The 56,034-nt window shown below is 61.7% G+C and carries 52 protein-coding genes and 1 tRNA gene (1 of these 53 running past the window's edge); 27 read left to right on the top strand and 26 right to left on the bottom strand.

Annotated elements, in window-relative coordinates; all coding sequences use genetic code 11:
• A protein-coding gene (locus tag P7228_RS04300; RefSeq protein ID WP_278016983.1) for a DUF2924 domain-containing protein crosses the window boundary here: on the bottom strand, positions 1-192 show its 5' portion. Its footprint begins 261 nt before the window's first position; 192 of the gene's 453 nt are visible here — the first part of the coding sequence; the start codon lies at positions 190-192; its stop codon lies off the left edge, out of view.
• 697 nt (positions 193-889) lie between these two features.
• Here P7228_RS04300 and P7228_RS04295 point away from each other — a divergent pair.
• From P7228_RS04295 to P7228_RS04270, 6 genes are all read left to right on the top strand, one after another.
• Positions 890-1,306 (top strand): hypothetical protein, encoded by a 417-nt coding sequence (locus P7228_RS04295; RefSeq protein WP_278016982.1) that lies wholly within the window; start codon positions 890-892, stop codon positions 1,304-1,306.
• Positions 1,307-1,542: 236 nt separating this feature from the next.
• Entirely contained in the window at positions 1,543-1,791 is a 249-nt protein-coding gene (locus tag P7228_RS04290; RefSeq protein WP_278016981.1) for a cold-shock protein, read from the top strand.
• Between the two features lie 66 nt (positions 1,792-1,857).
• Positions 1,858-2,055 (top strand): hypothetical protein, encoded by a 198-nt coding sequence (locus P7228_RS04285; protein ID WP_278016980.1) that lies wholly within the window; start codon positions 1,858-1,860, stop codon positions 2,053-2,055.
• 1 nt (position 2,056) lies between these two features.
• Positions 2,057-2,263 (top strand): hypothetical protein, encoded by a 207-nt coding sequence (locus tag P7228_RS04280; RefSeq protein ID WP_278016979.1) that lies wholly within the window; start codon positions 2,057-2,059, stop codon positions 2,261-2,263.
• Positions 2,260-2,871: a DUF2061 domain-containing protein gene (locus tag P7228_RS04275; protein WP_278016978.1), complete on the top strand. Its 612-nt coding sequence runs from the start codon at positions 2,260-2,262 to the stop codon at positions 2,869-2,871. Before P7228_RS04280 ends, P7228_RS04275 begins: the two co-directional genes overlap by 4 nt.
• Before the next feature lie 200 nt (positions 2,872-3,071).
• Positions 3,072-4,145 (top strand): sensor histidine kinase, encoded by a 1,074-nt coding sequence (locus P7228_RS04270; protein WP_278016977.1) that lies wholly within the window; start codon positions 3,072-3,074, stop codon positions 4,143-4,145.
• Between the two features lie 186 nt (positions 4,146-4,331).
• On the opposite strand, the gene P7228_RS04265 is transcribed toward P7228_RS04270, so the two are convergent.
• The 5 genes from P7228_RS04265 to P7228_RS04245 all read right to left on the bottom strand — a co-directional run bounded on the left by P7228_RS04265 (position 4,332) and on the right by P7228_RS04245 (position 10,722).
• Positions 4,332-5,717 carry a class II fumarate hydratase gene (locus P7228_RS04265; protein ID WP_278016976.1) on the bottom strand — a complete coding sequence of 462 codons (1,386 nt, stop codon included), beginning with the start codon at positions 5,715-5,717 and terminating at the stop codon, positions 4,332-4,334.
• Positions 5,718-5,940: 223 nt separating this feature from the next.
• Entirely contained in the window at positions 5,941-6,732 is a 792-nt protein-coding gene (locus P7228_RS04260; RefSeq protein ID WP_278016975.1) for an alpha/beta fold hydrolase, read from the bottom strand.
• A 416-nt stretch (positions 6,733-7,148) separates the two neighbouring features.
• Entirely contained in the window at positions 7,149-9,197 is a 2,049-nt protein-coding gene (locus P7228_RS04255; RefSeq protein WP_278016974.1) for a YadA-like family protein, read from the bottom strand.
• Between the two features lie 261 nt (positions 9,198-9,458).
• Positions 9,459-10,220 (bottom strand): anti-sigma factor, encoded by a 762-nt coding sequence (locus P7228_RS04250; protein ID WP_278016973.1) that lies wholly within the window; start codon positions 10,218-10,220, stop codon positions 9,459-9,461.
• The gene (locus P7228_RS04245) at positions 10,213-10,722 is read right to left on the bottom strand and encodes a sigma-70 family RNA polymerase sigma factor (protein ID WP_278016972.1); all 510 of its coding nucleotides are present in this window, start codon (positions 10,720-10,722) and stop codon (positions 10,213-10,215) included. The genes P7228_RS04250 and P7228_RS04245 overlap by 8 nt, the downstream gene beginning before the upstream one ends.
• A gap of 95 nt (positions 10,723-10,817) precedes the next feature.
• Here P7228_RS04245 and P7228_RS04240 point away from each other — a divergent pair, with 95 nt between their 5' ends.
• On the top strand, positions 10,818-12,842 hold the full coding sequence (locus P7228_RS04240; RefSeq protein WP_278016971.1) for a copper amine oxidase: 2,025 nt from the start codon (positions 10,818-10,820) through the stop codon (positions 12,840-12,842).
• Between the two features lie 102 nt (positions 12,843-12,944).
• Here the strand turns inward: P7228_RS04240 and P7228_RS04235 are convergent, their stop codons facing one another.
• The 3 genes from P7228_RS04235 to P7228_RS04225 all read right to left on the bottom strand — a co-directional run bounded on the left by P7228_RS04235 (position 12,945) and on the right by P7228_RS04225 (position 16,467).
• Positions 12,945-13,190, bottom strand: coding sequence for a hypothetical protein (locus tag P7228_RS04235; RefSeq protein WP_278016970.1), 246 nt, complete (start codon positions 13,188-13,190; stop codon positions 12,945-12,947).
• Between the two features lie 89 nt (positions 13,191-13,279).
• Positions 13,280-14,200 (bottom strand): DUF4198 domain-containing protein, encoded by a 921-nt coding sequence (locus P7228_RS04230; protein ID WP_278016969.1) that lies wholly within the window; start codon positions 14,198-14,200, stop codon positions 13,280-13,282.
• A 2-nt stretch (positions 14,201-14,202) separates the two neighbouring features.
• On the bottom strand, positions 14,203-16,467 hold the full coding sequence (locus tag P7228_RS04225; protein ID WP_278016968.1) for a TonB-dependent receptor plug domain-containing protein: 2,265 nt from the start codon (positions 16,465-16,467) through the stop codon (positions 14,203-14,205).
• 294 nt (positions 16,468-16,761) lie between these two features.
• Between P7228_RS04225 and msrB the strand changes: the two genes are divergently transcribed.
• The 4 genes from msrB to P7228_RS04205 are packed head-to-tail and all read left to right on the top strand — an operon-like array spanning position 16,762 to position 19,481.
• A complete protein-coding gene (gene msrB / locus P7228_RS04220; RefSeq protein ID WP_278016967.1) occupies positions 16,762-17,208 on the top strand; it encodes a peptide-methionine (R)-S-oxide reductase MsrB in 447 nt (148 codons plus the stop codon).
• A 27-nt stretch (positions 17,209-17,235) separates the two neighbouring features.
• Positions 17,236-17,760 carry a peptide-methionine (S)-S-oxide reductase MsrA gene (msrA, locus tag P7228_RS04215; protein WP_278016966.1) on the top strand — a complete coding sequence of 175 codons (525 nt, stop codon included), beginning with the start codon at positions 17,236-17,238 and terminating at the stop codon, positions 17,758-17,760.
• On the top strand, positions 17,753-18,223 hold the full coding sequence (locus P7228_RS04210) for a carboxymuconolactone decarboxylase family protein (RefSeq protein WP_278016965.1): 471 nt from the start codon (positions 17,753-17,755) through the stop codon (positions 18,221-18,223). Before msrA ends, P7228_RS04210 begins: the two co-directional genes overlap by 8 nt.
• Positions 18,224-18,227: 4 nt before the next feature.
• Positions 18,228-19,481 carry a cation:proton antiporter gene (locus tag P7228_RS04205; RefSeq protein ID WP_278016964.1) on the top strand — a complete coding sequence of 418 codons (1,254 nt, stop codon included), beginning with the start codon at positions 18,228-18,230 and terminating at the stop codon, positions 19,479-19,481.
• A gap of 192 nt (positions 19,482-19,673) precedes the next feature.
• Here P7228_RS04205 and P7228_RS04200 read toward each other — a convergent pair whose 3' ends face one another.
• The 3 genes from P7228_RS04200 to P7228_RS04190 are packed head-to-tail and all read right to left on the bottom strand — an operon-like array spanning position 19,674 to position 22,758.
• Positions 19,674-20,609 (bottom strand): hypothetical protein, encoded by a 936-nt coding sequence (locus P7228_RS04200; RefSeq protein ID WP_278016963.1) that lies wholly within the window; start codon positions 20,607-20,609, stop codon positions 19,674-19,676.
• Entirely contained in the window at positions 20,606-21,436 is an 831-nt protein-coding gene (locus tag P7228_RS04195; protein WP_278016962.1) for a DUF5681 domain-containing protein, read from the bottom strand. The genes P7228_RS04200 and P7228_RS04195 overlap by 4 nt, the downstream gene beginning before the upstream one ends.
• Entirely contained in the window at positions 21,433-22,758 is a 1,326-nt protein-coding gene (locus tag P7228_RS04190) for a site-specific DNA-methyltransferase (RefSeq protein ID WP_278016961.1), read from the bottom strand. Before P7228_RS04190 ends, P7228_RS04195 begins: the two co-directional genes overlap by 4 nt.
• A 104-nt stretch (positions 22,759-22,862) precedes the next feature.
• Here P7228_RS04190 and P7228_RS04185 point away from each other — a divergent pair, with 104 nt between their 5' ends.
• Positions 22,863-23,195, top strand: coding sequence for a helix-turn-helix transcriptional regulator (locus P7228_RS04185; RefSeq protein ID WP_278016960.1), 333 nt, complete (start codon positions 22,863-22,865; stop codon positions 23,193-23,195).
• Positions 23,196-23,368: 173 nt separating this feature from the next.
• Positions 23,369-24,022 (top strand): ImmA/IrrE family metallo-endopeptidase, encoded by a 654-nt coding sequence (locus P7228_RS04180; RefSeq protein WP_278016959.1) that lies wholly within the window; start codon positions 23,369-23,371, stop codon positions 24,020-24,022.
• 308 nt (positions 24,023-24,330) lie between these two features.
• Here P7228_RS04180 and P7228_RS04175 read toward each other — a convergent pair whose 3' ends face one another.
• Genes P7228_RS04175 through P7228_RS04165 form a run of 3 tightly spaced genes read right to left on the bottom strand, consistent with a single transcriptional unit; the run spans position 24,331 to position 27,678 of the window.
• Positions 24,331-24,855, bottom strand: a complete 525-nt coding sequence (locus P7228_RS04175) for a flavin reductase family protein (protein WP_278016958.1) — start codon at positions 24,853-24,855, stop codon at positions 24,331-24,333.
• A 58-nt stretch (positions 24,856-24,913) separates the two neighbouring features.
• Complete coding sequence (locus P7228_RS04170) at positions 24,914-26,515, bottom strand: phytoene desaturase family protein (protein WP_278016957.1); 1,602 nt, start codon at positions 26,513-26,515, stop codon at positions 24,914-24,916.
• Positions 26,512-27,678, bottom strand: a complete 1,167-nt coding sequence (locus tag P7228_RS04165; RefSeq protein WP_278016956.1) for an aromatic ring-hydroxylating oxygenase subunit alpha — start codon at positions 27,676-27,678, stop codon at positions 26,512-26,514. Before P7228_RS04165 ends, P7228_RS04170 begins: the two co-directional genes overlap by 4 nt.
• Positions 27,679-27,711: 33 nt before the next feature.
• Between P7228_RS04165 and P7228_RS04160 the strand changes: the two genes are divergently transcribed.
• A complete protein-coding gene (locus tag P7228_RS04160; RefSeq protein WP_278016955.1) occupies positions 27,712-28,311 on the top strand; it encodes a TetR/AcrR family transcriptional regulator in 600 nt (199 codons plus the stop codon).
• On the opposite strand, the gene P7228_RS04155 is transcribed toward P7228_RS04160, so the two are convergent.
• Together P7228_RS04155 and P7228_RS04150 are read right to left on the bottom strand one after the other, a co-directional pair.
• Positions 28,308-29,618 (bottom strand): amino acid permease, encoded by a 1,311-nt coding sequence (locus tag P7228_RS04155; protein WP_278016954.1) that lies wholly within the window; start codon positions 29,616-29,618, stop codon positions 28,308-28,310. The two genes, P7228_RS04160 and P7228_RS04155, sit on opposite strands and share 4 nt — an antisense overlap.
• A 3-nt stretch (positions 29,619-29,621) precedes the next feature.
• Positions 29,622-30,314, bottom strand: coding sequence for a queuosine precursor transporter (locus P7228_RS04150; RefSeq protein WP_278016953.1), 693 nt, complete (start codon positions 30,312-30,314; stop codon positions 29,622-29,624).
• Between the two features lie 149 nt (positions 30,315-30,463).
• Here P7228_RS04150 and P7228_RS04145 point away from each other — a divergent pair, with 149 nt between their 5' ends.
• The 3 genes from P7228_RS04145 (at position 30,464) to P7228_RS04135 (ending at position 36,404) form a co-directional block, all read left to right on the top strand.
• Positions 30,464-31,771 carry a NupC/NupG family nucleoside CNT transporter gene (locus P7228_RS04145; protein WP_278016952.1) on the top strand — a complete coding sequence of 436 codons (1,308 nt, stop codon included), beginning with the start codon at positions 30,464-30,466 and terminating at the stop codon, positions 31,769-31,771.
• 9 nt (positions 31,772-31,780) lie between these two features.
• A complete protein-coding gene (locus tag P7228_RS04140; protein ID WP_278016951.1) occupies positions 31,781-32,710 on the top strand; it encodes an isopenicillin N synthase family dioxygenase in 930 nt (309 codons plus the stop codon).
• Between the two features lie 265 nt (positions 32,711-32,975).
• The gene (locus P7228_RS04135) at positions 32,976-36,404 is read left to right on the top strand and encodes an outer membrane beta-barrel protein (protein ID WP_278016950.1); all 3,429 of its coding nucleotides are present in this window, start codon (positions 32,976-32,978) and stop codon (positions 36,402-36,404) included.
• Positions 36,405-36,485: 81 nt separating this feature from the next.
• Here the strand turns inward: P7228_RS04135 and P7228_RS04130 are convergent, their stop codons facing one another.
• The gene (locus tag P7228_RS04130; protein WP_278016949.1) at positions 36,486-39,287 is read right to left on the bottom strand and encodes an ATP-binding protein; all 2,802 of its coding nucleotides are present in this window, start codon (positions 39,285-39,287) and stop codon (positions 36,486-36,488) included.
• Between the two features lie 86 nt (positions 39,288-39,373).
• On the opposite strand from P7228_RS04130, the gene P7228_RS04125 reads away from it, so the two are divergent.
• Both P7228_RS04125 and P7228_RS04120 read left to right on the top strand, forming a co-directional pair.
• Positions 39,374-40,087, top strand: coding sequence for a TonB family protein (locus P7228_RS04125; protein WP_278016948.1), 714 nt, complete (start codon positions 39,374-39,376; stop codon positions 40,085-40,087).
• A gap of 49 nt (positions 40,088-40,136) precedes the next feature.
• Positions 40,137-41,171, top strand: coding sequence for a mannose-1-phosphate guanylyltransferase (locus P7228_RS04120; protein ID WP_278016947.1), 1,035 nt, complete (start codon positions 40,137-40,139; stop codon positions 41,169-41,171).
• Positions 41,172-41,204: 33 nt separating this feature from the next.
• Here P7228_RS04120 and P7228_RS04115 read toward each other — a convergent pair whose 3' ends face one another.
• The 5 genes from P7228_RS04115 to P7228_RS04095 form a co-directional block, all read right to left on the bottom strand.
• Complete coding sequence (locus tag P7228_RS04115; RefSeq protein ID WP_278016946.1) at positions 41,205-43,763, bottom strand: HWE histidine kinase domain-containing protein; 2,559 nt, start codon at positions 43,761-43,763, stop codon at positions 41,205-41,207.
• On the bottom strand, positions 43,760-44,290 hold the full coding sequence (locus tag P7228_RS04110; protein WP_278016945.1) for a biliverdin-producing heme oxygenase: 531 nt from the start codon (positions 44,288-44,290) through the stop codon (positions 43,760-43,762). Before P7228_RS04110 ends, P7228_RS04115 begins: the two co-directional genes overlap by 4 nt.
• 238 nt (positions 44,291-44,528) lie before the next feature.
• Positions 44,529-44,831, bottom strand: a complete 303-nt coding sequence (locus P7228_RS04105; protein WP_278016944.1) for a polyhydroxyalkanoic acid system family protein — start codon at positions 44,829-44,831, stop codon at positions 44,529-44,531.
• On the bottom strand, positions 44,828-45,574 hold the full coding sequence (locus P7228_RS04100) for a hypothetical protein (RefSeq protein ID WP_278016943.1): 747 nt from the start codon (positions 45,572-45,574) through the stop codon (positions 44,828-44,830). Before P7228_RS04100 ends, P7228_RS04105 begins: the two co-directional genes overlap by 4 nt.
• Positions 45,575-45,587: 13 nt before the next feature.
• The gene (locus P7228_RS04095; protein ID WP_278016942.1) at positions 45,588-46,805 is read right to left on the bottom strand and encodes a toxic anion resistance protein; all 1,218 of its coding nucleotides are present in this window, start codon (positions 46,803-46,805) and stop codon (positions 45,588-45,590) included.
• A 177-nt stretch (positions 46,806-46,982) separates the two neighbouring features.
• Between P7228_RS04095 and P7228_RS04090 the strand changes: the two genes are divergently transcribed.
• Both P7228_RS04090 and P7228_RS04085 read left to right on the top strand, forming a co-directional pair.
• Positions 46,983-48,533: a TIGR00341 family protein gene (locus P7228_RS04090; RefSeq protein ID WP_278016941.1), complete on the top strand. Its 1,551-nt coding sequence runs from the start codon at positions 46,983-46,985 to the stop codon at positions 48,531-48,533.
• A 79-nt stretch (positions 48,534-48,612) separates the two neighbouring features.
• Positions 48,613-49,218, top strand: a complete 606-nt coding sequence (locus tag P7228_RS04085) for a hypothetical protein (RefSeq protein ID WP_278016940.1) — start codon at positions 48,613-48,615, stop codon at positions 49,216-49,218.
• Between the two features lie 7 nt (positions 49,219-49,225).
• Here P7228_RS04085 and P7228_RS04080 read toward each other — a convergent pair whose 3' ends face one another.
• Positions 49,226-50,965 carry a fatty acyl-AMP ligase gene (locus tag P7228_RS04080; protein ID WP_278016939.1) on the bottom strand — a complete coding sequence of 580 codons (1,740 nt, stop codon included), beginning with the start codon at positions 50,963-50,965 and terminating at the stop codon, positions 49,226-49,228.
• A gap of 171 nt (positions 50,966-51,136) precedes the next feature.
• Between P7228_RS04080 and P7228_RS04075 the strand changes: the two genes are divergently transcribed.
• The 4 genes from P7228_RS04075 to P7228_RS04060 are packed head-to-tail and all read left to right on the top strand — an operon-like array spanning position 51,137 to position 53,147.
• Positions 51,137-51,661, top strand: coding sequence for a regulatory protein RecX (locus P7228_RS04075; protein WP_278016938.1), 525 nt, complete (start codon positions 51,137-51,139; stop codon positions 51,659-51,661).
• Position 51,662: 1 nt separating this feature from the next.
• The gene (locus P7228_RS04070) at positions 51,663-52,178 is read left to right on the top strand and encodes a DUF192 domain-containing protein (protein WP_278016937.1); all 516 of its coding nucleotides are present in this window, start codon (positions 51,663-51,665) and stop codon (positions 52,176-52,178) included.
• Positions 52,179-52,227: 49 nt separating this feature from the next.
• Positions 52,228-52,626: an NADH:ubiquinone oxidoreductase subunit NDUFA12 gene (locus P7228_RS04065; protein ID WP_278016936.1), complete on the top strand. Its 399-nt coding sequence runs from the start codon at positions 52,228-52,230 to the stop codon at positions 52,624-52,626.
• 2 nt (positions 52,627-52,628) lie between these two features.
• A complete protein-coding gene (locus P7228_RS04060) occupies positions 52,629-53,147 on the top strand; it encodes a DUF2155 domain-containing protein (RefSeq protein WP_278016935.1) in 519 nt (172 codons plus the stop codon).
• Here the strand turns inward: P7228_RS04060 and aat are convergent.
• A complete protein-coding gene (gene aat / locus P7228_RS04055) occupies positions 53,069-53,725 on the bottom strand; it encodes a leucyl/phenylalanyl-tRNA--protein transferase (RefSeq protein WP_278016934.1) in 657 nt (218 codons plus the stop codon). The two genes, P7228_RS04060 and aat, sit on opposite strands and share 79 nt — an antisense overlap.
• A 147-nt stretch (positions 53,726-53,872) precedes the next feature.
• Between aat and P7228_RS04050 the strand changes: the two genes are divergently transcribed.
• Both P7228_RS04050 and P7228_RS04045 read left to right on the top strand, forming a co-directional pair.
• Positions 53,873-53,948, top strand: a tRNA-Trp gene (locus tag P7228_RS04050).
• Between the two features lie 170 nt (positions 53,949-54,118).
• Positions 54,119-54,268 (top strand): hypothetical protein, encoded by a 150-nt coding sequence (locus tag P7228_RS04045; protein ID WP_278016933.1) that lies wholly within the window; start codon positions 54,119-54,121, stop codon positions 54,266-54,268.
• Between the two features lie 89 nt (positions 54,269-54,357).
• Here P7228_RS04045 and P7228_RS04040 read toward each other — a convergent pair whose 3' ends face one another.
• A complete protein-coding gene (locus P7228_RS04040; protein WP_278016932.1) occupies positions 54,358-55,875 on the bottom strand; it encodes an alanine/glycine:cation symporter family protein in 1,518 nt (505 codons plus the stop codon).
• Positions 55,876-56,034: the final 159 nt, after the last annotated feature.

Genomic DNA, 56,034 nt, shown 5'->3' with positions numbered 1-56,034 from the left:
GGACATTTGTCTCAATTCAGCTTTGGTGAGCTTGCCTTGCTCTTTTTCTTGGTACTTTGCAGCAAGTGCTCGGGTCATGAGGGCCAACCCAAAGGCGGGCGGTGCAGCAGATCCAAAAGTCCTGCGCCACTCTTGATGGAGCTCGGCAGGCGTCATTCTCTCGAGCGTTTCGATCTTTGCATCCACCGTCATCACATTCTCCTGACAGCCATGGATGCTCGAATGTCCGCACTAGTCGAGTTCTTTCTACCAGCATTCGACCATTCTCATTTTGTTGGATGCTGAATGGCGGAAATGCGCCCTAATTTTGGACATTCGAGACCGGCGCCCAAGAGCCTGAGAGCCGAAGGGCCGCTTGCAAGCCGCGATTACGTCTGATCCAGTGCCTATGATTGAGTAGGAAGCGGTCTTTGACACTGTACCGCACCATTTTGTGATTTTGGTCGCTTGGTCAACTTGACCTTGCAGTCCGCTCATCCGGAAAGCGGCCATCGAGATTCGATCTCAGAGCCTCGCGTTTAAGTCGCGCAAGCCGTCACCCAGGTTGCAACCATCCCCGCCACACACCATCTTGGATACAGCTACCAGTCGCAATCGACGGTTCAAGGCGTTCACTCGTAGAACGCCAACTCCCTTCAGTTTCGCCTTTTAGTTGCTCTGCGGCCAATTCTGGCGCGCGGAGTCATGTGAAGGAATGACCATGCAGCATCTCGGCAAGACATTATGCCAGCAGGCCACCAAGTGAACGCCCGGCACTCAGACGGCCCCAGCTACTTTGCCGGCCTGTTTCCAGTGCTGTTCCTCTGAGCAATATTCTGGTGGTTCGCCTTCTGAGCACCGCGGTCTGCGTCAACTCCGGCACCCGGCAACAAACGCAAAGGAAATCCCAATGAGAAATCTGCCTCTCGCGGCAATCGCCGCATCGTCAATCCTCGCACTCGCCGCCTGCGCCGGGACTGGAAACGCGCCGATGAATACCGGCGAGCGAATCTCGCAACAAGGAAATCAGATCAATCAATATGGCGATGCATGGTCATCCGGCCGGGCGGATGTCGCCGAGGGTGAGCGGACCATCTCGAAGAGCGACCGCAGCATCGAACGGGCGCAATCGCAGATGGCCGATGCTCGCGAAGCACTGGCCAGCGCCGAAGACCGGCTGCGCGCTGCGCAGCAGGACAAGGACGCGGCCGAACGGCTTGTTGCCAACGGAAGCGAAGAAATGCGCCAGGCCGAGGAAGATTATGCAGCAGTCAGGGCAGGACCCTCCGCCGACCCCGCAAACCTCCGCGACACCCCGGACAACTAGGCAACCCCGTTGGGCTGGGCTTCTCAAGATGCCTGTTTTTCGGTCGGTCGCATAAGGCGCTCACAAGGGCCCGCCGGGCTTGTAAAGCGCAGTCCAGTCTCCATATTAAAGTACAGCTACCAGTCGCAATCGACGGTCACTGCTTCCACCTTCGGAAGCCCTTTCCTTCAGTTTCGCCTCTTAGTCGCAGCTGGGTCTATTCTGGCGCGCTGCACACTCGTTCGAAGGAATGACAGATGACAAATTATGGCAAGATCAAGAACTATGACAGCAGCTCGGGCACCGGCTCGATCACCCCTGAAGCAGGTGGTGACGCGCTGCGGTTCAAGAAGGCGGACCTGCAGCAGGAAGCTGCGATGCCGAAGGTCGATCAGCGTTTCAGCTACGAAACCAGCCAGGCCGATGGCGGCAAGGAATGTGCCGTGAACCTGCAGCATCAGCAGGGTGACGGCCAGGAGGAACAGGCCAGCAAGCAGCAGGGCTGACACCGACACACGGAGGCCGGGAGCATTGCGCTCCCGGCTCTTGTACCCAGGACATTTCCGATGCCGATGAACAAATTTCTCTTCGATCACCAGTTGGCGGCAATGAAGGTCGACGGCTCTGGCACTGCCGAGGAACGCAGCGCCAAGGCCGAGCTGGTCGGCAGCCGTGCGAGGCGGATGGCCGATTGGCGCAAGGCGAATGGCCTGCCCAACGCTGGCTGGCCGCGGGACGAACGGCCCGAAGTAGCCGAGAAGGACATTTGAGATGAGCGACCAGTCAACCACAGCCGTTCCCAACCAGGTTGGAACCAACGCGTGGGAAAGCGAAGGCGGTGCCCTCAAGCCGAAACCTGCGACCGATCTGCCGGAAGGGATCATCGCGGTTACGTCAAACGAGTACCGGGTCGGGCAGTATCGTTACACCAACCTGGACGACGCAATGGCAGAGCAGCGCCGCCAAGCGGCAAAATGAGCGAACCGGGCGCAGGGCATCCGGTCACACGCGGTTCGCAGCGGCAATCCATGCGAGAACGTCCGGAGAAGCCCTTCTTTGGCCCGGAAACACCCCGGCTCGATCCGCCGGAACGGCCTGCCATCAAGCCCTGGCGCTCTGTCGCCAAGGCTGTTTCATGGCGCGTGGTTGGCACCATCGACACACTGCTTCTCTCATTCCTCCTGATAACCTATCTCGGACCGATCTTTGGAGCGCCTGTCGCCACTGGCGATGCCCTGGAGACGGCGGGATACATCGCGATCACCGAGGTGGTGACGAAGTTCATCCTCTATTTCCTGCACGAGCGGGCCTGGTCGCTCACCGGCTGGGGTATCGTTTTTCGCAAGGACCGACATCGCGAGACGATGAGACGGACGAGCATCAAGACCGGGCTGTGGCGTTTTATCGCGTCGCTAGACACCTTCGCCCTCGCTTGGTTCTTCACCGGGAGCGTAGCAACAGCTGCTTCGATTGGCGGCTTGGAGATCTTCACCAAGCTGGTGCTGTATTTCTTTCACGAGCGGATCTGGGCCCGCCTACCGTTCGGGCTTGCCGAGCAGGACCCGCAAGCGAAGGCAACGGGCTGACCTCGCCGGATGCCACTGCCAACCGGGCGGCCAAATGGTAACTGCCAAGATATAGTGGGGCGCATTGCACCGCGCCGTGTTACAAGCGGTTTGCCGATCGCTGGCGACCGTTAGTCGACGGCGACAGCTCGGCCTAGCCGAACGAGCCGGAATTACCCGCGAACTGCGCTGTGCCGGTCTACTAACGAAAGGGGGCTCCAATGGCCCCGCCACCCACACCCGCTGCCGACCCCGTGACCAGTCTTGCTGAGGCTATGGTCGTCAACTCCGATACCCCGCTGATCATGCTGGATGAGAACCTCACGGTCATCGCCGCCAGCCTGTCGTTCTGCCGTGCATTCGGCATGGACTGCGCATTGCTGCCGGGCAGGTCCATTCTTACCATGGGCGAAGGCGAATGGGATATTGCCCGCTTGCGTTCGCTGTTGCGTGCGACGAGTTCGGGCGGAGCCGATATCGACAATTATGAAATGATGCTGCCTGCGGCAAAGGGCCGTTTGGATCGGTTTCTCAAGCTTTCGGCGCACAGGCTCGAATATCAGGGTGCGCAAGACATCCGCCTGCTCCTGACGGTTGTCGATATGACCGAGGCGGAGCTGTCGCGGAGGGAGATGGAGAGCCTGGTCGCCAACAACGTGATGCTGATGCAGGAACTCCAGCACCGGGTGGCCAATAGCCTCCAGATCATCGCTTCGGTGCTGATGCAATCAGCCCGCCGGGTGAGCAATGACGAGACGCGGAACCACCTGCAGATGGCGCAGAACCGCGTCCTCTCGATCGCCACGATCCAGAAGCAGCTTTCGCGGTCTGGATCGGACGACGTCAAACTGCTGCCTTATCTGGAGCAGCTTTGCGAGAGCATCGGGATTTCGATGATCGCGGACCCCGAAATCCTGACAATCGACGTTGATGTCGTGGATGAGAGCGTGAGTTCGGCCGATTCAGTGAGTCTGGGTTTGATCGTCACCGAACTGGTTATCAACGCGCTCAAGCACGCCTATCCTATCGATCATGGCGGGACGATAAGCGTTCGCTACGTGACAACAGGTCGCGGGTGGACGCTGGAAGTCGAAGACAATGGCATCGGGATGCCCGTGGGAGACAAGCCTCAGGCCGTCGCCGGCCTTGGGACCAGCATCGTCGAAGCGCTTGCACGGCAGCTACAGGCCAAGGTTTCTATATCAGGCGCCGAACCGGGCACGCGCATATCCATCCGGCACGAGGATGCGGAAAGAACGAACGCCGTGCCGATGCCGAAGGTATCAGCACTTTAGCCAAGAGATGGCAGATATCGGGCCGTGGGAGAATCCCCTCAATTGAGATAAATGAAGGCGAAAAGCCAAGAGTCGAAGAATGATCGGCCAATTCAAGCATTCTGGCCATCATCGTAACGGCAGCCTTCCGCGTTCCGATCGTCGAATGAAGCAAGCCGGTGATCGACCGAAAGGCCATTCACGATCTTAGACCATTTTGCTCGGCTGGACGAGGCGCTCAAAGGTTTCATCATCGACGAGGCCGAGTTCCAATCCAGCTTCTTTGAGCGTCTGGCCATTTTCCAACGCGTGTTTGGCGATTTTAGCGGCGGCATCGTACCCAATTTCGGGAACCAGCGCGGTGACCAGCATCAGAGAGCGTTCGACCAGTTCGGCAATCCGCTCCTCGTTCGGCTCGATCCCTTCGATGCAGCGGTGCGCGAAGCTGTCCATTCCCACGGCGAGCAATTCTATTGATCGCAGAACGTTGGATCCGATCAGTGGCATGTAGGTGTTCAATTCGAACTGGCCCTGCATTCCGCCTACCGTGACAGCCTGGTGATTACCTATCACTTGGGCGGCAACCATCGTCAGCATCTCGATCTGCGTTGGATTGACCTTGCCGGGCATGATCGAACTTCCGGGTTCGTTCGCCGGTAGCGATAATTCACCCAGGCCGGAGCGCGGACCCGAGGAGAGCAGGCGGATGTCGTTGGCAATCTTGTTCAGCGCAACGGCGAGCGTATTGAGCGCGCCCGAAAATGAAACGAGGCCGTCCTTTGCTGCGAGTTGCTCAAAGGAGTTCTCGGCCGGCCGGAATTGCTCACCGGTAATGTCACAAATTTCCGCTACGATGTCGCTGCGCCAGCCTTCAGGCGCGTTTAGCCCGGTTCCAACCGCTGTCCCGCCGATTGCGAGAACGCCGAGGTCGCGATCGAGAGAAGTCTGGATACGCTCACGGCAACTGGCAATCTGCGCGGCATAGCCAGAAAATTCCTGACCCAGTGTTAACGGTGTTGCATCCTGCGTATGCGTGCGTCCGATTTTGACTATATCAGCGAACGCCCGAGCCTTGGCGTCGAGCGCAGAATGCAGCGTGTTGATGGCAGGTATCAGTTGTTCGCGCGAGGTCTGGGTCGCCGCTATGTGTAAAGCAGTGGGAAAGCTATCGTTAGAACTTTGCGACTTGTTGACGTGATCGTTCGGGTGGACTGGTTGCTTACCCCCGCGTGTCCCAGCAAGACTCTCATTGGCGATCCCGGCGATTACCTCGTTGACATTCATGTTGGTCTGCGTGCCGCTGCCAGTCTGGAAGATGGTGAGCGGGAACTGGTCGTCAAAATCGGCAGCCCTCACAGCCTTCGCCGCTGTCTCGATCGCCTCCGCCAACACCGGATCGAGTCCATGTTTGCGGTTCACCCGTGCTGCGGCCTGCTTGACCGCTACTTGCGCATGCACGATCTGGATCGGCATGCGCTGGTGTGCCGGGAAGGGGAAGTTCAGCAGGCTGCGCTGCGTCTGCGCGCCCCAGTAGGCGGTCGCAGGAACATCAATCGGTCCAATGCTGTCGATTTCAGTGCGTGTTTCGCTCATGGAACTGCCCAGTACACCTTCGGTGACCGATAACCTAAATGCTCATCAAGGAGTTTTAAACAAACCCGCCACTTTTGCTAGCTCGAGCAGCAGTTTGATGGCAGTTTATCTACGCTGATAAACTAGAAGCGGAACTTCGCCAATCGGCACAACGAAGAACCTTACAATGTGACTACGCTCCCTTTGCATAAGCCGTCGATTTGCTAACCGGCCAGTTGCAGTATTATTTCGATTCCGAAATGCTCGTTGCATCCAGGATCACGCGAACGGTCTCCTCTGGCTGATCCCACATCGGGAAGTGTCCGCTACGCTCGAACCAGTGCATCGTCGCATCAGGGAAGGCTTTGATCGCGCGATCCGCCTGCTGCGGTAGACACAGCCGATCCTTACGTCCCCAGCCGATGACAACGGGCGCAGCCGTGTTCGCAGGGCCCTCCTGCATTGCGCCGTTGGCGAGATCCTTAACAAGCGAATTGACGGTGTGCGTATTAGCCAATGATTTCAGTTCACGCGCAACGAATGCCGGGTCGAGCGCCCACGGCCTTGCAGAGAGCTGGGCCATGAGTACGGTCCGTCCTGCGACATTTCCGGTGATAGCAGGAAGCACCGGCCGCAGCGCGCGAACCAGAGCAATTGATGGCGTTATGGTGGCTTTGAAGAAGGTGCGCTCCCACCCCTGCCAGAAGCCGCCCGGATCCAGTGCGACAACCGCGCCCGCTTGGCCGCGCCGCGCCATCTCGAGCACTAGGCGAGCACCCAGCGAGCTGCCAACCATATCAATGCCTGTGAAATTCTCCGCGCCGAGCCATTCGTCCAGACTGCGCGCGAGCCCTTCGAACGTGCCGCTGTCGGCCTCTTCGCGTGTCTTCCCATGGCCGGGCAGGTCTACGGCAATTACCTCCCTGACTTGAGAAAGCGCAGCCGAGATAATGTCCCACGAGTCGCAGGTCGCCCCTAGTCCATGGACGAGGAGGAGGGGTTTTCCGCGCCCAGTGCGCGTGTAGTGCATGGTCATGTAGTGGTAACGTCTCGCACCGACTTATGGCCCCGTGAATGTCTATATTGCCGAAGGCGAGGCCAAGAGCGGACGGTCCGCTTCCGGCCCTGATCGGTCATTCAGAGTTTGCTTGCGGAAACGCCCGAATCTGGGCCGGAAGCGGATAGTCCGTTTTATTGTCTCATGAGCGAAAGCGGCCGTTTGAGTGCCTCAGCCTAAGGAAACCTTGCCCACTCGGTCTCGATGGGGCCGCCCAATCGGGTGACATTTGCTTTAGACCGGAAGGCGAGAGCGTGCCTTCAATCGACAAGTCATGCAGAGGAGTCCTGAGCTCTCGGTTCAAGGGAAGTTACCAAGAAAAAGGGGCCGGAACCTGTCTGGTCCCGACCCCATTCCATCCTGGTCCACAGGATGACGTCACGGCAGGTAGTTACTTACCATGACGCTTGGAATCCGGCGCGTGCCCCCACTTCGCCGGAATCAAAGCCAACACCGACACCGCCTGTAAACACGGTGCTTTCGCTGATCCGGTAGGCAATCGAGGCCGAACCGGCAACGCGGTCGTTGTAATAGCCGAATCCGCCCGCGAGGCCGAATGTCTTGCCCGGCATCACGATCGGCGATTCCATCGCCAGTGCGAGAGCGGCACCCTCGTTGGCACGGCGCGCTTCGAGGCTATTTTCGTTTGCCAGATCGAACAGCAAGGTCTGGCGATCCTGCAACTGACTAATCGCCATCGAATTGTTAGCGATGAGCATGCTGTTCGTCTGCACATCGGTAAAGCTGGCGAGATTGCTTATGCCCCCCGAACTGCTGACCCCCAGCGTGCCGTTCGAATCGGTCGTGACGAATGCCAGCGGTCCAACCTGCGAACCAGTGCTGGTATCGAGCGAAGCAACCACGACCTGACCGTCATTGGTGGCAGTGGCACCATTGCCGATCGCGACGGAGTTGGCGCCCGATGCAACGGCCTGATTGCCCATCGCAATCGAACCGTCGCCGCTTGCGGTGGCTGCTTCACCAACCGCGACCGAGCGAACACCCGAGGCTGTCGCCAGGTGACCCAGAGCAGTGGCTCTTTCGGCCGTGGCATTCGTACGCCAACCGAATGCGGTGGCACCCGGACCGACCGCGGAAGATTGACCACCGACCACTGTAGTCGAAGGCCCGCTAGCAATGGTCTGGAAGCCTGCTGCTCCGTCGCGATTGCCGCCGATAGCGATAGAGTCGCCACCCTCGGCAAGCGCGGTGTTTCCGATGGCAATCGCGTTGCTCCCGGAAGCGACCGCATCCTCTGCGCCGGCGAAGCTCTGGTCACCTGAAGCGGTCGTCTGGTGGCCGACGGCGGTGCCCATTGCTCCCGACGCTACGGCCTGCCAGCCGAGCGCAGTCGCTCCCGGTGTGGTCGCGAGGCTCTCGCCACCAATGGCAGTCGTCGAGTTGCCCATTGCGAGGGCGCTATCGCCCACCGCGAGCGCGTCGATGCCATTGGCTATCGACTCGTTACCGATTGCCGTGGCGAAATCGGTTTGCGCATCGGCATTCTCACCGACCGCAACCGATCGTACGCCCTGGGCGGTGGCTAGATGGCCGATAGCCGTCGCTCGCTCCGCCAAGGCGTTGGACCGCCACCCGAAGGCGGTTGCACCCGGCCCGGTGGCAACACTTTCCCCACCGACCGCGGTCGTCGAGTTGCCCATTGCGACTGAAGTATCGCCAACCGCGAGCGCATCAATGCCGTTGGCAATCGATTCATTCCCGATGGCGGTCGCAAAGTCGGTCTGCGCATCGGCATTCTCGCCGATTGCAGTCGAGCGAATGCCTTGTGCTGTTGCGAGGTGTCCGATTGCAGTAGCTCGCTCTGCCGTTGCGGCTGCTCGCCAGCCGAATGTCGTCGCACCCGGCCCGATCGCCTGTGCCTGTCCGCCGACCACAGTGGTCGAAGGTCCACTGGCGATTGTTGCTGTGCCGCCCGCACCATCGCGATTGCCACCAATGGCGATCGAGTCGCCGCCGGTTGCCTGCGCTGTGTTGCCGATGGCGATCGAGTTACTTCCAGACGCCACCGAGTCTTCGCCACCGGCGAAGCTCTGGTCGCCCGATGCAGTTGACTGGTGGCCGACTGCGGTGCCCATGGCACCAGTGGCCTGTGCCTGCCAGCCGATCGCCGTTGCCCCCGGGGTGGTCGCATCACTTTCACCACCGATAGCCACCGTCGAGGGCGCACTGGCGGTTGCGGGATCGGTCCCGGCGTCGTCACCGCCGATAGCTACCGCATCGGTTCCCGTTGCAGAGGCACCATTGCCGACCGCTGTTGCGCCGTCGGCTCCACCGGTATCGGAATCGGTGCCGCATTCGGTCGATTCGACACCGGTGCCGTCATTGCATTCGGGGGTCGCGTCGGCTTGCGCCTGACTCGAAATGGCAAGCATCGCCGAGCCAGCCAGCAGCGCGGCCACGGTACGTTTTTCCTGATATGTCATTGCAGTTTCCCTTCCTATTGGACCAGAAAGCCGCCTGACGCGGGTCGTCTCCTCCACCGGATGCCGAGTAATCAGCGGCAGTCTTCTCGCTGCCTGTTATCGTCGCCACGCGATGACCTACGTGTGTCGGCCTGCCATTCGATGTGAATGACGCGCGCAGCTACACCGCAGCTATCCAATCGGATGCAGTGGACTGAAAATATTCTCGGAATCGACACAACTTACAGTGTCGGGCCCTGAATGAGGGGAAGAATGCCTCGTTCAGACCTCGTCGAGCGCGCCAGCCAGCAGGATCGGAGGGGTGGGTGCCTCGTGCCGCGTTCCGACGTCTTCCTCGAAAGTTACCGCCAGCGTCGCTCCTCGAGCAAGCAGCCCGGATTCCTCATCCGAGAGGTCGCGGCGGAAATCGCCTTCCTCCGGAATGTAGCCGAGCGATACGGGCGCGCCGCCCTCCGGAATAACCCAGAGCTCGGGGGCCTGCCCTTCTTCCGCTGTAAGTCCGGTGATATTGAGCGCCAGTCGGCGGTTTTCCGTATCGATCACGCTCGCCAGCCTGCGACCACTTTCCTCGTCCTGCAATTGGGCGACGAGCTGGCGCGAAGGAGCGGGCGCGACGACGGGCGGCGCTTCGACGCCCGGCCCCGACGGCGCGGTGGTCCACATGAATATACCGAAGGCGGCCATTGCGGCACCGGCAAGTGCAGTTGCGATGCTCCATCCAGCCGGCCGCGCCATAGGCTGTTCGATCGGCATGACACCAGAACCTTCGCGCTCGCCTGCTTCCGCGGCATCAAGCCTTGCAACTATTCCGCGCCAAACATCGGCGGACGCTTGGAACTCACCGGCCGCTTCTGCCATCGCGCCGAGTTTCCATTCCCACCATTCGACTGCGCTTGCGAAATCGGGCCTCGAAAGTTGCGCGCGACGCGCCTCGTTCAATTCCCCGCCTTCGAGCGTGCCGAGTACATATTCGCCCGCGAGCAGGAACGGATCGTCGAGTTCGGGTTCGGTCGGGTCAGCCATCGAGACAGCCCCTCAGTCCGGCGAGCCCGCGCCTTATCCAGCTCTTCATCGTGCCAAGCGGGACCTTGACTTTCTCGGCGAGCTCGGAATGCGAGTAGCCGTCGAAAAAGGCCAGCACGATCGAGCGCCTGTGGTCCTGCTGCAATCCCTCGAGGCATCGCCGAAGCGCTTCGCTGTCTTCGAGGTTGCACAGCCACTCATCTGCAGGAACGACGTCTTCATCGACGACCTCAGGAAGTTCGTCCCCTGCGATCTCCCGGTTGCGGTTCGAGTGCCTGAGTTCGTTGAGTGCAGCGTTTCGCGCGATCGTGCAGAGCCAAGTTATCGGGCTTCCCTTGGCCGCATCGAAACGTCCGGCACGGCGCCATGCCTTCACATAGACATCCTGGAGCAGGTCTTCGGTTCGCTCGCGGCTTCGCACGATCCGAACGATCGTGCCGAAGAGCTTGGCAGAGGTCATTTCATAGACCGTCGCCAGCGCGTTGCGATCGCCGCTGGCCATCGCTTGCATCGCCCTATCAAGCCTTTCCCGGCGCAGTTCCATAATGTGCCCCCTGAGCATCGGCGATCTTACGCGCAACTCATTGGGTTACAAGGGTGGATAACGTGGAGGGGAGTTGCGGAGCAAGCCAAGTCCCAATAATACAACTCAGATCTTGGCTGCTTGCAAATTGTTTCCCCCCTTTGTCCCGAATGAGACCCGCCACCATGTTGCGTTTTTGCAAATTCCTGATCGTGATTGCACTTCTACCCCTGATGGCTGCTGCTCCGGCTCAGGCGCACGGGGCCGATCAGAAGCATCCACTCGACGGGCTGGACTCGGACGAAATTTCACTCGCGGTCGAGTTGTTGCGCGCTCGAGGTCACGCAACAGACCGGACGCTGTTTCACTATGTCGGCCTGGTCGATCCACCCAAGAGTAGGGTGTTGGCAGCACTGTCCCATGTTCCAACGCAGAGGCAAGCAGTCGCAATTGTCAGGAAAGACGCAAAGACGTTCGAAGCAATGATCGACCTGACAGGTCGAAAGGTGGATTCCTGGGGCGAAATCGATGGAGTTCAGCCCAATATTTTGAATACCGAATGGGCGTTGGCCAATCGCCTTGTTCGCGGCGATCAGCGATGGCGCTCAGCAATGGAACGCCGCGGCATCCGCGATTTCGATCAGGTCTATTGCGCGACGCTGACGGTCGGGAATTTCGACAACGCCGAAACGCGTCGGTTGGTGCGCATGCCCTGTTACGACATTTCGGCAGGCGGACCCAATATTTATGCGCGGCCCATAGAGGGAGTCGAAGCAACCGTCGACCTTGACCGGGAGGCCGTTGCAAGCGTCTATGAGGGTCCGATAATAGCAGGTTCCAAGAGCGATTTGGGTTTGGGGCGTTCAGTCGCAGACGCCGGTAGCCTTGTAACGCGCGACCAAGTCGAAGTCCTGCCCGAAATGAATGCATCCATGGTCGAATGGGGAAACTGGTCGTTCCATCTGCGAAACGATTTCCGTTTCGGACCAATCCTCTCGCTGATCCAGTTCGGTCACAAGGGTGAGAGGCGTAGCGTCCTCTATCAAGCCAGCCTCTCGGAACTCGTAGTTCCCTACATGTCGGAAGATCGATCCTGGTTCTACCGGACCTACATGGATGTCGGCGAGTACGGATTTGGTGCTGCATCGCGACTGATCCCGGGGCAGGACTGTCCCAATGGCGCCAGGATGATCTCGAGCACCTTTGCGAATGACGCGGGCCAGCCCTACTCGATTGCGAACAACGCCTGTCTCTTTGTTCGATCGTCTGAACAACCTTTGTGGCGTCACAGCGAGATCTATAACTCCTCGCGCTCGATAGAACCGGGGCGGGAGCTGGTGTTGCGAACCATCCCGACGGTCGGGAACTATGATTACATTATCGACTGGGTCTTCGCTGCGACCGGCGAGATACGTATCGAAGTGGGTGCCACCGGAATTCTCGCCGTTCGCGGAATTGATCGGTCTGCGCATTTCTCGGACGACGCGGCCCGTATCGCGCCCGATCTGGAAGCCGTCAATCACGACCATTTTTTCTCGTTCCGGCTCGACTTCGATATCGAAAGCAAAAATAACCGGGTCCAGATCGATCGAATAGTGCCTGCCGAGGACAGCGACCTTTCTCCCCGCAGGATATGGAAAACTGACTCCACGCCGGTGACTGTCGAAGGTGCGTTGCTTGCCGGACCCGATGTGCTCGGTTGGCGAGTCACGAACAATGGTGTGCTCAATTCGCTGGGTCAGCATCCAGGGTACCAGGTGCTCAAAGGTCCGTCCGCGACTTCGATTTATTCGGACGGAGACTGGTCGCTCGCCCGTTCGCGATTTTCAACCGCCCCCATCTGGATCACCCGGTTCAATCCCGGCGAGCAATTCGCTGCAGGACGCTTCCCCAACCAGAGCACGCCCGATCGCGGCCTGCCCGAATATCTGAATGGCGAAAGCGTCTCCGACGCGGACGTCGTCCTTTGGCCTACACTCGGAATGCGGCACGTGCCGAGACCCGAAGAATGGCCTATCATGCCGACGATGACGCGAAGTATCGTGATAAGGCCCTTCGGCTTTCAATCGAGCAATCCTGCACTCTCTTCGGTCGAATAGTCCTGGAGATGGACTCAAGCCAATGAAAAGCCCGCAACCAATAGCTGCGGGCTCTTCTTCTGACCATGAATTGGCCAGCTTACTTCGTTGCGAAAAAAGTCGTTACGAAGATTCTGGATCAGAGGCCGGACGGGTCCGGTTCTTGGCGTCGTCGGAAGTCTGATTTCCGTCCACGCCCTTTTCTCCGTCGGTCAGACCGCGGGCATCGGCGTTCTTCGCACCGGATGCCCCAGCATTATCTTGACCAAACTCGGCGGAGTCAGCCGGTTGGGCATGACCCTTTGCAAATGCGGGAGACGCCGCGAATGCGAGCGCTCCCGCGGTGGCTATCAGAATAGTCTTCTTCATATCGAAGTCCTCTCTACTACGTTTGCCATTGTTCTAATCAGCCTGAGCGACCTGCAATGGCACATGCAGCTCAGGTAAACTACGGAGATTCAATGCGTTTGTTCCGAAGAACTCTCCTCGCTTGGCGTTTTCGCCAGGTCGGAACCCATGCTGTTGCGCTTGGAGAGTACGAGGCTGCTGAATATGGTTTCGTAGTCTCCGCGCTCGTCGTTCTTGATCGGCCATGACCAGATCGTGCTGATCATCCAGTTACCTTCATGCGGAAGTTCGAGGTGCGCTATTCCATGAGAGTCTGTCTTTGACGCCGCAGTTGGCCAGTCATTCGAAGCCAGATCGTTGAGAATGACACGCGCTCCGTCGAGAGGGCGTCCATTGAAAAGCAATTGGACTGGAAGGAGACGCTCGCAACCGCCAGCCATCGGAATACATTGCGGGACGATTTCGAGATTCAATCCGAGCGGCGTAGTCGCGATGTCGCTTTCGCCTGCGCTATCACCGGCCAAGATCAATTTTGCTGTACGATGGTAGATTTCACGCCCGACCTCGTCGAGCAGCCCGCGCGTTTCCCTGTCTTCGATCGAAGCGGCCAGCCCTTGTTGTCTCAGGTATTCATTGAAGGCTTTGGGCGACATCTCATTGGTGAAGGCAAATGTCGTCAGGGCCATGACATGAGTGCCCGACTCATTGAGCGCGAGATCGAAACCCTTGTCGGCTTCGATCTCGTGTGTCTTGGAAGCTCCGGAAGAAGGGCTGGGAGCGACAACAACGGCCCTGCGAACCCAGATCGGAAGTGGAGTCAGATCGACCGTCCTCCGTTCGCTACCATGACCGATCTGCAGCGTAACCTCGACCGCGTCATCGCTCTTGGGCTCGGCATTTGAAAGCTCGAGCCATCCATCATGGGCAGAGGACGAAGTCGCGCCAAGAAGCCCGGTCGCCAGTAAGATGCCTAGTATCGATTGTGTGAAACGCATTGAAGGTTTTCCCAAATGATGGAGTTGCGCGGTCATGATCAGAATGTGCCGCTCACGGAAAATCGGAAAATGAGGCCCTTGTTTCGCTCTCGCCGCTCGATGAAATCAATTTCCCTGCCACGACGCGCCACGAAGCGGGTCCGGTCGACCTGCTGAAAGTCTCCCAGCGACTGTTCGACCGTTGCCTTGATCCCAATTCCGGCAAACACGTCCTTGTGCTCGACGAACACTGAACCCACGGCCCCCTGTCGAAACACGGAGAACTCGTCGAAACGGAAATCGGCGGCTCGTCGGACATATTCGAGATTGCCGCCCCAGACCCAATTGCTGCCGGAAACGTCGTGGCGGAAGCCGATGTCGACCAGATGACGCAAATTGTTGGAGATCCGCCGTTCCCGGCCTGTCACCGGATCTTCAAGCTCGCTTTCCTGTAGTTGAATTCTCGCGTCTAGCCGCATTCCCCTGGTCAGGATTCCGGAAAGATCCAGGGTGCTGTCCCATTCGACCCCGTATAGCCATGCCGACTCGATATTGCCGATGGCATCCCCAAGGTCACCGACTGGAATCCGGTCAACCAAATCACTGATATCCCGCGCGAAGATCCGCACGGTCGAGCGGGTAATTCCTGAAAACTGCTTGGTCGCGCCGATCTCGAAATCCCAGCTCTGCGGGGGACGAAGGTCTGGATTGGCGAGGTTCTGCTGGTCATCCGTAAGGTTCACCGAGGCGAGGAAATCGATGAACTCGATCTGCCCGATGCGTCGTTCCACTTCGGCGAAGACCTTAAGGTCCTCGCTTGCCTGCCAGTTGACGGTGACGACTCCCTTGGGACGGAAAAATCGCCTGTTGCTGAGTGTGTTGCCGGTCTGCTCGATCCACGATACCTCGCCGCCCGCTGTGGCCTGCAGAGCGACGTCGCGTGCAACCTGCCCGGAATAGGACAGCGTGGCTTCAACACGCTCTTCCTCGATCGTTCCGTCGCTTCCGCTCAACGGTATTTCCGTCCGGTCTCCATCCGGGCCAACGAATTCGAGCAACGTGTCGTTGCGAAACCGGTTGAACCCGTATTCGCCCGCGATGAGCCAGTTGCCCGACTTTCCGCCAAAGCGCTGCTCGGCTCGAAAAGTTGTCTGCCGCTCCTGGCGGTCTTCGGTGAAAACAGTCGCGCTGGCTGATTGGGTCGCGGCAATCTCGGTCGTCACGCTCGTGGTGACCGGCAAGCTTTCTTCGCGGCGCACGCCAATCAGTTTCAAAGTGCCGCCAATGAATGGGAACTGGTAGTCCGCGGACACCTCCCAGGACCGCTCGCGCTGCCGCTGGGCAAGCGTCCTGGTCTGCTCCATCGGGTCGCCAGTCAGGCGAAACGAAACTTCCTCGAAGTCGAAATAGGATCGTGCCGCTGCGAAACTCACGTTTCCTTCGTGAGAATTGGACCCTTCGTAGCGAAGATTGCCGCTGATGCGGGGGCGATCCAGATCGAGCTCGAACACTTCATCACGACGATCGACCAGCGAACCATCGGCCAGAAAAACCAGTTCCGGTCCGGCTGCCCCGTCGCGCAGCGAAGTGTTCTCGAAACCGAAGGTATATTCGAATGGCCCGCTACTGCCGCTTAGCGAGACTGAACCGTCGAGCAATACGGGGTCGGTTCGCCGGATTCGGAAAACGGGATTCCATGAGAATTGCCCCGATAGGTCATTTGTGCCCGTTACGATATTCACGGCATCGCCAGCGACGCCGACGATATTGAAATCTGCAGCGTCGCCGATTTCGATGCGGATCACATCTTCGAACGGGATGCGCCTGAGCGTCGCCACCACATCGTCGAGTTTGCCCGTAACGCGGCGACCATTGATCAGAACATTCGTTTCATTGGTACCGATCCCTCGCCGGGTCTCGACTTCTCGGATGTTGAAACCAGGTATCAGTTCGACCGCGTCTAGGGCGGTTTGCGGTGAATATTGATCGAATGCGTCTGCGGAGATGATCTCGGGCGAGGATGCAACGTCGGATAAAGCCGGATCAGGGATTTGAGCCAAGGGTTGTGCGCGGGCGTCGGTGCTCGGCACAATGCCGAGTATTACTAGGGCCAAGGCTGCAAGGCTCGGGGGGCCACGACCCGGATAGCGGACAGAGCAAATGGTCCGCATCGAGGTGGACTTTCGGGGCCTGTCCGTAGTTTTTCTTGCGTGCATGCAGGAGTAGCAACACCGGAAACGACACATTGGATGCACTTGACGCCAATTTTCTTTAGGACCGATCGATCTAAGGGCGAGATCTGAGCCCTCCCGAAGTGCGATCACTGAACGGTTTCATTGCGCCGCTCAGGCCTTGGGTCGGCAGGAGGCTGCCACCTGCCAGAACTTGTTATGGCATGGGAAAATTCACCGTCCGACACTCGATCCGGCAGATCGGAAAGCTGTGCCGTCTGACACCGATGCTCGCTACGTCACCGTCGTCCCGGCCTCGATCATCGAGAAGAATATCGATCCTGAAGAAACAATTCGCCGGTCTGGACCGTATTAACAATGCACACTCCCAGATTCACGCATGAAGGTTTGGGGCAACCAATCGGATCAAGAGAAGTGCCCATATCCATGACCTACAAGAAGAACGACGCTGCCATCGCGCAGCTCACGCCAGAGCAGTTTCGCGTTACTCAGGAAAACGGCACCGAGCGCCCTGGTTCCAGCGAATACCTCGATAACAAGGAGCCAGGCATCTATGTCGATATCGTAAGCGGCGAACCGCTTTTCGCGTCTTCCGACAAATACGAGTCCGGATGTGGATGGCCCAGCTTCACCAAACCTATCGACAAGGGCAATCTGAACGAGCTGCGCGACAAGAGCCACGGCATGGTCCGCACCGAGGTCCGTTCCGCTCATGGAGACAGCCATCTCGGCCACGTCTTTCCCGATGGGCCGCAGGATCGCGGCGGCCTGCGCTATTGTATCAACTCCGCAGCTTTGCGCTTTGTCCCGCGTGATCAGATGGAGGGTGAAGGATACGGCGATTATCTCGACCAGGTCGAGGACATCGGTTGAAACAGGCACAAACCAGGTAGAAAGATCATGACTGACGAGAAAGCGCGAGCGATCCTCGCTGGAGGCTGTTTCTGGGGAATGCAGGATCTCATCCGAAAGCGTGATGGGGTCACCGCGACTCGCGTCGGCTACACAGGCGGGGACAACGACAATCCCACCTGTCGCAACCATCCCGGACATGCCGAGGCAATCGAAATCGAATACGACCCGGACGTGGTGAGCTATCGCGACCTGCTCGAATTGTTCTTCCAGATCCACGACCCGACGACGAAGAACCGCCAGGGCGGCGATGTCGGTACATCTTACCGCTCGGAGATATTCTATCTTGACGACGAACAGCGCCGCATGGCGCTCGACACTATCGAGGACGTCAACGTTTCCGGCCTTTGGCCCGGACCGGTGGTGACGAGAGTTTCCCCGGCCCAAGATTTCTGGGAGGCGGAACCCGAGCACCAGGACTATCTCGAACGCTATCCGAACGGATACAGCTGTCACTTCCCCCGTGCGGATTGGAAACTGCCCCGAAGAGAAGGAGCGACCAGCGATGCCTGACGCCGAACCGAAATTCGAGGACCGCCGTTTCGATCCGGACCTCACCCCGTTCCATGATCTCGCCAAACAATTGGCCGGGGCGTTCGGCTACACCGCCGACCTCGATCTCGACGGAAAACTCGCCCAGCTACTGCGCCTGCGCGTAGCTCAGTTGAATACATGTTCTTATTGCCTGATACTGCATTCGAAGGCGGCGCGTGACCAGGATATCGAGACCGCGAAGATCGACAATCTCGCTAGTTGGTGGGAGAGCGATCTCTACTCGCCTCCGGAACGGGCGGCGCTTGCCTATTGCGATGCACTAACCGCTGGTAAGGGGCGCGATTTCCAACCGGTGCACGACGAGGTCGCGGAACATTTCTCTCAAAAGGAGATCGCGGAAATGGCCGCCATCGTCATCAACATGAACCTCTGGACGCGGCTGAAGCTGGCGCAGGGAGCCACTCCCGTCTTCGAACGATAGGCGAATGAACTATTTCGTCCTGGCTGGGCTGCTCCTCGTCGTACTCGTCTTTGCTGCGTTATCGAAGCGGGCCGAGATGTCGGTTGTAACGATGCCGATCATATTCACTGGCCTCGGTTGGCTGACCTATTTGCTCGGCGCCGAGCTGATCGGCAGAGGAGATGGGCGCGGAGTCCTGCACCTGTTCGCAGAGGTGACACTAATCCTAGTGCTGTTCGCCGACGCCACGCGGGTCAGGATCGGGGAGTTGCTCGGCAATGCGGGCATTCCGGCGCGGATGCTGCTCATCGGGATGCCACTGACTATTGCGCTAGGAACACTATTGGCGATGTGGGTCTCGCCCGATCAACCATGGGCGCTCGGCCTGCTGGTCGCGGCGATCCTGACGCCGACCGATGCGGCGCTCGGCCAGGCCGTGGTATCCGACAAGGCCATCCCGCAGCGTCTGCGGCAGGGTGTGCTGGTCGAAAGCGGTCTCAATGACGGCCTCGCCCTGCCGGTGGTGATCATCGCCGCGCTGGCTGCGGTCGGTCAGGCTGGTGGTATGGATGGCGAAAGCGCTTCCAGTCTCGTCGGTTTCGGGCTCAAGCAGGTCGTCCTGGGTCCGATCGCCGGGATCGTCGTTGGATGGAGCGCTGCCTGGCTCCTGGACCTTGCCGTGCGCCGCGGCTTCGCTACCGAAGCCTATCAAGGCATATACTTCCTCGCCGCAGCCTTCCTGTGCTTTGTCGGAGCCGAGGCGATCGGCGGTAACGGGCTCATCGCGGCCTTTGTGGGAGGGCTGGTTTTCGGCAACCGGCTGTCGTGTTCGAGCCATTTCGTTTCCGAATTCATGGAGACGGAAGGCCAGCTGTTCACGATGGCAACCTTCTTCGTGTTCGGCGCCGTGCTGGCACCGTTTGGGTGGGAGCATGCGGGCTGGCGCACGCTGGTTCTGGCGATCGGTTTCCTCACTTTCGTTCGGGTCGTTCCGATCGTGCTCTCGCTGTCGGGGACCGGGTTGCGCCTGCTTGAGAAGTTCTTCCTGGGATGGTTCGGTCCGCGTGGTCTCGCGTCAATCTTGTTCGCTCTCCTGGTGCTCGAAAGCTACGCCATTCCTGGCGCTGACGAACTGCTGGCCTGCGTCACCCTGACCGTCCTGCTGAGTATCCTCCTTCACGGCACGAGCGCCCACCCCGTGGCAGCACGTTTCGCCGAGGCCTGCGAGACGAGTGCCAGCGCTACCGCGATGGGCGACGAAGCGGCGGAGCGGGCGTGACGAGCGCGACTTTGAAAGCGGCCCAGGCGCAGGTGCTTCCCCTTTCAGCGCATCGTCAATGGAAGGCTGCTTGAAGCACAGCCATGAGCAATCAGACCCGCAATTTTTGGCCGCCGGCAACTAGAACATCAATGTCAGCTTTCAGGCATTCTCATTCGCTTCTGAAATGACCGACTTGAGGGCGCAAAGCAGTCATAACGTGCGAATGAGCTTGCGAAGCACAGATTGCCACCCGGACTTGTGCGGAATACGGTGAACGAACGGATCGCGCCGTTTAATGAGCTCGGTCCTGCTAAGCTGGCTCAACTTCTCCCAGTCTGTCTCAAAGACATAGATCGCATTCCCGTATTCGAGGGATTCGAGCACCGCGGCCCGCTCGCCGAACTTCGCGCCGAAATAGCGCGCGAATTTCCCCGTCCCAACAATGAAGCCGTCGTGGCCAAGTCGATCAAGGGTCTTGACCCGCTCTTTTGCAACCTCGAGCCGTGCTTCGCCTGCACCGCTGTGTGATGCAAGATGTGCCAGGACGCGATCCGCCGACCCGGTTGGCAAGAGCTCCCAATCGACGTGCTGGATGTTTGCGAATTCCTCGTCGCTCATGTCGGCGTCGAACAGCTGGGCATCACCGACTGCTTCCCGCAGCAGTTTCACATTCTGTACAAGATGCCAGGCGAAGTTTGGATCCACGCGATCAAGCGGCTGGTCCACCCGAAAACGGACAAACGCACCGTCATTGAGAGGTTCAAGAACCGTTGCCGTGATCGTCAGTAATCGTGCAGGATGATGGTCGCGCGGGTAGGCCTTGGTCGTCCAGTTGACCGAGTGGTAGCTGCCGCTGTTCCAGCTGGGTACGTATGCGGAGATTTCGCGATCTTCCATCGGCAGATCCTTGCGTACCTGGTCCCAGCCATCGAGATTGCGAAGCGCCTGGATCCCGCAGCTAGGCGGCGGCGGGGCAGGCGGGCCTGCGAGGATCCCGCCATCATCAAAGAGCAGTCCAAGATGACTGTAGCGGTCGATATCCTTGCGCATGAGAGTCTGGACCGTCGCGACGACGATCCTGTCACCCTTGATCTGGTCCAATTGGCGCTGGAGGGCCTTGCTGATCTTGACCTTGCGACCGCTCATTTGCTTTGCTCCGCTTCATCGCTGTTGGTTGCGTTTGAGACTCCGGGATAGAACCTGTCCTGGAGCCGCTTGCGATATCGATCGGGCAAAGGTTCGTTTATCCGGTCATACATTTCGGTGTATCGTTCCCAGAACCCCGCGGTTGATCGCATGTGGCCAATCGGCGGTTCTTTCATTGCCGCGCATTCGCGGTAGGCAGAGGCATGCATTGACACATCCGCCTGCAGCTCGTCGCGGAACTCGAGCATGCGATCCCAGCGCTTCTTTTCCTCGGGCGTCATCGGTCCTTCGTAGCGGACCTCCGCCTTGCGAATGTCGACGATTACGTCATCCGGATGCGGAATAGGTTCAGGGACCTCCAACCCGTGCTTGCGGGCATGGGCGATTGCCTGCTCCCAGTTCCATTTATACTCGCAGGCGGTGTCGAAATAGCTTGAACGGATCTGGCGGTCTTCTTCCTCGATCCCGCGCACCAACTCGGTCATGGTTGCCTGGGCCAGGCGGTTACCCTTCATCGCTGAGACCCCCATCGAGCGGAACACCGCTTTGATCACTGGTAGATCGACGAATTTCTCGCCTTCGCGGATGGTGACGGTGCGGTAGGCTTCCTCGAGCAGCATCTGGTTGGCGGGCTGGGTCCCGAAGTCCATACCTTGGCCCCTGGGAGGCTTGTTTTTCGCGCCTTTCGGCCGACCGTTGGGATTGCCGGACTGACCTTTCTGGAACCGGTGTTCGGAAGGCGGCCTGCCGTAGCCGACCTCGTAGCGGTCGGAACGGTTGCCATATTCGCCGGGTTCGGTGTCGGGCTGGCGGGCTGGCTTGTTCATTCTGCGACCTCCAGGGCGAGGTCGCAGCGCTCGTCGGTGACATCCTCAAAGCTGGCGCCGGTTTCAGCGAGGACAGCCTGCTTGCCGGTATAAGTCTGCCAGCGGCGAATGATGGTGTCGCAGTAGAGCGGATCATACTCGATGAGCCGTGCGGCGCGGCCTGTCTTCTCAGCGGCAATCAGCGTCGAGCCCGAGCCTCCAAACCCGTCTAACACAATCTCGCCGCGGCGCGAGCAGTCGCGGATCGCATCTGCCACCAGGGCGACAGGTTTGACCGTTGGATGCATGGCCAATTCATCAGAGCGGTCAGCGCCCATTGAGCTGATCCCTGCATAGTCCCACACATTGGTGCGATACCGGCCAGTCTCGCCCAAGCCGAAGCTGTTGGTGTGCCGGGCCGTGCCCTGCTTGAAGACGAAGATCAGCTCATGCTTCGAACGGTAAAAGGCGCCCATGCCGCCATTGGTCTTGTTCCAAACAACCAGGTTCTTGAGCTCTGTGAAGGCTGTTTCACCAGCTTCAAGCAGTTCACCCATGTGGCGCCAGTCCATGCAGACAAAGGCAATTGCCCCGTCGCGCATGACCCGCGCCAAATTGCCAAGCGTTTCGGTAAGGAATCGCGTGAACTGGCTGCGGTTCATTTCGCCCGATGCGAAGGCGAACTCGCGGTGCTTGACCGAGCCGAGGCCACAGACATTGCCGTCGATCGCGACATTGTAGGGGGGATCAGTAAAGACAAGGTCGGCCGTCTGCCCGTCCATCAGCCGGTCCATGGCCTCGGCATTTCGCGTATCGCCGCAGAGCAGGCGATGGCGACCAAGGAGCCACAGGTCACCCAATGCACAAACTGCCAATCCGGTGGTCTCGGGGACGACATCTTCCGGAGCATCGGTTCCGTCTGGCTTGGCCTCGCTGGCGCTATCAAGAGCGAAGTCGATCTCGGCGAGGCTGAAGCCGGTGACCTCAAGATCAAAGTCGAGGTCGATCAGGCCCTGGAGCTCGATCGCAAGAATCTCGCTGTCCCATCCAGCATTGAGCGCGAGTTTGTTGTCCGCAAGCACATAGGCCCGCCGCTCGGCTTCACTGAGATGAGATAGGGCAAGGGTGGGCACCGAAGTCCAGCCCAGGACCTTCGCCGCCTCGACCCGACCATGGCCTGCGATGATTTGGCCATTGTCGGATACGAGCACCGGGTTGGTAAACCCGAAGCGCTCGATCGACGAGGCGATCTGCTTGATCTGCTTCCTGGAATGCGTGCGCGCATTGCGCGAGTAGGGTTTGAGCGACGCAATGTCGCGCTCGACCAGCGATGTGTTTCCCATGTGCGACCCCGAATCATTGTGAACGAGATCGGCATTATAGACTAAACGCTTGCAAAAGTCAATCAGGTGGCATAATATCGGTATTTCAGATTAAACGAGTTCTTATGAGCTTTGCCAGCAAACTCCACGATCTTCGCATCGCCCATCGCCGCTCGCTCCAGGATGTCGCCGACGCGGTTGGCGTCACCAAGGCGCACGTCTTCAACCTCGAAAAGGGCAAGACTGCGAACCCTTCCATGGAGATCGTCGTCAACCTCGCCGAATACTTTCGGGTGCGGGTGTCCGATCTCGTAGGGGAGAACCCTCACAACGAAGACGAGCCTGCCGAAATGGTCGCCATGTTCCGCGACCTCAAGAGCCTTGACGAAAGCGATCGGCAGACAATTCAAATGCTGATGGAAACGATGAAGAGAAAGCGCAAGGACAAGCGCAGTTGAGCTTCAGTCGTCTCGATCTTGACGGGGTCGGGTCTCCGACCGGTATCGCTGAGCTGATCCATCAGCTTCAACCCGATCTCCCGCTCGACTTTTCAATCGAAGCCTTGTGCAAGCAGCTCGATATTGTCGGGATCGAACAGATGGACACTTCTGCATTCGAAGCAGCCTTGATCATGGATGCCAACAAGGCTTCGGGTTCGATCCTCCTTGCGCGAGGCAGTAGCCCGAAGCGTCAGAGGTACTCTATCGGCCATGAGCTTGGCCACTTTCTCATTCCTACACATCGACCACGCGAGAGCGAGCAATTCGCCTGCTCGCATGCGGATCTGCGCGCATCCGACACCAAGGAGAAAGATCGTCACAGGCGGATCGAAGCAGAGGCCAATCGCTTTGCTGCCAGCCTGCTGATGCCTCCCAGGAAGATCCGCGCTCAGCTCCAGTCGCGACAACCTGATCTTGCCGAGGTCGTGCGCCTCGCGCGCGATTTCCGCGTCAGCAAGGAAGCGATGGCGCGCAGCTACGTCGATGCTCATCGTGAAACGCTGGCCGTCGTTATCCTCAAGGATGGGCATATCGACCGCACGTACCGGCCCGACGACTTCCCTTGGGTCGAACCAAGAATAGGCACGCAGGTGCCGTACGATTCAATTGCTTCGGATCACCGTCTGATGCCAGGCGAGTTATCTGAGGTGGAAGAATGCGACCCGGAAACCTGGCTTGGGGAACGCGCTTCGCGATCCGTCGAAGTGCTATGCGAACAGATTCTTTGCCAACGCAATGGCTATGCGACCATTTTGCTTCACGCTGAGCTCGGCGAAGAGGGCTGACCACACATCGGCTGACCGCGTCTTGCAGTTTGATAATGTGATCGCTGTTAGCTGCCGACCTATTCCCTGCTCGTCGCAAAATGCTTCCCTGATCCTCACCTGATAATTCCCTGTTCCGTCTGCAGGGAATTTCATTCCAGAAATGGCAGAATTCTGCCGTTCTCAAAGGGCGGGAGACTTGGATTCTGGGCTGGAAAAATCCGAATTCCCTGTAAATTCCCTGTTTATCAGGGAAAACAGAGGCGAGACTGGTTAGGTCGCGACTGCGCCATTCACCACCTTATCTCCGGATCGAACACGAAATTCCGTCAATCTTCGGACAGGATCCCTGTGCCGATCGAGTGGAAGCCGCGGTTGTAGTAGAGCAGCGGCGAGGCGCTCTCCGCCAACCGCAGTGCGCGCAACTCTCCGAAAAAGACGCTGTGGGTCGCGACCTCCGCCACTTCGACGATCTCGCAATCGAGCGCGATCGCTGCGTCCTGCATTACCGGGGCGCCGGTCGCGAGCATATCCCAGGCGCTGCTGGCGAAACGTTCGTCAAGGGTCGAGCCCGCATTGGCGAAGAGCCGCGACAAGGCATCGTGGCGGTCGCTCAGCACGTTGACGCACATCACGCCGTTGGACTTCAGCCGCGAATTCATGAGGGTCGAGCGATGGATGCAAGCGAGGATCGTCGCCGGCTCGTCGGAAACGCTGGCGACCGCCGATGCGGTCATACCGTGGCGCCCTTCGGGACCATCGGTGGTAATGACGCTGACTGCGGTCGCGATGCGCGCCATCGCCGCGCGAAACTCGTCGCGCCCGATCGGGGGAATGGTTGGCCTATCGGTCATGCTCGTGCGTGCCTAGCGGAAGCGGCGCATGGCGCAAGTGCGATGACCGACCTTAGTCCTAGGCGAAGCGGCGGAAGCCGCCGCCGTCGGTGATGACTTCGCGCGCGCAATTGTGCCCCGGTGCGCCGGTGACGCCGCCGCCCGGATGCGTGCCAGCGCCGCACATGTAGAGCCCCGTCACCGGCCCGCGATAGGCGCCATTGCCGAGCACCGGGCGCGCCGACCACAGCTGGTCGAGGCTCATGTGGCCATGCATGATATCGCCGCCGACGAGGCCGAACTTCTTGTAGAGACCCTTGGGGCTGAGCACCTGCCGCCCGAGGATCGAGGCACGGAAACCCGGCGCCGCAGCCTCGACCGTGTCGATGATCGTGTCGGCGGCGGCATCCTCCTCGTCGTCCCAGTCGCGACCGTCCGGTAGTTCGGGCGCGAACTGCTGGCAGAACAGGCTGGCGACATGCTGGCCTTCGGGCGCGAGGCTATCGTCGACCGTCGACGGGATCAGCATCTCGACGATCGGCTTCTTCGACCAGCCATGCGCTTTCGCGTCGAGGAAGGCCTTGTCCATGTAGTCGAGCGTGGGGGCGAGGATGATGCCCGATTGGTGATGCTCGCCCGGCTCTGGCAGCGCGGTGAAGCGCGGCAATTCGCTCAGCGCCACATTCATGCGGAAGGTCCCACCGCCCGCCTTGAACCCGCGCATCCGGCGCCGGAAATCCTCAGGCTGATGGCTCTCGTCGAGCATCTTGCCGTAGAGCAGCTTGGGCCCGACATTGGCGATCACCCGTTTGGCAGCGATCTCCTCGCCGCTTTCGAGTCGGACGCCGGCGACCTTATCGCCATCGACCAGGACCTCGTCGACCGGCGCCTCGAGGCTGATCTCGACCCCGCACTGGCGGCAGACATCGGCCATGATCTGCGTGATCGTGCCCATGCCGCCGACCGAGTGGCCCCATGCGCCCTTTTTACCGTTCACCTCGCCGAAGACGTGGTGCAGCAGGACATAGGCGCTGCCCGGCGTGTCAGGCGAAGCGTAATTTCCGACGACGGCGTCGAAGCCGAAAGCGGCCTTGACCGCCTCGCTCTCGAACCACTGGCCGAGGAAGCTGGTCGCAGACTTGGTGAAGAGGTCGAGAATGTCGCGCTTGGCTGCAAGGTCGAGGCGCGACATGCCCCAGCCCTGCGTTGCGCCGGCGATCAGCGTGCGCAGCCCCTCGCCGACATTGGGCGGGGACTTGAGCGCCAGGTCGCGCAGCACCTCCGCCACGCCTTCGAGCGCGTCGTAATAGGCGGGCAGCGCCTCGGCATCGGCATCGGAGAACTTGCAGAACTCGGCCTGCGTGCGTTCGAGCCCGCCGCCGAGCTTGAGGTAGCCGCCATCCTCCTGCGGCAGGAAGTTCGAGATCGGGCGCTCGATCACGCGATAGCCATGGTCGTGCAGCCGCATGTCGCGGATGACCTTGGGCTGGAGCAGGCTGACCGTGTAGCTGGCCACCGAATTGCGGAACCCCGGGTGGAATTCCTCGGTCACCGCCGCGCCGCCGACCACGTCGCGCCGCTCGACGATGCGGACCTTCAGCCCGGCCTGCGCGAGGTAGAAGGCGCAGACGAGCCCGTTGTGCCCTGCGCCGATGATCACGGCGTCGTATTGTTTGGTCATGTGTGGCTCCAGCCGGCGGGTGGTTGGGTTTCGAGACGCGCCTCGGGAATGATGTCGCGCATCCGCTTGCAGAAGTGCTTGAGGCAGACTTCCTTGTCCGACAGCGGCCCCATCGAGAAGCTGCGCGAGGCCATGCCCTGCTGCACACGGCTGATCAGCTCTGTATCCTCGGCATTGACCTGCCGGTTGATGCGCCAGTTGAGGTAGCGCGCAGCGCGCATTTCGCGGCGGTCATCGGGCAGGACATAGCTGATTTCGCGGATCAGGCAGGTGGTCGGGCCGGTCGGCAGCCACTGCATGAAGTCGACCTGGTCGGGATAGATGTCGAAGGCGACATTGGGCCACAGCTTGAAGTAGTTCCAGTGGCGCTGGCGGTCCTCGGGCAGGTGCGCGACCGGCGGCAGCAGCCTCTGGTACATGCGTTCCGACCAGTTGGCGCTCTCGCGCTCCACCATGTCGCCCCACATGCGGTCGACATTCTCCTCCGCCTCGACGCCGTAGCTCTTGCCGAACAGGCGAGTGAGGCCGGGATGGGCGACGGGGATATGGAGGCCGTCCGAATAATTGTCGCCGACGTTCTTCCAGTTCACCTCGCGCGGCCGCAGTGTCACGCGGCCCAGCGCGCCGAGTTCCTCGAAGCGATAGGGTTCGATCATGGCTTCATAGGGCGCCATCATCTCGGCGACGCTCGGCCCGCCGTCATCCTCGAGCCGGACGAAGACAAAGCCGCGCCAGATCTCCAGCTCGACCTGCACCAGCCTTGCGCGGTCGCGGTCGAGCGTGGGATAGCTCGCGCTGTCGGGCACGCCTGTAAGCTTGCCGTCGAGGTCGTAGGTCCAGGCGTGATAGGGGCACACCAGTTTCTTCGCACAGCCGACCGCACCATCGACCAGGCGCGATCCGCGATGACGGCAGACATTGGTAAAGGCGCGCAAGACGTCGTCTCTGCCGCGCACGACGATCACGCTCTCGCCGCAATAGTCGAGCGTGTGCCAGTCGCCGTGTCCGGGCATGTCGCTGACGTGGCAGACGACTTGCCAGCTGGGGCGAAACACGCGGTTGAGTTCGAGCCGATGGAACTCGGCATCATGGTAGGTCCAGGCCGGCAGGCTCCACCCATCGAGCGGGTCGGGATCGACAGAATTGCGCAGCTGCGTTGCCATGAATCGCTCCTTGCTATACGATCGTATAACAAGATGAGCAGTGCTGCGAAAGCCTTTACCCGTGCCGATCCTGATGAACGGCGGCAGAGCCTGATCGAGGCGACCGCGCGCGTGCTGGCGCGCGACGGGGCCGCAGGCGTCTCCGTACGCGCGATCTGCGCGGAAGCCGGGGTCTCGCCCGGGCTGCTGCGGCACTACTTCTCAGGTGTGTCGGAAGCGATGGCGGAGAGCTATCGCTGGACCGGCCAGCAGATCGCCGAGGCGCTCGACCGCGCGGTTGCAGCTGCCGCGCCGGACCCGAGAGCGCGCCTGCTCGCCTATGTCACGGCCAGCTTCCGCCCACCGATCGCCTCTTCCGAACTGCTTGCGAGTTATGTTGGCTTCTGGAGCCTGACGCATAGCGACGCCCGCGTCGCCGCCGTCAGGGCCGAGGTATATGGCGATTTTCGCGCCGGTCTCGAGCGCCTCTTGCTCGACTGGCGCCCCGATATTGCCGATCCCGCGCGTGCGGCAATCGCGCTCACCGCCTTGATCGATGGATTGTGGCTTGAACTATCGCTGGGCGATGCGCCCTTCACCGCGGCAGAGGCCGAAGCGCTGGCCGAGAGGTGGATGGAGAGCCTCGCTCGCTAGGCCGTCGCCTTCTCGCGCTTCGCCCACCAGTAGAGCGGGTAACCGGAGAGCATCAACACAAGGCTCCACCCGCTCGCTTCGATCCCTGCCCCCCACAGCGTCCACAGCGCATAGGCTGCACCGATGGCGGCGAAGGGGCGCACGACCTTGAGCCGCCATGCTGCCAGTGCGACCGCGAGGTAGAGCCACAAGGCGGCGCTGGTCGAAAGCAGCAGCACGAATTCGTAGATGCCTTGCATGCTGCGGCTTGAGTTGAGGGCGAGGCAGATGGTCGCGATGACGCTCGAAACGATCAGCGCACGCGCCGGAGTTCCGCGCGCATCGGTCGCCCCGAACCAGCGCGGCAGCGTTCGCTGCTCCGCCATGCTACGCGGGAGTTCGCCCTGCATCAGGATCCATCCGTTTACCGCGCCGACGCAGCTGATGATCGCGAAGAGTGCGACCAGCGCAGCCGGGCCGGGCGACCAGTAATACTCGACAAAGGTGGCAAGGGGGGCGGGCGAAGTTGTCGCCACCGCCTCGGGAAGCATCAGCCCGACTGCCGAGCACACCAGCAGGTAGATCATCCCCGTCAGCGCGGTCCCCCACATGGTCGCGCGCGGAACATTGATCTCGGGGTTTTCCACGCGCGCCGCCGCCATGCTCGCGCATTCGAAGCCAAGCAGCGCGAAGAATGTCAGCGCGGCTGCAGCGCGCAGGTCCAGCCCGTTGATCTCGCGCATCGCAAACGGCCTTACCTCGGCCGATCCGTCGCCGAAGGCGATTGCCGCGATGACGATGATAGCGAGCAGGGGAATGACCTTGAGCAGCAAGGTCACGATCTGGAAATTCCCGGCCGCACGCACGCCCCGCAGGTTGATGAGCGTCATCGCCCAAACCAGCCCAATCGCGCTGAGCGCCGGAGCAAGCGCAGTCTCTCCGATGGCCGGAACGAATGAAGAGAGGTAGCTCACCGCAGCGACGGCAATCGAGATGACTGCGGTCCAGACCGAAACCCAGTAAGCCCAGTTGACGAGGAAGGCCGGAACTTCGCCGAATGCTGCGGTGACAAAGCCCGCCGGAACGCGCGCCTCGGGCATCATCTTGGTGAGCGAGGCGAAAACCCAGGCCAGCACCATGGTGCCCGCCGTCACAATGATCCACGCGAAAACGGCGTTCCAGCCGAAGGGAGCCAGGCTGGCCGGGAGCAGGAACACGCCCGACCCGATCATATTGCCCATGATCAGCGCAATCGCTGCGATCAGGCCCAGCTTGCGCTTCGGCGCTTCGGCGTTGCCCTGCGGGCCTTCCGTGTCAGGCCCGCTCATGGCTCAGTTGCTGTCCAGCTTCTTGGCGAGAGCAACTCCGCCGGTGATAAGGAAGGGCACCAGCACCAGGCTCAGCACCACCTTAGCGAGGATCTGGCCGATCATCAGGTTGGTGATGTCGAATTCGCCGTAGAAGGCGAGCGTGATGAAGATCACCGAATCGATCGCTTGGCTGATCGCCGATGCGATCGCGCCGCGCACCATCAGGCCGAGGGTATTGGTCTCGCCCGAACCGCGAAGCTTGGAGAAGATCCAGACATTGAGCAGCAGCGAAGTGATGTAGGCTGCGGGGCCAGCCAGCCAGACGCGCCAGGTTGCGCGGTGGACCTGCTCGAAGGCGGCAAGATCGTCGGGCCGAAAATCGAGCATCTCGGTCGATGCCGGCAGCCCGAGGACGAACTGCATCAGCAGCGCGGAAATGACCAGCGGGACGAACCCCCACCACACGATCGTGTTGGCTGTCTTCTGGCCATAAAGCTGCGCCACGGTGCTCGAGATGACCACGAGAATGAGGTAGGGAAAGATCCCCGCCTCGACCGAGAGGTCGGTCGGCGGCAATTGCACCTGCTTGAACGCCAACACCCCGGCGAGCACGGTCATTCCGCCATAAAGCAGCAGATAGACGAACAGCCCACGCGGGGTGGCGATGGCTGCCAGCATCTTGTCCGTGGCGGGAGGGTTTCCGGCTTCGCTCATGGCTCGATGCGCCCCTTGTCAGGATATCTTCAGGAAATCTTCTGTGAACGGACGCGCGGCCCGGGTGCGGTGAAAATTGACTAATGGTGCGCCGCGCGCAAGACAGCAGCTGATTTCATCCGCAACTTGTCTGACTTCTAAGGGGTCTCATGCCTCCATTCCTCATCAACATCGCCGGTATCGCGGTGATCCTCTCGATCGCCTTCCTGCTCTCGACCGGCAAGAAACGGATCAGGTTGCGCGTCGTTGGCGCGGCATTCGCGCTCCAGGCGCTGATGGCGTTCCTCGTGCTGGCGACCAGCTGGGGCCGGGCCGTCATCCAGGGAATGTCGAACGGCGTCGCCGCGCTGCTATCCTACGCCGATGCGGGAACCGCCTTCCTGTTCGGGGCGGACAATCCGCTGCAGAATACCTTTGCTTTGGGTGCGCTGCCGGTGATCGTGTTCTTCGCCTCGCTGGTGTCGATCCTCTATTATCTCGGCATCATGCAGCGGGTGGTGCGCTGGGTCGGCGGGGCGATCGCCTGGGTGACGGGCATCAGCAAGGTCGAAAGCCTAGGCGCGGCGGCCAATATCTTCGTCGGACAGTCGGAAAGCCCGCTGGTGGTACGCCCCTATCTTGCGGCACTGGCGCCTTCACGCCTGTTCACGCTCATGAGCGTCGGCATGGCGGGGGTCGCCGGTACGATCCTGGCTGCCTATGCGGGCCTGCTCGGCAACGAATATCTCCCGTTTCTTCTCGCCGCGGCCTTTATGTCGGCGCCCGGCGGGATCCTGATGGCCAAGATCATCATGCCGGATGAAGATGAAGCCTCTCCCGAGGCGGAGGGCGAGGTCGCCCTGCCCAAGACCAGGATCAGCGCCGAAGGCCCTGGCGCGCTGGTCGAAGGCGGCAAAGCGCACGAGGTCGAAGTCGCCGAGACCTTCGAGGAGGGGCAGAAGCCGGCCAATGTGATCGAAGCGGCGGCCCAGGGTGCACAGACCGGCGTGAAGTTGGCAGTGGCGGTCGGCGCGATGGTGTTGGCCTTCGTTGCCCTGGTTGCGCTCGCCAACGGCCTGCTTGGCGCTGCCGGCGGCCTGTTCGGCTATCCCGAGCTCAGCTTCCAGCAGGTTCTCGGCTGGGTGTTTGCGCCGGTGATGTTCCTGATCGGCATTCCGTGGAACGAGGCGGGCATCGCCGGGGGGCTGTTCGGGACCAAGATCGTGCTCAACGAATTCGTCGCCTTCATCGACCTCGGACAACTCGAAGGTTTGACTGAACGCAGCCGCGCGATCGTGACTTTCGCGCTGTGTGGCTTTGCCAATTTCTCATCGATCGCGATCCAGATGGCCGTGACCGGGGGCCTTGCGCCAAATCAAAGACCGGTGATCGCGAAACTGGGTATCCGGGCGCTTGCCGCCGGTTCGCTTGCCAATTTGATGAGCGCGGCTCTGGCGGGACTGTTCTTGCCGTATTAAGGGCGAATCATGAGTGACATCGCTATTGTATCGCTCGAGCAGCCGCTCGAGAGCATCGCCGACGAGCTGGGTCGCAGTTTCGCCGAATATGGATTCGCGGTGATCCGCGACCACGGCATTCCGCAAGACCTTATCGATCGCGCCGAAGCAAAGTCGAAGGAGTTCTTCGCGCTGCCGACCGAGGCCAAGATGGCCTACAAGATCGAAGGTGGCGGCGGCGCGCGCGGCTACACGCCGTTCGGGGTCGAGAAGGCCAAGGACGCCGAAATCTTCGACCTCAAGGAGTTCTGGCACGTCGGCCGCAGCCTGCCCGACGACCACGAGCTAGCCGAATATATGGCTCCTAATGTCTGGCCGAGCGAAGTCGCGGGGTTTCGCGAGACCTTCACCGAACTCTACAACGCCTTCGACAAGGCCGGGGGGCGCGTGCTCGAGGCAATCGCGCTGTCGCTCGGCCTCGATCGCCAGTTCTTCGCGCCCACCGTCGAAGACGGCAATTCGGTGATGCGCCTGTTGCACTACCCGCCGCTGCCCGAGGACGCGCCGGACGGAGCCATCCGCGCGGCCGCGCATGGCGATATCAACACGATCACGCTGCTTCTGGGAGCCGAGGAAGCCGGCCTCGAACTGCTGACCAAGCAGGGAACCTGGAAGGCGGTCGACGTGCCCGAAGGTGCGCTGGTGATCAATGTCGGCGACATGCTCGACCGGCTGACCAATTCGAGATTGCGCTCGACGACGCACCGCGTGGTGAACCCCAAGGGCGAAGCCGTGCGCCGGGCGCGCTTCTCGATGCCGTTCTTCCTCCACTTCCGGCCCGACTACGTCATCGAAACGCTGCCGGGCTGCATCGAGGAAGGCCGCGAGTCGGAGGCGCCGGAGCCGATTTCGAGCCACGAGTTCCTCCAGCAGCGCCTGCGCGAGATCAATCTCGCCTGAGCGGGCCCCTCAATCTGGATAAATTGGCAGAATAACGGCCATTGTTGCAGTGCGGCAACAGTGCCGATTAACGCTACGGAATCCTAGCAATAAGTTGGGGTGCGGAACTTGGATTCGGGTCGGTTCGGGCAGCCCTCTCGTTCGGCTTCATCAGGGTGTCACATTGCGCCCTTTTGAGGGGCGAGCTTCCTTACTAAGGGGAGCGAAGGAATCGTCTTCCCATCTCCATATTCTCAAGCTTCATGCGATCAGGGGTCTATCCACCATGAAACTCAAATATCTCCTGGCAGCCAGCGTCGTTTCGCTTTCTGCCGCCACCACTTTCGTCGCACCTGCTGCGGCACAGCAAATCACTTCGGGCATCGAAGGTCGCGTGACCGACGAAGCCGGCGCCGCTCTCCCCGGCGCAACTGTCACCATCGTCGACACGCGTACGGGCCAGACCCGCACGCTCGATGCCGGCGCGGACGGTTCGTTCCGTGCAGGCTCGCTGGTTCCCGGCGGCCCCTACACGATTACCGCCACCGCACCCGGCTTCGAAGGCCAGTCGGTGGAAAACCAGTTCATCTCGGTCTCGGGCAACACCTCGTTCAGCTTCGAACTGGCGTCGACCGCCGCGGGTGGTTCCGACAACGTCATTATCGTTACCGGCGCGCGTGCCGGCGTGACCCAGCTCGCCATCGGCCCTGGTCAGGCGTTCGGCGTCGAAGCCCTCGAAGGCTTCCCGTCGATCTCGCGCGACATTCGTGACATCGTTCGTCTCGACCCGCGTGTCAGCCTCGAACGCTCGAGCGAAGTCGATCGTATTTCGTGCCTCGGGGGCAACGATCGCTCGAACACCTTCACTGTCGACGGCATTGTCCAGGCTGACTCCTTCGGCCTCACCGATACGCCGTTCGCTGCCCGTAGTGCGCTTCCCGTTCCGTTCGACGTGGTCCGCGAAACCTCGGTCGAATTCGCCCCGTTCGATGTCGAATACGGCCAGTTCACCGGTTGTGCGATCAACGTCATCACCAAGTCCGGTTCGAACGATTTCCACGGCACCGCCTTCTTCACCTTCCGCAACGAAGACATGCGCGGCGACAAGGTCGATGGACGCGATCGCACGACGCTTCCGTTCGAAGAAAAGCGCTGGGGTGCCACGCTCAGCGGTCCGATCATTCCCGATCGGCTGTTCTTCTTCGCCGGCTATGAAGAAACCGACCTGCCCGATGCGTTCGACACCGGACCGACCGGCAGCGGTCTCTCCAACGAGGTGAACTTCGCAACCCAGGCCCAGTTCGACGAATTCGCGCAGATCGCGCGCGACGTTTACGGCCAGGATGTCGGCGGCTACCCGCGCGTCCTCCCGAACGCCAGCGTCCGCTACTTCGGCCGCCTCGACGCCTACATCACCGACGAACACCGTCTCGAACTGTCCTACCAGCGCCTCGACGAAGCTTTCGTCACCTCCGATACCGGATCAAACAACCTGACCGGCATCAACAGCTTCAACGAGCAGGGCACGCTGTCGGACTACTACTCGGCGCGCCTCTACTCGCAGTGGAGCGACAACTTCTCGACCGAAGTGATCGTCGCGCGTTCGGACATCACCGACCGCCAGGGTCCGTTTGGCTTCAACGAAGCGCAGGACGCGGATCCGACCGTTCGCCTCGCAGTCGGCGTTGTCGGCCCGACCCAGAACGGCCTGCTCACCACGGGCCCCGGCATCTTCCGTTCGGCCAACGCGCTCGAGCAGCAGGTCGACCAGCTGAAGATCAAGGGCAACCTGGTCGCAGGCGACCATGAATTCACCCTGGGCGTGGAGCTGAACCGCCTCGACGCGTACAACCTGTTCGCGATCAATGCCACCGGCACGCTGTTCTTCGCCAATCTGGCCGATTTCCGTGAAGGCCTGCTCACCAACGGCACCCGCTTCCCCAACCAGTTTACCGGTGCGGACGACGTCGTGAACAACAGCGTTGGCGGCGGCGTGATTGCAGCGACCGGCAGCGGTGACATCAACGAAGCGGCTGCAAACTTCCGCCGCACGATCTACACGGCTTATGGCCAGGACGAATGGCAGGTTTCCGATCAGCTGAGTGTCCTGCTGGGCGCCCGTGTGGATTGGTACGCCGGCAGCGCGCCGCGACCCAATCCGTTGTTCGTGCAGCGTTACGGCTACTCCAACTCGACTTCGTTCGGTTCGATCGATCCGGTGTTCCTACCGCGTTTCGGTTTCACCTACGAAATGTTCAACGACACCGGGTTCTTCCGCAACACCTCGATCAAGGGTGGCGTGGGGATCTTCGGCGGCGGCGATCCAACCGTGTGGTTCTCGAATGCGTTCTCGAACACCGGCTTCTCGACTGCGGAAGGCACCACGCTCGATGCGGGTTGCGCCGGTCTCCCGACCGTCGGTGGCCAGATCGATGTCGTCGTGAACGGAACCTTCACCGGCTTCCCGCAGTGCGCCAAGGATGCCGGTAGCGTGGTCGCAGCAGATGGTGCTGCGCCGACCCAGTCGACCGATCCCAACTTCAAGATCCCGACCGTGGTTCGCGCCAACATCGGCCTCAACACGACCTTCGGTACCGAAACGGGCTTCTTCAGCGACTGGAACCTGAACCTCGACTACATCTACAGCCGCTTCCGCAACCCGGTGAACTGGGTCGATCTGACCTATGCCGTGGACTATCGCGCCGGCAACAACGGCTTCCTCGTCGACGGGCGTCCGGTCTATTCGTCGATCGATCCCCTCAACGCAGGATGCGATGCGGTTTACGTAAGCCCGGGCCAGTGGAACAATCTTTCGGACGTGTGCTTCAACACGCGCCGGGAAGACGAGTACATGCTGACCAATGCCGGCAGCTTCGATAGCCATGTCGCCTCGATCATCCTGTCGAAGAACTTCAACGGCGGCCTGTTCACGGATGCGGGCAGTTTCCGGGTCAACCTCGGTTATGCCTTCACCGATGCGGAGAACCGCCGCGAAGCCCGTAGCTCGACTGCATCTTCGAACTTCGGCAAATCGGCGACTTTCGATGTGCTCGATCCGGCTCCTTCGGCATCGAACTACCAGACCGCTCACGTCGCGACCTTCGCGGCGAACCTGCGCGAAGAGTTCTTCGGTGACTACGGAACGGAAATCGGCATGGTGTTCGTTGCCCGTTCGGGACGGCCGTACAGCCTGACCTTCGACGGCGCTCCCTTCACCGAACTGTCGAGCAGCCGCGACCAGCAGCTCCTCTACGTACCCACAGGCGTGAATGATCCGAACGTCTCGCCCAGTTCCGACATGACCGCCGTGCAGGCGCTGGTCGACTACGTGGCTGCCTCGGGTTGCGATTATACCCCGGGTGAAACCATCAAGCGCAATACCTGCCGTTCGGACTGGTATTTCGACATGGACCTGCGCATCAGCCAGGAAGTTCCCGGACCGCTGAACATGTTCGGCAAGGGTAACGATCGCTTCACCCTGTTCGCGGATTTCGACAACTTCCTGAACATGCTCGACAACAGCTGGAACGTGTTCCGTTCTGTGCCGGGCAGCACCTTCGGTGGTGGTGACGGCGCGCTGGTCGACGTCGTCGACGGCGGCTTCGACAGCCAGGGTCGCTACCGGATCAGCGGATTCAACCCCGACGATCGTGACAATGTCGGAACCTCGGCTTCGGTCTGGAAGATCCAGGTTGGCGTTCGCTACGAATTCTGATCGTAGCATTCAGCCTGAAACAAACAGCGGCGGGGCCTTCGGGCTCCGCCGTTTTTGTTTGGGTCGCTGGTCCGATCGGGCTCAAGCCGCTTCGAGCAGGTTGCGGGCCAGTTCCTCGCGTACCAGCTGGTCGACTTCGCTGCGCAAGGCGCGCTCGAATGCCGCGGCGCGCTCGCCCAGTTCATCCTCGCCGAACATGCCCGCGGTCCCGGCCAGCTTATGCACCAGCCGCGCCAGCTCCTCGCCGTCGCAGCCGGTCAGCCGCCCGTTGCGCAAGGCTTCGCCAACTGCCTCGATCGCCTCGCTGCGGCGTGCGCGCCAGCGTTCGAGCAGGGCAGGGGAGTGATGAGCGCCGTTCCGCTCACTCGCGCCCGTTCCGTCGGCCGACATGGTCTCGCAGCCGTCCTCGACGATGCGCGTGGGCAGCCACCGCTGTAACGCTCCGACAAGTTCGGCGAACACGAGCGGCTTCGCCAGATGTCCCTGCATGCCGGAATCGCGGGCGGCCGAAATGTCCTCGGGAAAGGCGTTGGCCGTGAGCGCGATGATCGGGAGGGTATCGGGCCTTATCCCTTCGCCGCGAATGGCGCGGGTGGCGGCATATCCATCGCAGCCGGGCATCTGGATATCCATCAGCACGAGGTCGAAGGGCTCGCCGCGCATATGCGCGTCGAGCACGGCCGCTACCGCCTCGGTCCCATCATGGGCGATGGCGACCGTCTGGCCGCAGCGTTGGAGCATTTCCTTGACCAGCAGCCGGTTCACATCGTGATCTTCAACCAGCAGGATGTGTGATGCTCGCGGAAGATGTGCGGGCTGGGGCGGGGCCGGGGCTGCAGCGGGCTGGGGACCTGCGGTTGCCTCGACCAACGGCAGCGTGAGCGAGAAGGTGGTGCCCTTGCCCGGAGTGGATGCGACATCGAGATAACCGCCGAGCAGCTCGGCCAGTTGGCGGCTGATCGACAGGCCGAGGCCAGTACCGCCATAGCGCCGCGCGGTATCGCTTTCGCCCTGCTCGAAGGGCTTGAAGATGCGGTAGATCCGGTCCGCGCTGATCCCGATGCCGGTATCGGTGACCGTGATGGTGAACTGTCCTTCGGCCAGCTCGTACCCGACCGAGATCATGCCCTGCTCGGTGAACTTGACCGCATTTCCGACCAGGTTGAGCACAATCTGGCGCAATCGCAATCCGTCGGTCAGAACCCAGTTTGGCGTGGCGGCCTGCGCGAAGGTCAGCTTGAGCCCCTTCTTCTCGGCGCTCGCGCGCTGGATCGTCGCGCACTCCTCGAGCAGGGCTTCGAGCTCGACCGGTTGCGGATCGATCACGATCTGGCCGGCTTCGATCTTGGACAGGTCGAGGATGTCATTGAGCAGCAGCATCATCGAGCGGCCGGACTGCACGATCAGCTCGGCGTGGCGGCGCTGCTCCTTCTCCAGCGGCGTCTGCAGCAGCAGCTCGGCAAAGCCGAGGACGCCGTTCATCGGGGTGCGGATCTCGTGGCTCATATTGGCCAGGAATTCCGACTTGGCGTGGGCGGCATTCTCCGCATGGCGCCGCGCGCGGACCAGCAGCTTCTCCAGCTCCACCCGCTCGGTGACGTCGCGGGCGGAGACGATGATCCCCTCGACCTCGCCATTCTCGATGTTGCGCGCGATCGCGCAGTCGGCCTCGATATAGACGGGGTTCCCCTCCGCATCATCGAGAAACCTGCGATAGGTGAAGCGCTCCTTCTCGCTTTCGCCTGTCAGCAGGCGCTGCTCGACCTCGACGATCTGCTGCCGCGCGTCGGGGTGGGCGCGGTCGCTCGCCCGGTTGCCCAGGAAACTCTCGACATCTTCGCCCAGGACCTCCTCCACCGATGGCGAGGCATAGGTGCACATGCCTGCCAGGTCGTAGCACAGGACGGCATCGGTGATATTGTCGGCCAGGACCGCGAGTTCGCGCCGGCCATTCTCGATCTGCTCGAGCATGCGGACCCGGCCCGAAAGCGCCGCCGCAACGGGCAGTCCGATCAGGAAGGCCGAGGCGATGAAGGCCTGCAGGACGATGATCTCGTTCGTCTTCGAATGATCGATGATGTTTATCGGCCCGAGCCCCATCGAGGTGAAGATGCTGGCGATCGCGGCCATCTTGATCACCGAGAAGGCGGTCCCCAGCGGTCCCAGCCGGAAAGCGTGGGACAGGACGATCGGCGCCGGGGCGAACAGCAGCGGGTATTGGCTCTGGGCGAAGATCGCAATCGTCAGGGAGGTGCCGATGGTGGTCAGCGCGGCCCATTCCACCGCCTCGGCCCTGGTCGGCCAGCGGCGGTTGATCCAGGCGTCATGGAAGATGAGCAGCGCCGGCGTGATGATCGCCATGCCCAGCCCGTCGGTCGCGGCCCATTTGACCAGTACCCCGAACGCCGCGCCCTCGCCTTTCGCAAGGACGAGCGTGGCCGGAATGGCCGACAGCAGCGGCGCCACCAGGGCCGCCGCGAAGACCAGCCGGGCGAGATCGTCGAGATTCTCCATAACAGGGCGAGGTCCGCACAACCGGCGGGTCAGCCACACGGCCACCCCGATCTCGATCGAGTTGGCGCAGGCGAGGCCCAGTGCCAGCGGCAGTGGATCGCCCACGGCCAGGTTGGCGCAGATATTGCCGACGACCAGCGCGAACAGGAACAGCGGCTCTCGCGGCACGCGCACCCTCAGCAGGAATGCCAGCGCCACCGCGTTGGGGATCCACACTGCCGCAATGCGGCCATCACCGCGGGTCAGTTCGATGCTGGCGTAGGCCAGCAGCGAGAACGCCAGGCCACCCAGCGCGGCATAGACGAGCGCCAGCCGATCCTTGCGAAAATTATCCGAAGATTCTGTCGCTTCGACCTTCAACTCGTTCATCGCACCCCCCTTACGGTTGGATTATAGAGAGCAGCGGCGCTAAACGGGCGGCAACGGCAATGCGTAGATCGGAGAGAGGAGCCAGGGTGCAGCAAGAGGGTTTCGCAAACCGCAGTCGCAGGCCGCGCCCCTGGGTGATCTTCCTGATCGTGCTGCTCCACGTCGCGGCGCTCTATGGGCTGGCGCGGGCCTTCGCGCCCGACATGACGGCGAGCGTCGAGCGGAGCGTGGTCTCGGCGTTCACCGTGACCGTGACCGCGCCCGAAGAAGAAACCCCCGTAACCGAACCCCAACCAGACGAGGGCGCGCAGGGTGACCCGGGCAAGAAGGCCACCCCCAAACCGGTGACGGCGCCCAAGGTGCCCAACCGGGAGGACACGCCGATGCCGCGCGCTTCCTCGACCGGTGCCGCCAACACCTCCGGCGCCCGCGAGCAGGGCGAGGGGACGGGGGCCGACGGCAGCGGCCTGGGTACGGGCAGTGGGCGCGAAGGCGGTGGGACCGGCGGCGTCGCCGCGACCAAGCCGGTCCATATCTCCGGCGGGATCAACAATGCGCGCGATTATCCCGTCCCGGCGGGCGGGCGCGAGGCACGCCGCGGCACCGAGGTAATCGTTCGGGTGACAGTCGGCGTCGACGGGCGCGCCTCGAACTGTTCGGTGTACCGGGCCAGTCCCGATCCGGAGGCCGACCAGATCACCTGTCGGCTGGTGGTCGAACGCTTGCGCTTCAAGCCCGCGCAGGATTCCAGCGGCAACCCGGTTGCAGCGCCGTTCTATTGGCGCCAACGATGGTTTTGAACCCGCGTAACCCGATCGCAAGCAAGAAAGGCCTAGGTTCCCGCCCGCAATGACCGGCTCCCTCATTCATCCCGTAATCCTCTGCGGCGGCAGCGGAACCCGCCTGTGGCCAAGGAGCCGCAAGGCGCGGCCCAAGCCGTTCATCCCCCTGATCGGCGACAGGACTTTATTCCAGGCCGCGATCGAGCGGTGCAGCGGTAGTGAGTTTGCCGATCCGATCGTGGTCGCGGGGGCCAGCCACGTCGATCTGATCGAGGCGCAGTCGGCCGGACGTCCAATTCGCCTGATTGTCGAGCCTTGCGCGCGCAACACCGCCCCCGCCATCGCGCTTGCGGCAGCGAGGCTCCAGCCTGACGACGTGATGCTGGTCTGCCCCAGCGACCACTACATTGCCGACGTCGCGGCCTTCCGCGACGCTGCCCGGGCGGCGGCGGCGCTTGCCCATGAGAACTGGCTGGTGTCCTTCGGCATCACGCCCGACCGGCCCGAGACCGGATATGGCTACATCAAGCGCGGGAAAACCGTGTCCGGCGGCTATGCGGTCGAGCGATTCGTCGAGAAGCCCGACCGTGAGCGTGCACTAGCCTTCCTCGAAAGCGGGGACTACTCGTGGAACGGGGGCATCTTCGCCTTCCGCGCCGGTCAGCTGCTGGAAGAGATCGCCACCCATCGACTGGCAATGTCAGAGGCAGTCGCCAAGGCTACCGAATGCGGATCGCAGGACGGGCAGCGCTTCTTGCCGGATGCGGAGTGCTTCGCTGCGATCGAGGGTGAATCGATCGATTACGCGGTGATGGAGAATACTTCGCGCGCCGCCATGGTGCCCGTCGCGATGGGGTGGTCTGACATCGGCAATTGGGCGGCCTTGCAGGATGCGCTCCCCAGCGACGAAGAGGCGAACCACAATGTCGGTCCGGCAGAGATTGTCGGCAGTCGCAACGTGCTGACCGTAAGCGATGGACCACGCATATCGGTCGTTGGGCTGGAGGACGTTTGCATCATCGTCGATGGTGACGAAGTGCTGGTCACGTCACGCGCCGGCGCCCAGCAGGTCGGCAAGCTGGGCGGCCCGAGCGATCAGTAAAGCCCGGCATTCGCTCGGGCTCTCAGCCGCAATTCAACCCAGGTTCGACAGTGCCCGTTCGATCTCGGCCTTGCCATAAGGCTTGGTGATGACGCCCAGCATCGTATCGTCGCTGCCGTCGATCGGCTTTTCGCCATAGCCTGTCGCGAGCACGTGGCTGACGCCGAGTTCGCGTAGCTTCTCCAATACCCGATCGCTGGTCTCGTTGCCCAGATTGTAGTCGACGATGGCGAAGTCGGGCCTTGCCGCAGAGATGGCGTCGAGCGCGGCAGCGACGCTACCGACCGTCTCCACATGGGGCACGCCGAGCAGCTTCAGGCACTCCTGTGTATCGAGGGCGATGATCATGCTGTCCTCGACCACCAGTACGCGCTCGGGCACCTGCCCTGCCGCGCCGCTTGCCGGCCGGGAGGCTGGGGCCTTGGTGTCGGGTTCGAACGGTTCGTCCTCTTCGGTCGCGGTCCCGATGTATCGTGCGGGAATCAGGAAATCGGCTTCGAGGCCGCTTCGCTCATAGCGAACCTGTGCCTCACCCTTGAGCTCGAACGGGATCGATCGTTCGATAATGGTCGATCCAAAGCCGCGCCGCGTCGGCTCCCTGACTTCCGGCCCACCGCTTTCGCGCCACGCGATGCGAAGATCGCCATCCTTGTCGCGGGTCAGGTCTATTGCGAGCGTGCCGCGACGATCGCACAGGCTGCCGTACTTGGCGGAATTGGTGACCATCTCGTGCATCACCAGCGCCAGCACCGTATAGGCTTCCGGCACGATCAGGACGTCGTCGCCGGATATTTGCAGTCGATCCATCTTCTCCTGAAGATAGGCTTCGACTTCCGCCTCAATGAGCGACGAGATCGGGGCCGGCGACCAGTTCTTGCGCGTGATATTGTCATGCGCGCTCGCCAGGGCGCGGATGCGCCCGCCGATGATGTCGCTGTAGTCGAGGATGTCCTTCGCCTCGTGCTGCGATTGCGCCACCAGGCTGCGGATGAGGTTGAGGATGTTGCGAACGCGGTGGTTGAGCTCGGCGATCAGCAGTTCCTGCTGCTCCTGGGCCCGGCTGCGTTCCTGCACCGCCATGTCCGTCAGCCGGAGGATGACCTCCAGCAGCGTGACGCGCAAGCTCTCGGCGATCCCGCGCTCCTCTTCGGTCCATTCCGCACTCTGGCCTGAAACGGTTTCCTCCCAGGCTTCGAAACTCTTGCGGGGCGTAAGCCGGTCTGCATCGTTCTCGCGTGCGACGGCCTTCTCCGGATTGCCTGCCCAGGTAACCGTTTGCCGCAGTTCCTTGCGCCATAGCACCAGGTAATCGCGCGGTGCGCGCGAGATCGGGAAGATCAGTGCGCCTGCGGCCCGATCGACGAATGGGCGGGCCGACTTCAACTGCGCAGCAAGGCTATCGGTCGCGATGACCTTGCTGGTGGGCGCAGCATTTATGGCTGGCAGGATTGCGCGGAATTCGGCCTCGTTCGGGGCGGAGCCCCTTGAGCGGTAAATGCCCTCGGCAAAGACCGAGGAGCCATCGTGCGGGATCGCGCGCTCGAGTACCTCGTCGATCAACGGCAGGCTGTCGACCAGCGCTTCGCCACCGGCGAGCCGAACCATCAACTGGTCATGGATCTCGCGGCCCAGCAGGCGCAACCGGTTCGCCCCGTCGAGCAGGGCGCGATCGAGCGTGAGCGAGAACATCTGCGAGAATAGTTCGGCGACGGTGCGCTGGGAAAACGGCAGGATGCGCGGGCCATAGTGGTGGCAGGCGAACAGGCCCCACAGCTTGCCCTGATGCACGATCGAGATCGACAGCGAGGCGCCGACCCCCATGTTCTGCAGGTACTCGATATGGATGGGCGACACGGCGCGCAGCGTGCTCATGCTGAGGTCGAGCGTCTCGTCCCCGAATGTGATTTCGGGCAGGATCGGGACCGGCGTTTCGTTTATGTCGGAGATTATGCGGAAGCGATTGCGCAGGTAGAGTTCGCGGGCCTGCTCCGGCACATCGGTGCGAGGGTAATGGAGTCCCAGGAAGGATTCGAACTGCGGTTCCTTCGCCTCTGCCGCGACTTCGCCACTGCCGTCCGAAGCAAAGCGGTAGAGCATGACCCGGTCGAAACCGAGCAGCCGTTTGACGATGGTCGCCCCGCGTTTGCACAGTTCCTCGACGCTATCCGCCCCCTCGATCTCGCTGATCATCGGCCGCAGCTGGTCGAGATGCGGGGCGTAAGAGGTTGGATCGTGCGGCTCGAACTCGATCACCGTCAGAGACCCGGTGCAATGGATGGCGCAGTCGAACTTCGCCCCCCCGGCAGTCAGCTCCAGGCCAAAGACGCGCTCGACAGAATCATCGTGGTTGAGGTCCTTGAGCGTGTCGCGAATGGTCTTGATCGCCGCTTCGCACAGCACCGATTTGATCGGCTGGCCCACCTCGATGTCGCCCTTGAGCGAGAGGACCTCGCCCGCATTGGCCGAGTGATAGGCAACCAGCCAATCGCTGGTCATGGCGAGCAGCGCACCGAAGCCCTGGATAAAGCCGAGCTTGTGGATCGGCTCCCGATCGCATTCGGTCAGGTCGTATTTCTTGGGCCCGAAGCTCATGCCGCGAGCTCCAGGTTCGACATGCGGGCGCAATGCGAGAAATGGGCAAACACGGCGAGCGCGGCGAGGCCCGCGGCCCAGGATTCGCGTTCGCCGACCGACTGTTCGAGCTGCGGACGCAGCTTCTGCCAGAAACCGGTCATGCCTTGGTCGGAAAGGAAGGACAGCGGCCAGCCCCGGTTGCCGGCGTGCTCGATCTCGCGCAGGATCACGCGGTTGCCAAGCGACGATCCTGCCAGCGCCCAGGCCAGCCCGATCGCATCGGCTTCGGGCGGCATGGCGAAAGCTTCCTCCGCCGCCGGCAGCATCGCCCCGAGCGCGGCGAGATCGTTCGCGATAAGCGGCGACTGTGCAGGCGGGAGCAGGTTGGCCGGGCAGTGGGCGCGTGCCCATAGTTCGATCGGACGCCGTGCGACATACTGGATCTGCAGGAATCGGGTGTAGCTGTCGAGCGTGGACCAGCCGCTTTGCTGTAGCAATGCATCGAGCCGATCGTGTGCGACGCTCGTCGCTTCGCGCAACTGCAACCGCAGGGCCTTGTTGTTGCGCCGGCTTTCGATCGTCGTAGGCTCCCCGATTATGGTGGTCCAACCGCCGCGAGCGCATTTCGCCCGAGCGAATCAGGCTATTGGCCCGAATCCCCCACCGGAACAGCCAAGACGCACGGATTCGCGCAATTGAATCCCCAATAGTCTGCCGTTTGCAACAACATATGATATATGTAAATAGGCTAGAGCGCTGGTATCGTTGCGCTTTTGGCCAGATCTAATTCTTTTCAAGCATCTTGGTGCCGTTGGCCCGGATCGCGCCTTCGATCATCGGACGGACGAATGAGAGCGCAGGCGGCAATTTGATCTGGAACACGACTTCCGAGTCGTAGACTTCGATATCGCCGGTGATCTGCTGACCCATCGCATTGACGCCGAGTTCCATGCGATCCTCGCTGCGCCAGTTGGTATCGACCTTCGCCAGGCCGCCGGGAATGTAATCGGCGATCTCGTGGCTGCGTTCCTTCAGGCGGCGGCGGACTTCGTCGCGGCCCAGGTCGTGCGGCAGGGCAATTCTCACTTGCTGTGATCCTCCAGGGCCTCGGCGCCGCCGAAGCGATAATCGAGGTAGCGGGACTTGACCGCGAGATCGTCGAGCGCGCCTTCCGCCAGCCTGCGGGTCACGCGTTCGACCTCGCCGCTGATCTTGTCGAGGCTTTCGGTCAGGCGTTCGTCGGCGGTCTTGCCGGCATGTTTCTCGCCGCGCAGATGGGCGGGTATCTTGCGATAGTTGTCGATCGTTTCGGGAATATATTCGCCTACCAGTTCGCGCACTTCGTTTACCGCAGGGTTATTCTGATCGATCGTCTCAAGCTGCAGGCCGAGGGCGTCGAGCTGGACGCCCAACTGGTCTACCACTTGCACCGCGGGCGGCGGCAGGGCGGGCCGTTGCGCTTCGAGCCACAGTTCCGTTCGCCCCACCATCTGGCGTGCGTCCCCCTTCTTGAGGTCGGCCCGCTTGGGTACTTTCATCTTGGGATACCGGGTGAGCACGCCGACGGCTATCATCGCTGCAAGCACGGTCAGCATGATACCGGTGAAGCCGATCCCGTCGATGATCAGGCCGACGGCGACCGCCGTGGCCCAGATCGCGGCGAAAGCGATCAGCAGGCGCTTGATCACCTTCTTCCAATGCTTCGCCTTGAGGTCGGCCGAAGCCTTGCCGATCGAGGCACGGCGATGCACCCCGCCGTCGCGCTGCAACGCCAGCGACTTGCCGGCAGCGCCGAGGATCTGATCGGATTCGCGGGTGGTGTCGACCATCTGGCGTGCTGTCCTAGCTTTCCAGCGCCAGCAGCGAAGGCTCGAGCGCCTTCTTCTGCGCCTGGGCCTGCCCTTCGGCGCGCGCGATATAGCCCTTCGACTTCTCGACTTCGCCCGACAGCGTTTCGACCGTCTGCTTCATGCTGGCGAGCGCCTTGACCTTGAACTCGTCGACTTCGTCCATCGTGTCGTAGATGTTCTGGAAGGCGCGTTGAAGCGTCTCGAGCGGGATCGTGCTCGAGGCCGCCTGCTCGTGGATCTGGCCGGTCTGTTCGCGCAGCATGGTGCTGGTCGAATCGATGATGTTCGCGGTGGTCTCGTTGAGCGAGGTAATCTGCTTGAGCACCAGCTTCTGGTTGGTCATCGCCTGGGCCACCGTCACCGCCGTGCGGAGCGCGCCCACGGTCGTGGTGCTGGCACGATCGACGCCCTTCACCAGTTCGATGTTGTTCTTCTTGACGAGGTCGAGCGAGAGATAACCCTGCACCGAAACCGCCATTTGCGTCAGCAGGTCCTGCGTGCGTTGGCGGACATAGAACAGTGCGCTCTCGCGGATCGCCTTGGCCTTAGCCGGATCGGAGCTTTCGAGTTCCTCGGCCTTGTCCTCCAGCCGCTTGTCGAGCGTCTTGGCGATGTGGATCATCTGCTCGAGTTCGCCCATCGCCTCCCACAGCTTCTGGCGCTCTACGTCGATCGCGGCATTGTCTTCATGCAATTCACGCTTGCCCGAGGCGAGCCGGTCGAGGATCGCCTGGATATGCCCCTGCGCGCTGGTGTAGCTGTCGAAATAGCGCTGCAGCTTCCCGCCGAAGGGGATGATGCCGAACAGCTTGCGGCCACGCATCTTGCCCTTGCGGCCCGGATCGAGGTCTTCGACCGTACGCCGAAGCTCGGCCAGGTCGGCGCCGACACTGGTGTCCGAGTCCATTGCGCGGACGGGACGATCGAGGAAGCGGTTCGACATTGCCGCCGCAGCCCGGATCTGTTCCTGGCCCATGCGGGTGATCTGGTCGACCTTCTCGCCGAATTCCGGCGAGTTGGCGTCCTGGGCCACCAGGTCGGCAACGAAATTATCGACCTTCTCGTCCAGTTTCGAGCGCTTCTCCGCATCGACCGGCACCAGTCCGGCGGCCTTTTCGGGGGCAACCGCAGGTACGGGATCGGGCGGCGCCAGCTCGAAATCGGTGGCCGTCTTGGCGGTTGTCGAGGGCGTGGTGTCGGGCGTGCTCATGCCTGCAATCAATCTCCAATATGCGGTCAGCCGCGCTGCCGCTCGATACTGTATTAGTGCCGTAAGACACGAACTTCAAGATTTGTGCCGCATTCGCAGCCTCTCGTCCATGCTTTCGTTCCGTCGCGCCTGCGCCTAGAGTGCTGGGTCTGGGGTGAAATCAGGGTGGGGCGAGAATTGTCCGATACGAATTCGCAAACTGGCGTGTCCGAAAGTACCTTCTCCGACGTCGTCTTCAGCCTCCGCAGCTGGTGGAGCAGCGAAGTCGTGGGGACGGTCGACCAGAAGGCGGTGATCGAGAAGCGCCGCGAGGATTGCCTGCTCAGCGCCCGCTATCTGCTGATGCTGTCGATGTCGGCCGGCATCGCGATCCTCGGCCTGCTGCTGTCATCGCCAGCCGTGGTCATCGGCGCCATGCTGCTCTCGCCATTGATGGGGCCGATCATGGGGCTCGGCTTCGGACTGGCGATCGGCGATTTCAGCTGGACCAAGCAGTCCGCCAAGTCGCTGTTCCTGGGTTCGCTGCTGTCGATCCTGTTCTGCGCGCTGATCGTGTTCCTCTCGCCGATCCAGACAGTCACTTCGGAGATCGCGGCACGTACCCAGCCGAACCTGTTCGACCTGTTGGTTGCGCTGTTCTCGGGGATTGCCGGGACCTATGCGATGATCCGGGGCCGTGAAGGCACCATCGTCGGCGTAGCGATTGCGACGGCCTTGATGCCGCCGCTGGCGGTGGTCGGCTTCGGTCTCGCCACCTTCAACTGGACCGTGTTCGGCGGCGCATTGATGCTGTTTGTAACCAACCTCGTGACCATTGCCGCCACGGCCTTTGGCTTGGCCAAGCTATACGGCTTCCGCACCGCGTTGACCGAGCGGCAGACGCGCCTGCAATTCGGCGTGACATTGTTTGCTTTCGTCGCGCTTGCGATCCCGCTTGGCCTGTCGCTGGTGCGGATTGCCAATGAATCGCGCGCGCAGGGCCAGATACGCGGCGCAGTGCTCGACAGTTTTGCCAAGAACTCCCGCCTGTCGGACCTGCAGATCAACTGGGATGCGGACCCGGTGATCGTGACGGCGACCGTGCTGACGCCGCGTTACCAGCCGCGGGCCGAGGCTACGGTAGACCGTGCGGTCGAGCGGATCGTCGGCGACGAGGTCCAGGTCACGCTGACCCAGGTCGAAGTCGGCGTCGGCCAGGCTGCTGCCGAACGGGCGCAGCTTGCAGCCGCGCAGGAGCAGGAGGAAGCCAGCGTCCGCCGCGCCAACGAGCTTGCCCGGCAACTGGGGCTGGTGGCGGGTGTTCCCGACGATGATGTGGTGGTCGACCGGCAGCGGCGCCACGCCATGGTCCGTGCCGACCGGCTCGAGGGGGCATCGCTCGGCACCTATCGCATTCTCGAACAGCGCATCGCTGCGACTGAACCCGAATGGAGCGTCGAAATCCTGCCGCCGATCAGCACATTGCCGCCGATCCCATTCGAACAGAAACCTGACGGGGAGGAGGGTTCCGCGACGATGGCACCGACGGCCAAGGGCGCCGAGGCTCTTGCCACGACGCTATGGGCGGCGCAGCGCATCGGCGCCCCGGTTGAACTGAGCGGGCCTGTCGAGTTGCTCGCATTCGTGCGGCGCGAGCTCGAGGCAGCAGGTGTCGTTGTGCGGGACGGGGCGATCTCGCGCAATGGCTCGGTTGTCACTCCCAGCTGGAGCGATGCCAGCGACGATTGAGCACCGCCACGCCGCCCCACTCAGCGATAATTCACCTTCGTCGCAATAGTCCTTTCCCGACTGTCGATGGAGGATTGCGATGCGCCTGATGCCGACTGCGATGGCATTGCTTGCCGGATGCGCGGATGGTTCGCCGACGCCACCACAGCCCGAGTCCGAGCAGGCCGGGGAGACGATTTATCGTGCGGGGGAGGCGCCAGACGAGATCGAGGCGCATCTGGTCCGAATGAAATCCGTGATCCGGCAAGATCTGAAGATTGCCTTCGACAAACGCTGTGAAGGGATCACCGCGCCCGATGACGCCTTTATTCCCATCGAGATAACCGGTGGCGGCTTGCCCGAGCTCGCCCTTTCGATGGGGTTGGTCGAATGCAATATCGGGCCAACCGTCTTCAGCGGTACGGGCGGAGTGAATGTCCAGTTCTGGATCGGCAGCGGCGGACCGGTTCGGCTATTGCTCGAACAGCAGATGCACGGCTTCACGCCGGGTGATGGCTACCTCCAGGCAGTCCAGCATGGAGCAACCTGCCCCGGCGGGGCTGGCCCTGATTCCTGCATCGTCACCTACCGCTGGAATGACAACGGCCGTCGGCTCGAGGTCGCAAGCATGGTCCTTGGGTCGGACGCACCGATGCCGCCAGCCATGAACTATGACATTGAAGATCTGACGCGACGGAGCCGATAAGTCAGGCTCAGGCCGCCTCACGCAATTCGATCGGCTGGATTTCTCCGGCGAGGTAGAGCCGCTTGGCCTTGGCGCGGCTGAGCTTGCCCGAACTGGTGCGCGGCAGGGTGCGTGGGGGCACCAGCTCGACCACGCAGCTCATGCCGGTGACGGAGCGGACCTTGTCGGCGATCAGGTCGCGCAGGTGGATACGCTCGACCGGGTCCGATACGCGGCAATGGACCAGCACGGCGGGCGCTTCTTCGCCGCTCTCGGTCTCGACCGAGAAGGCGGCAATGTCGCCGTGGTTGAAGCCTGGCAGCTGCTCCACCGCCCATTCGATGTCCTGCGGCCAGTGGTTCTTGCCGTTGATGATGATCATGTCCTTGGCGCGGCCGACGATAAACAGGTAGCCATCGGCCATGTAACCCATGTCGCCCGTGTCGAGCCAGCCGTCGACGAGGCAGTCGTTGGTCGCATCCTCGTTGCGGAAATAGGAGTGCATCACGCTCTCGCCGCGGCACCAGACCTTGCCGATCTGGTGGTCACCCCTGAGCTGACCGTTCTCGCCGCGGATCTCGATCTCCATGCCCGGCAGGGCCTTGCCGCAATTGACGATCGCCCGGTAGCGGGCCGGGCGCGACAGGTCGCGCGGTGTGCCGGACAGCCGCTCTTCCTCGACCAGCTCCACGCGGATCCCCTCACCCGGAGGCATGACCGTGACCGCCAGCGTTGCTTCGGCCAGACCGTAGCTGGGAGTGAAGGCCTGCGCCTTGAATCCCGCCTCGGCAAACGCGTTAACGAAGCTCTGCATCACGTCGGGGCGGATCATGTCCGCGCCATTGCCCGCGGTGCGCCAGCGCGACAGGTCGAACCGGTCGCCGACATGGCTCTGGCTCGAAATGCGGCGCGCGCAAATGTCGTAGCCGAAGGTCGGCGAATAGGAGAGTGTGTTGCCCTCGTTCCGGCTGATCAGGTCGAGCCAGGCCAGCGGCCTGCGCGCGAAATGCTCGGTCTTGATGTAGTCGCAGCTGACCTGGTTTGCGATCGGCGACAGGAAGCAGCCGACGAGGCCCATATCGTGATACCACGGCAGCCAGCTGACCACGCGGTCGTTCTCGCCCAGGTCGACCCCGGTTGCATGGCCGAACAGATTGTGCAGCAATGCGCGGTGGGTCACCGCGACGCCGGTGGGAAAGCGGGTCGAACCGGAAGAATATTGCAGGTAGCAAATGTCGTCCGGTTGCGCTTCGGGCAGCTCACATTCGGGCGCTTCGCGTTGGGCGAAGTCTTCCCATGATTCGCCGGCGCAACCCTGCTTGTCGGCAGCCGCCTGCGCCATCTCGGCAATCTCAGCGGGGTAGATCAGGATCTTGGGGTCGGAGCTTTCGAGCTGCACCGCCAGCTGGTCGATATAGCTTTCCTTGCCACCGAATGTGGTCGGCAACGGTAGCGGCACCGGCCAGGCGCCGACGTAGACGCAGGCGCAGAACAGCGCAGCGAAGTCCGGACCGGTTTCGGCGATCAGCGCAACGCGGTCTTCCTTGCCGATCCCTGCACCAACCATGCGGCGGGCCATCAGGAGTGCGTCCTCGCGCATCTCGGCGAAGGGATAGGGACGCTCGAGCGTTCCCCGCATATCGTGAAAATTTAGCCCCTTTTCGCTACGCGCGGCGTAATCGATTGCCTCGCTAAAGGTCGCGAAGTCCGACCTGCGACGAGGCAAGGGGCAGTCGTTCGGCGTCGGCATCAGTGCGGCGTCGGTCATAATTCTTTAGCGATACCCGTGAGTTGCGGTGCTTTTTGACGCACCTTCAATTCCCCCAAATACAGGAAAAAGCCATCCTGCGCGTCTCCAGCGTTTTCCATTCGATAAGGAGTGTGGCACGAATATGGCAGAATGGTTTCAGATGTAACAGCCCCAAGGCGCCGAAAACGTATGCCGAAGCCGCTCGACAAGACGTCGTTGAACGGCCTGGCGCTGTCCTATGCCGCCCGATTTGCGACCAGTGGAGCCAAGCTCGAGGCCTATCTCGTGCGCAAGATTAGGGAGCGCGGGGTGGCGGATGGCGAAGCCCCGCTCGATCCGCGCGCGGTGGTCGAGCGGCTGGTGGAGCTGAAATATGTCGATGACGAGGCCTATGCCCGGGCCAAGGCAGGCAGTCTTTTGCGCAAGGGCTATGGCGGCCGGCGGGTGGAAGAGGCGCTGCGCGCTGCGGGCATTGATGAAGAGGTCCGGGAGGAGACCAGACCGGATGAGAGCGCGATGCGCGAGGCGGCCCTGGCCATGGCGCGCAAGCGGCGCTTCGGTCCGTTCGGCAGCGAACAGACGGATCGGGCCAAACGTGAGAAGCAGATTGCGGCGATGATCAGGGCAGGGCATGGGTTCGATGCTGCCCGCGCGCTGATCGATGCGGATACGATCGAGGCAGCCGAGGATTGGGTTTCTGAGGCGGAGGAATAGCATGAAGGCAGGATCGGTTTGGCAAGGTGTGGCGGTAACGGCTGCCGCTCTCGCGCTGTCTGCCTGTTCGACGCAGGCCGTGGGCGATGCCGGGGCTTCGGAGACGCTTGCTGCAAATGCGAGGCATCCGATCTCGGGGCTGCGGGTCATCGTGGCCAAGGTCGAAAGCGGCCGCAAGACCTATGGCTTCCAGGTCGAGCTGGCCAATACGCCGGAGGCGCAGGCCCGGGGATTGATGTTCCGCACCGAACTGGCCGACGACGAAGGCATGCTGTTCCCGTCCGAGCCGCCAGCGCCGCGCAGCTTCTGGATGCGCAACACGCCGATCCCGCTCGACATCATTTTTGTTGGGGTAGATGGCCGGATTACCAACATCGCCGCCGAGACCACGCCCTATTCGCTCGAATCCAGCCTGTCGGATGGGCTTACCAGTGCGGTCCTTGAAATCCGCGGCGGGAGGGCAGCCGAGCTGGGGATCGGTCCTGGCGATAAAGTGACCTGGAACATCCCCGAATAGCGCGGTTCAGGCTTGGCGGGTGCCGCCAATTCGGCTAGGCGCGCTGGCCATGGGAATCCTCGGAAAAATCTTCACCTGGTGGGACGGCGCGACCATCGGCACACTTCTGTGGAGCGGCCGCAATGGCGAGCAAGTCGGCACCGACGCGCAGGGCAATCGCTACTTCCGCTCGAAAAAGCGCGGCGAAGGCCAGCGCGAACGTCGTTGGGTGATCTACGAAGGCGCCAACGATGCGAGCCGCGTCCCGGCTGAATGGCATGGCTGGCTGCATGGGTCGTTCGACGACGTGCCCGAAAGTCACCTGCCGCCACCCAAGATCTGGGAGGTCGACTACACGCCCAACGCCACCGGAACGGTCGAGGCCTATCGCCCGCAGGGCGCCCTGGAGCGGGGCGGCAAGCGCGCTCGCGCAGTGGGCGACTACGAGGCGTGGAGCCCGGAAGGCTGACGATGCACCGCGCGATCCTTGCGCCGGCAGTGCTGGGAGCGCTGGCGTTGGCGGGCTGTTCGGAAGACCCGCCGGCACCCAAGCCACTCGAAACCGAAGTTCCTGACGAATTGAGAGGCGAGCGAGCGGCCCCTCCCATCGGACAGCTTGGTGCGCAGGAAGGCACGCCGATGGAGGAGCGGGTGGCGACGATCGGCCTGCTCAACAAGCGCAACAATTTGACGCAGGACCTCGAGATGAAGCCGGGCGATGCCCGCCGTTCGGGCGATGTCGTCATCCGGCTGGAAGCCTGCGAACGCACCGCACCCTATGAGATGCCGCAGGAAACCGGCGCCTTCGTCCAGGTTTCGGTGCGGGATCGCGGTTCGGATGACTTCCGCCGGATTTTTTCCGGCTGGCTGTTCAAGAATTCGCCCAGCCTGAATGTGGTCGAGCACCCGATCTACGACGTCTGGGTCAAGGATTGCGCAATGAGCTTCCCGGGCGAAGAAGCATCGCCGCCTTCCGCAAATTCCGAATAGGCGCGGCGCAGCGACATGTCGGGCTCGCCCCTAGCGGCAGCAAGGCTTTCGAGATAGCGTTTCTGGGGAATTTCGATCGCGCCGAGCGAGGCGAGATGATCGGTCATGAACTGGCAGTCGAGCAACGTATATCCGGCCCTGCGCATCAATGCCACGAGCCAGCATAGCGCGACCTTGCTCGCGTCCTTCGCACGGCTGAACATGCTCTCGCCGCAAAACACGCGGTCGAAGGCGACGCCATACAGCCCGCCGACGAGTTGACCTTCTCGCCAACATTCGATCGAATGGGCGAAGCCTGCTGCATGGAGCTGGCGATAGCTGGCGATGATGCGCTGGCTGATCCAGCTTTCGGGATGGTCGGGACGCGGTGCCGCGCAGGCTTCCATGACCTCTTCAAACGCACGGTCGATCGTTACCGAATATCGGTCCTGGCGGAGGGCCTTGGCCAGGCTGCGCGAAATGCGCAGTCCGTCGAGCGGGATGATTGCCCGTTCGCGCGGCTCGACCCAGAAGATCTCCGTATCCTCGCGGCTGTCCGCCATAGGGAAGATCCCGCTCCGGTAGGCGAGCAGCAGCATCTCAGTCGGGATAAGGGGCGGGTAAGGCGAATGCATTGCGGCTAGCATTATAGCAATGCGAGTGGGCCTTTTGCCAAGGGAATGCGCGATACTTTGCATCGCGTGTTGCCATGCAGCAAACTTGGCTATAGAGGGCTGCGGCGCTGCAGGGGTGTAGCTCAGCTGGTAGAGCATCGGTCTCCAAAACCGAGGGCCACGGGTTCGAATCCTGTCACCCCTGCCATTTTCTTCTTCAGTCTCGGAAATCGACCTTGCAGCGGCTTCCCCGCGGCAATGCAGTTGGCTGACCTCGAGACGGGGCGAAGCGAGCGCCTTGGCCGCGGGAACCACTTAGGTCACTGGTGCATTATCGGCGACGGACGGAGGGCGAATTTTGGCGATGGAGTATGCCCCATGTTGAGCCTGTCCTACCGTAGCAGCAACCCTGATGGCTGGGTCCAGCCGCGCCCCCATACCGACGCCAGCCTGCGCCGGATGAAGCACGGTCCGATCCGTCCTTTGGAAGAGCCTGGCTTCTTCGCCCGGCTGTTCGGCGCGCGCTGATTCTACAAAGACAGAAGTGAGAAGGGCCGGAGCGCATCCGCGTTCCGGCCCCTGTCAGGTTCATGCCCTTGCTTCAGGGCTGATGGGCATCAATACTCGTTGGGTTCTTCCGGCGTGTCGGCCGTGAAGGTCTTGCCCGCGGTGCGGTCGCCCTGCGCCAGCTTGAACACCACGCCCGACAGCAGCGCGAGGGCGAGCAGGTTGGGCAGCGCCATGGCGGCGTTGGAGATGTCGCCAAGGCGCCAGACCAGCGTCAGGTCCTGCGTCGAGCCGACATAGATCACCACACACCACAGCACGCGCCAGATCATGTGCAGCACCTTTTCACCGCCACGCGTCGAGCCCGGCACGCGGTCGTAGATGAAGGTGATGGCGCGTTCGCCGTAATAGCTCCACGTCAGGAGCGTGGTGAACACGAACAGGATGAGCGCGGTCGATGCGATCAACGTCCCGACCGGGATCGTCGCGATCTCGAAGGGGAAGGCCGCCGCGAAGGCGCCGCTCGTCATCGCAAATCCCTGAAGGTCAGAGTTCCACGCATGTTCAACCGCTTGGCCACCTCCGGTGAAATCGCCTTGCACGGTAAGGATGACCAGCGCGGTCATGGTGCAGATCACGATCGTGTCGATGAAGGTACCGAGCATGGCCATGCGGCCCTGCTGTTCGGGATCGTTGGTCTGCGCCACAGCATGCGCAATCGCCGTCGATCCCTGGCCCGCCTCGTTGGAGAACAGGCCGCGCGCCACGCCGGCGCGGATCGCAAGGATAATCGCTGCCCCGACAAAGCCGCCGGTTGCCGCTTGCGGATTGAACGCGCCGTGAAAGATCAGCCCGAAAGTTGCCGGCAGGTCGCCAAAGTTCAGGATCAGCGCGATCAGTGCCATCACGATGTAAGCCGCCGCCATGAAGGGCACGACCTTCTCGGCCACATTGCCGATCGACTTGATGCCACCGATGATGACGATGAACACCAGAATGGCGACAATCAGGCCGCCGAGCCATTCCTCGATACCGAACAGTTCGTTGAGGCCGTCAGCCACAGCATTGGCCTGGATCGAATTGCCCGTGACCATCGCCGAGAACAACGTGCCGAGGCAGAACAGGATCGCGAGCCAGGTCCATTTCGGGCCAAGGCCCATCATGATGTAGGTCATTGGGCCGCCACGCAGGACGCCGTCGGAGGTCTTTTCGCGATAACGGATCGCCAGCGAGCCTTCCGCAAAGGCCAGCGCCATCCCGAACAGAGCGGTGATCCACATCCAGAAGATCGCGCCCGGTCCGCCGAGCGCGATGGCTGTCGCAACGCCGGCAAGATTACCAGTGCCGACCTGCCCTGAAAGTGCCGTCGAAAGCGCGGCGAAAGGCGAAATCTCGCCGTCGCCCGCACTCTTGCGCCCGGCGAAGAGGCCCTTGAACGCGCTGACAAGATTGCGGATCGGATAAAATCTGAGCCCGATCATGATCCACAGGCCGATGCCGAGCAGGGCAATGGTCATAGGTGGGAAGGGCAGGACCTCTACGCCATCCCATGTTCCGCCCCAGATGAAATCGGAAATGTTGGTCACGCGGTCGATCAGGCTGACCGAACCACTCTGTGTAGCTGCCATTGCAGATTATCCCCTCATGCGTCCCATTTGAAAGCGGGCACGCTAAAGATCACTCCCCTTCAAGGCCAGCCCTAAAGTTTCGTTCGAAACGACCTGCGCACGACACATGCGGCGCTTGCTTTTGGGTTTGCGCCGTCCTAAATGCCGCATCGTCTTCCG

It is taken from the genome of Altererythrobacter sp. CAU 1644 (genome assembly GCF_029623755.1).
Classification (GTDB): Bacteria; Pseudomonadota; Alphaproteobacteria; order Sphingomonadales; family Sphingomonadaceae; genus Erythrobacter; species Erythrobacter arenosus.
The sequence above is the reverse complement of the archived record's forward strand: the minus strand, read 5'-3'. Positions and strand labels throughout refer to the sequence as shown.

What these genes read in the sequence shown, in the direction of transcription:
- msrA (WP_278016966.1), top strand. Translation starts at nt 17,236, where the DNA reads ATGACTGACGAGAAAGCGCGAGCGATCCTCGCTGGAGGCTGTTTCTGG.
- P7228_RS04295 (WP_278016982.1), top strand. Translation starts at nt 890, where the DNA reads ATGAGAAATCTGCCTCTCGCGGCAATCGCCGCATCGTCAATCCTCGCA.
- P7228_RS04180 (WP_278016959.1), top strand. Translation starts at nt 23,369, where the DNA reads ATGGATGCCAACAAGGCTTCGGGTTCGATCCTCCTTGCGCGAGGCAGT.
- P7228_RS04065 (WP_278016936.1), top strand. Translation starts at nt 52,228, where the DNA reads ATGGGAATCCTCGGAAAAATCTTCACCTGGTGGGACGGCGCGACCATC.
- P7228_RS04145 (WP_278016952.1), top strand. Translation starts at nt 30,464, where the DNA reads ATGCCTCCATTCCTCATCAACATCGCCGGTATCGCGGTGATCCTCTCG.
- P7228_RS04130 (WP_278016949.1), bottom strand. Translation starts at nt 39,287, where the DNA reads ATGAACGAGTTGAAGGTCGAAGCGACAGAATCTTCGGATAATTTTCGC.
- P7228_RS04250 (WP_278016973.1), bottom strand. Translation starts at nt 10,220, where the DNA reads ATGGCTGACCCGACCGAACCCGAACTCGACGATCCGTTCCTGCTCGCG.
- P7228_RS04285 (WP_278016980.1), top strand. Translation starts at nt 1,858, where the DNA reads ATGAACAAATTTCTCTTCGATCACCAGTTGGCGGCAATGAAGGTCGAC.
- P7228_RS04165 (WP_278016956.1), bottom strand. Translation starts at nt 27,678, where the DNA reads ATGGCAACGCAGCTGCGCAATTCTGTCGATCCCGACCCGCTCGATGGG.
- P7228_RS04095 (WP_278016942.1), bottom strand. Translation starts at nt 46,805, where the DNA reads ATGAGCACGCCCGACACCACGCCCTCGACAACCGCCAAGACGGCCACC.
- P7228_RS04100 (WP_278016943.1), bottom strand. Translation starts at nt 45,574, where the DNA reads ATGGTCGACACCACCCGCGAATCCGATCAGATCCTCGGCGCTGCCGGC.
- P7228_RS04195 (WP_278016962.1), bottom strand. Translation starts at nt 21,436, where the DNA reads ATGAACAAGCCAGCCCGCCAGCCCGACACCGAACCCGGCGAATATGGC.
- P7228_RS04075 (WP_278016938.1), top strand. Translation starts at nt 51,137, where the DNA reads ATGCCGAAGCCGCTCGACAAGACGTCGTTGAACGGCCTGGCGCTGTCC.
- P7228_RS04235 (WP_278016970.1), bottom strand. Translation starts at nt 13,190, where the DNA reads ATGAAGAAGACTATTCTGATAGCCACCGCGGGAGCGCTCGCATTCGCG.
- P7228_RS04275 (WP_278016978.1), top strand. Translation starts at nt 2,260, where the DNA reads ATGAGCGAACCGGGCGCAGGGCATCCGGTCACACGCGGTTCGCAGCGG.
- P7228_RS04210 (WP_278016965.1), top strand. Translation starts at nt 17,753, where the DNA reads ATGCCTGACGCCGAACCGAAATTCGAGGACCGCCGTTTCGATCCGGAC.
- P7228_RS04080 (WP_278016939.1), bottom strand. Translation starts at nt 50,965, where the DNA reads ATGACCGACGCCGCACTGATGCCGACGCCGAACGACTGCCCCTTGCCT.
- P7228_RS04190 (WP_278016961.1), bottom strand. Translation starts at nt 22,758, where the DNA reads ATGGGAAACACATCGCTGGTCGAGCGCGACATTGCGTCGCTCAAACCC.
- P7228_RS04245 (WP_278016972.1), bottom strand. Translation starts at nt 10,722, where the DNA reads ATGGCCAGCGGCGATCGCAACGCGCTGGCGACGGTCTATGAAATGACC.
- msrB (WP_278016967.1), top strand. Translation starts at nt 16,762, where the DNA reads ATGACCTACAAGAAGAACGACGCTGCCATCGCGCAGCTCACGCCAGAG.
- aat (WP_278016934.1), bottom strand. Translation starts at nt 53,725, where the DNA reads ATGCTGCTGCTCGCCTACCGGAGCGGGATCTTCCCTATGGCGGACAGC.
- P7228_RS04205 (WP_278016964.1), top strand. Translation starts at nt 18,228, where the DNA reads ATGAACTATTTCGTCCTGGCTGGGCTGCTCCTCGTCGTACTCGTCTTT.
- P7228_RS04040 (WP_278016932.1), bottom strand. Translation starts at nt 55,875, where the DNA reads ATGGCAGCTACACAGAGTGGTTCGGTCAGCCTGATCGACCGCGTGACC.
- P7228_RS04170 (WP_278016957.1), bottom strand. Translation starts at nt 26,515, where the DNA reads ATGACCAAACAATACGACGCCGTGATCATCGGCGCAGGGCACAACGGG.
- P7228_RS04140 (WP_278016951.1), top strand. Translation starts at nt 31,781, where the DNA reads ATGAGTGACATCGCTATTGTATCGCTCGAGCAGCCGCTCGAGAGCATC.
- P7228_RS04270 (WP_278016977.1), top strand. Translation starts at nt 3,072, where the DNA reads ATGGCCCCGCCACCCACACCCGCTGCCGACCCCGTGACCAGTCTTGCT.
- P7228_RS04060 (WP_278016935.1), top strand. Translation starts at nt 52,629, where the DNA reads ATGCACCGCGCGATCCTTGCGCCGGCAGTGCTGGGAGCGCTGGCGTTG.
- P7228_RS04135 (WP_278016950.1), top strand. Translation starts at nt 32,976, where the DNA reads ATGAAACTCAAATATCTCCTGGCAGCCAGCGTCGTTTCGCTTTCTGCC.
- P7228_RS04290 (WP_278016981.1), top strand. Translation starts at nt 1,543, where the DNA reads ATGACAAATTATGGCAAGATCAAGAACTATGACAGCAGCTCGGGCACC.
- P7228_RS04280 (WP_278016979.1), top strand. Translation starts at nt 2,057, where the DNA reads ATGAGCGACCAGTCAACCACAGCCGTTCCCAACCAGGTTGGAACCAAC.
- P7228_RS04045 (WP_278016933.1), top strand. Translation starts at nt 54,119, where the DNA reads ATGTTGAGCCTGTCCTACCGTAGCAGCAACCCTGATGGCTGGGTCCAG.
- P7228_RS04200 (WP_278016963.1), bottom strand. Translation starts at nt 20,609, where the DNA reads ATGAGCGGTCGCAAGGTCAAGATCAGCAAGGCCCTCCAGCGCCAATTG.
- P7228_RS04155 (WP_278016954.1), bottom strand. Translation starts at nt 29,618, where the DNA reads ATGAGCGGGCCTGACACGGAAGGCCCGCAGGGCAACGCCGAAGCGCCG.
- P7228_RS04255 (WP_278016974.1), bottom strand. Translation starts at nt 9,197, where the DNA reads ATGACATATCAGGAAAAACGTACCGTGGCCGCGCTGCTGGCTGGCTCG.
- P7228_RS04115 (WP_278016946.1), bottom strand. Translation starts at nt 43,763, where the DNA reads ATGAGCTTCGGGCCCAAGAAATACGACCTGACCGAATGCGATCGGGAG.
- P7228_RS04070 (WP_278016937.1), top strand. Translation starts at nt 51,663, where the DNA reads ATGAAGGCAGGATCGGTTTGGCAAGGTGTGGCGGTAACGGCTGCCGCT.
- P7228_RS04230 (WP_278016969.1), bottom strand. Translation starts at nt 14,200, where the DNA reads ATGACCGCGCAACTCCATCATTTGGGAAAACCTTCAATGCGTTTCACA.
- P7228_RS04120 (WP_278016947.1), top strand. Translation starts at nt 40,137, where the DNA reads ATGACCGGCTCCCTCATTCATCCCGTAATCCTCTGCGGCGGCAGCGGA.
- P7228_RS04175 (WP_278016958.1), bottom strand. Translation starts at nt 24,855, where the DNA reads ATGACCGATAGGCCAACCATTCCCCCGATCGGGCGCGACGAGTTTCGC.
- P7228_RS04185 (WP_278016960.1), top strand. Translation starts at nt 22,863, where the DNA reads ATGAGCTTTGCCAGCAAACTCCACGATCTTCGCATCGCCCATCGCCGC.
- P7228_RS04260 (WP_278016975.1), bottom strand. Translation starts at nt 6,732, where the DNA reads ATGACCATGCACTACACGCGCACTGGGCGCGGAAAACCCCTCCTCCTC.
- P7228_RS04265 (WP_278016976.1), bottom strand. Translation starts at nt 5,717, where the DNA reads ATGAGCGAAACACGCACTGAAATCGACAGCATTGGACCGATTGATGTT.
- P7228_RS04160 (WP_278016955.1), top strand. Translation starts at nt 27,712, where the DNA reads ATGAGCAGTGCTGCGAAAGCCTTTACCCGTGCCGATCCTGATGAACGG.
- P7228_RS04150 (WP_278016953.1), bottom strand. Translation starts at nt 30,314, where the DNA reads ATGAGCGAAGCCGGAAACCCTCCCGCCACGGACAAGATGCTGGCAGCC.
- P7228_RS04085 (WP_278016940.1), top strand. Translation starts at nt 48,613, where the DNA reads ATGCGCCTGATGCCGACTGCGATGGCATTGCTTGCCGGATGCGCGGAT.